General features: G+C 71.4%; 39 protein-coding genes, 1 pseudogene and 2 riboswitches. Of the genes and pseudogenes, 23 read left to right on the forward strand and 17 right to left on the reverse strand.

Annotated features, from left to right (window positions below; all coding sequences use genetic code 11):
* The 6 genes and pseudogenes from NON19_RS30350 to NON19_RS30375 form a co-directional block, all read right to left on the reverse strand.
* Positions 1 to 591, reverse strand: a pseudogene (locus NON19_RS30350) (hypothetical protein); the annotation flags it as partial.
* Between the two features lie 624 nt (positions 592 to 1,215).
* A complete protein-coding gene (locus NON19_RS30355) occupies positions 1,216 to 2,004 on the reverse strand; it encodes an adenosylcobinamide-GDP ribazoletransferase (protein ID WP_255932381.1) in 789 nt (262 codons plus the stop codon).
* A 53-nt stretch (positions 2,005 to 2,057) separates the two neighbouring features.
* Positions 2,058 to 2,756, reverse strand: coding sequence for a hypothetical protein (locus tag NON19_RS30360; protein ID WP_255932382.1), 699 nt, complete (start codon positions 2,754 to 2,756; stop codon positions 2,058 to 2,060).
* Positions 2,753 to 3,343: a phosphatidylglycerol lysyltransferase domain-containing protein gene (locus tag NON19_RS30365; protein WP_255932383.1), complete on the reverse strand. Its 591-nt coding sequence runs from the start codon at positions 3,341 to 3,343 to the stop codon at positions 2,753 to 2,755. The genes NON19_RS30360 and NON19_RS30365 overlap by 4 nt, the downstream gene beginning before the upstream one ends.
* 268 nt (positions 3,344 to 3,611) lie before the next feature.
* Complete coding sequence (cobT, locus tag NON19_RS30370) at positions 3,612 to 4,661, reverse strand: nicotinate-nucleotide--dimethylbenzimidazole phosphoribosyltransferase (protein WP_255932385.1); 1,050 nt, start codon at positions 4,659 to 4,661, stop codon at positions 3,612 to 3,614.
* 89 nt (positions 4,662 to 4,750) lie between these two features.
* Positions 4,751 to 5,956 carry a bifunctional adenosylcobinamide kinase/adenosylcobinamide-phosphate guanylyltransferase gene (locus tag NON19_RS30375; protein ID WP_255932386.1) on the reverse strand — a complete coding sequence of 402 codons (1,206 nt, stop codon included), beginning with the start codon at positions 5,954 to 5,956 and terminating at the stop codon, positions 4,751 to 4,753.
* Between the two features lie 132 nt (positions 5,957 to 6,088).
* Between NON19_RS30375 and NON19_RS30380 the strand changes: the two genes are divergently transcribed.
* Positions 6,089 to 6,295 carry a hypothetical protein gene (locus tag NON19_RS30380; RefSeq protein WP_255932387.1) on the forward strand — a complete coding sequence of 69 codons (207 nt, stop codon included), beginning with the start codon at positions 6,089 to 6,091 and terminating at the stop codon, positions 6,293 to 6,295.
* Positions 6,296 to 6,344: 49 nt separating this feature from the next.
* Here NON19_RS30380 and NON19_RS30385 read toward each other — a convergent pair whose 3' ends face one another.
* The 3 genes from NON19_RS30385 to NON19_RS30395 form a co-directional block, all read right to left on the reverse strand.
* Positions 6,345 to 7,430, reverse strand: a complete 1,086-nt coding sequence (locus NON19_RS30385; protein ID WP_255932388.1) for a S1C family serine protease — start codon at positions 7,428 to 7,430, stop codon at positions 6,345 to 6,347.
* A gap of 104 nt (positions 7,431 to 7,534) precedes the next feature.
* The gene (locus tag NON19_RS30390) at positions 7,535 to 8,242 is read right to left on the reverse strand and encodes a methyltransferase domain-containing protein (RefSeq protein ID WP_255932421.1); all 708 of its coding nucleotides are present in this window, start codon (positions 8,240 to 8,242) and stop codon (positions 7,535 to 7,537) included.
* 77 nt (positions 8,243 to 8,319) lie between these two features.
* Complete coding sequence (locus NON19_RS30395; protein ID WP_255932389.1) at positions 8,320 to 8,916, reverse strand: DUF3043 domain-containing protein; 597 nt, start codon at positions 8,914 to 8,916, stop codon at positions 8,320 to 8,322.
* Between the two features lie 216 nt (positions 8,917 to 9,132).
* On the opposite strand from NON19_RS30395, the gene NON19_RS30400 reads away from it, so the two are divergent.
* The 3 genes from NON19_RS30400 (at position 9,133) to NON19_RS30410 (ending at position 11,246) form a co-directional block, all read left to right on the forward strand.
* Positions 9,133 to 9,927 (forward strand): PspA/IM30 family protein, encoded by a 795-nt coding sequence (locus tag NON19_RS30400; protein WP_255932390.1) that lies wholly within the window; start codon positions 9,133 to 9,135, stop codon positions 9,925 to 9,927.
* Positions 9,928 to 9,958: 31 nt separating this feature from the next.
* On the forward strand, positions 9,959 to 10,237 hold the full coding sequence (pspAA, locus tag NON19_RS30405; protein WP_255932391.1) for a PspA-associated protein PspAA: 279 nt from the start codon (positions 9,959 to 9,961) through the stop codon (positions 10,235 to 10,237).
* 142 nt (positions 10,238 to 10,379) lie between these two features.
* The gene (locus tag NON19_RS30410; protein WP_255932392.1) at positions 10,380 to 11,246 is read left to right on the forward strand and encodes a GNAT family N-acetyltransferase; all 867 of its coding nucleotides are present in this window, start codon (positions 10,380 to 10,382) and stop codon (positions 11,244 to 11,246) included.
* Positions 11,247 to 11,285: 39 nt separating this feature from the next.
* Here the strand turns inward: NON19_RS30410 and nadA are convergent, their stop codons facing one another.
* Complete coding sequence (gene nadA / locus NON19_RS30415) at positions 11,286 to 12,473, reverse strand: quinolinate synthase NadA (protein WP_255932393.1); 1,188 nt, start codon at positions 12,471 to 12,473, stop codon at positions 11,286 to 11,288.
* A 302-nt stretch (positions 12,474 to 12,775) separates the two neighbouring features.
* On the opposite strand from nadA, the gene NON19_RS30420 reads away from it, so the two are divergent.
* Positions 12,776 to 13,129, forward strand: coding sequence for a HesB/IscA family protein (locus NON19_RS30420; protein WP_255932394.1), 354 nt, complete (start codon positions 12,776 to 12,778; stop codon positions 13,127 to 13,129).
* 66 nt (positions 13,130 to 13,195) lie between these two features.
* Here the strand turns inward: NON19_RS30420 and NON19_RS30425 are convergent, their stop codons facing one another.
* Together NON19_RS30425 and NON19_RS30430 are read right to left on the reverse strand one after the other, a co-directional pair.
* On the reverse strand, positions 13,196 to 14,683 hold the full coding sequence (locus NON19_RS30425) for a hypothetical protein (RefSeq protein WP_255932395.1): 1,488 nt from the start codon (positions 14,681 to 14,683) through the stop codon (positions 13,196 to 13,198).
* A gap of 182 nt (positions 14,684 to 14,865) precedes the next feature.
* On the reverse strand, positions 14,866 to 15,102 hold the full coding sequence (locus NON19_RS30430; protein ID WP_255932397.1) for a hypothetical protein: 237 nt from the start codon (positions 15,100 to 15,102) through the stop codon (positions 14,866 to 14,868).
* A gap of 239 nt (positions 15,103 to 15,341) precedes the next feature.
* On the opposite strand from NON19_RS30430, the gene NON19_RS30435 reads away from it, so the two are divergent.
* Positions 15,342 to 16,316, forward strand: coding sequence for a carbohydrate kinase family protein (locus NON19_RS30435; protein WP_255932398.1), 975 nt, complete (start codon positions 15,342 to 15,344; stop codon positions 16,314 to 16,316).
* Positions 16,317 to 16,381: 65 nt separating this feature from the next.
* Here NON19_RS30435 and NON19_RS30440 read toward each other — a convergent pair whose 3' ends face one another.
* Complete coding sequence (locus NON19_RS30440; RefSeq protein ID WP_255932399.1) at positions 16,382 to 17,758, reverse strand: cysteine desulfurase/sulfurtransferase TusA family protein; 1,377 nt, start codon at positions 17,756 to 17,758, stop codon at positions 16,382 to 16,384.
* A 322-nt stretch (positions 17,759 to 18,080) separates the two neighbouring features.
* On the opposite strand from NON19_RS30440, the gene ctaC reads away from it, so the two are divergent.
* The 4 genes from ctaC to NON19_RS30460 all read left to right on the forward strand — a co-directional run bounded on the left by ctaC (position 18,081) and on the right by NON19_RS30460 (position 22,633).
* On the forward strand, positions 18,081 to 19,112 hold the full coding sequence (gene ctaC, locus NON19_RS30445) for an aa3-type cytochrome oxidase subunit II (protein WP_255932400.1): 1,032 nt from the start codon (positions 18,081 to 18,083) through the stop codon (positions 19,110 to 19,112).
* Positions 19,109 to 20,836 (forward strand): aa3-type cytochrome oxidase subunit I, encoded by a 1,728-nt coding sequence (gene ctaD / locus NON19_RS30450; protein WP_255932401.1) that lies wholly within the window; start codon positions 19,109 to 19,111, stop codon positions 20,834 to 20,836. The genes ctaC and ctaD overlap by 4 nt, the downstream gene beginning before the upstream one ends.
* Positions 20,833 to 21,231, forward strand: coding sequence for a cytochrome c oxidase subunit 4 (locus NON19_RS30455; RefSeq protein ID WP_255932402.1), 399 nt, complete (start codon positions 20,833 to 20,835; stop codon positions 21,229 to 21,231). The genes ctaD and NON19_RS30455 overlap by 4 nt, the downstream gene beginning before the upstream one ends.
* Positions 21,232 to 21,349: 118 nt before the next feature.
* Positions 21,350 to 22,633: a L,D-transpeptidase gene (locus tag NON19_RS30460; RefSeq protein ID WP_255932403.1), complete on the forward strand. Its 1,284-nt coding sequence runs from the start codon at positions 21,350 to 21,352 to the stop codon at positions 22,631 to 22,633.
* Positions 22,634 to 22,637: 4 nt separating this feature from the next.
* On the opposite strand, the gene NON19_RS30465 is transcribed toward NON19_RS30460, so the two are convergent.
* Positions 22,638 to 23,045 carry a hypothetical protein gene (locus tag NON19_RS30465; RefSeq protein ID WP_255932404.1) on the reverse strand — a complete coding sequence of 136 codons (408 nt, stop codon included), beginning with the start codon at positions 23,043 to 23,045 and terminating at the stop codon, positions 22,638 to 22,640.
* 270 nt (positions 23,046 to 23,315) lie between these two features.
* On the opposite strand from NON19_RS30465, the gene ctaE reads away from it, so the two are divergent.
* The 6 genes from ctaE to NON19_RS30495 all read left to right on the forward strand — a co-directional run bounded on the left by ctaE (position 23,316) and on the right by NON19_RS30495 (position 30,478).
* Entirely contained in the window at positions 23,316 to 23,936 is a 621-nt protein-coding gene (gene ctaE, locus NON19_RS30470) for an aa3-type cytochrome oxidase subunit III (protein ID WP_255932405.1), read from the forward strand.
* A 63-nt stretch (positions 23,937 to 23,999) separates the two neighbouring features.
* Positions 24,000 to 24,806 carry a cytochrome bc1 complex diheme cytochrome c subunit gene (qcrC, locus tag NON19_RS30475; RefSeq protein ID WP_255932406.1) on the forward strand — a complete coding sequence of 269 codons (807 nt, stop codon included), beginning with the start codon at positions 24,000 to 24,002 and terminating at the stop codon, positions 24,804 to 24,806.
* Positions 24,803 to 25,858: a cytochrome bc1 complex Rieske iron-sulfur subunit gene (qcrA, locus tag NON19_RS30480; protein WP_255932407.1), complete on the forward strand. Its 1,056-nt coding sequence runs from the start codon at positions 24,803 to 24,805 to the stop codon at positions 25,856 to 25,858. The genes qcrC and qcrA overlap by 4 nt, the downstream gene beginning before the upstream one ends.
* Positions 25,855 to 27,498 carry a cytochrome bc1 complex cytochrome b subunit gene (qcrB, locus tag NON19_RS30485; protein WP_255932408.1) on the forward strand — a complete coding sequence of 548 codons (1,644 nt, stop codon included), beginning with the start codon at positions 25,855 to 25,857 and terminating at the stop codon, positions 27,496 to 27,498. Before qcrA ends, qcrB begins: the two co-directional genes overlap by 4 nt.
* A 207-nt stretch (positions 27,499 to 27,705) precedes the next feature.
* Complete coding sequence (gene trpD / locus NON19_RS30490) at positions 27,706 to 28,770, forward strand: anthranilate phosphoribosyltransferase (RefSeq protein ID WP_255932409.1); 1,065 nt, start codon at positions 27,706 to 27,708, stop codon at positions 28,768 to 28,770.
* A 109-nt stretch (positions 28,771 to 28,879) separates the two neighbouring features.
* Positions 28,880 to 28,996: riboswitch (SAM riboswitch) on the forward strand.
* A 138-nt stretch (positions 28,997 to 29,134) separates the two neighbouring features.
* A complete protein-coding gene (locus NON19_RS30495; RefSeq protein ID WP_255932410.1) occupies positions 29,135 to 30,478 on the forward strand; it encodes an aminotransferase class V-fold PLP-dependent enzyme in 1,344 nt (447 codons plus the stop codon).
* Between the two features lie 51 nt (positions 30,479 to 30,529).
* On the opposite strand, the gene NON19_RS30500 is transcribed toward NON19_RS30495, so the two are convergent.
* Positions 30,530 to 30,811: an Lrp/AsnC family transcriptional regulator gene (locus tag NON19_RS30500; RefSeq protein WP_255932412.1), complete on the reverse strand. Its 282-nt coding sequence runs from the start codon at positions 30,809 to 30,811 to the stop codon at positions 30,530 to 30,532.
* Positions 30,812 to 30,850: 39 nt separating this feature from the next.
* Positions 30,851 to 31,630, reverse strand: coding sequence for a rhomboid family intramembrane serine protease (locus NON19_RS30505; RefSeq protein WP_255932413.1), 780 nt, complete (start codon positions 31,628 to 31,630; stop codon positions 30,851 to 30,853).
* 187 nt (positions 31,631 to 31,817) lie between these two features.
* Between NON19_RS30505 and NON19_RS30510 the strand changes: the two genes are divergently transcribed.
* From NON19_RS30510 to NON19_RS30535, 6 genes are all read left to right on the forward strand, one after another.
* Positions 31,818 to 32,072, forward strand: a complete 255-nt coding sequence (locus NON19_RS30510; protein WP_255932414.1) for a hypothetical protein — start codon at positions 31,818 to 31,820, stop codon at positions 32,070 to 32,072.
* A gap of 61 nt (positions 32,073 to 32,133) precedes the next feature.
* Positions 32,134 to 33,498: an NYN domain-containing protein gene (locus tag NON19_RS30515; RefSeq protein WP_372514353.1), complete on the forward strand. Its 1,365-nt coding sequence runs from the start codon at positions 32,134 to 32,136 to the stop codon at positions 33,496 to 33,498.
* A gap of 344 nt (positions 33,499 to 33,842) precedes the next feature.
* Positions 33,843 to 34,032: riboswitch (cyclic di-AMP (ydaO/yuaA leader) on the forward strand.
* Between the two features lie 10 nt (positions 34,033 to 34,042).
* Positions 34,043 to 35,068, forward strand: coding sequence for a C40 family peptidase (locus tag NON19_RS30520; RefSeq protein WP_255932415.1), 1,026 nt, complete (start codon positions 34,043 to 34,045; stop codon positions 35,066 to 35,068).
* A 263-nt stretch (positions 35,069 to 35,331) separates the two neighbouring features.
* Positions 35,332 to 36,414, forward strand: coding sequence for a C40 family peptidase (locus NON19_RS30525; RefSeq protein WP_255932416.1), 1,083 nt, complete (start codon positions 35,332 to 35,334; stop codon positions 36,412 to 36,414).
* A 69-nt stretch (positions 36,415 to 36,483) separates the two neighbouring features.
* Positions 36,484 to 37,704 carry a basic secretory family protein gene (locus tag NON19_RS30530; protein ID WP_255932417.1) on the forward strand — a complete coding sequence of 407 codons (1,221 nt, stop codon included), beginning with the start codon at positions 36,484 to 36,486 and terminating at the stop codon, positions 37,702 to 37,704.
* Positions 37,701 to 38,930, forward strand: coding sequence for a M48 family metalloprotease (locus tag NON19_RS30535; RefSeq protein WP_255932418.1), 1,230 nt, complete (start codon positions 37,701 to 37,703; stop codon positions 38,928 to 38,930). The genes NON19_RS30530 and NON19_RS30535 overlap by 4 nt, the downstream gene beginning before the upstream one ends.
* Here the strand turns inward: NON19_RS30535 and NON19_RS30540 are convergent.
* On the reverse strand, positions 38,918 to 40,171 hold the full coding sequence (locus NON19_RS30540) for a mannosyltransferase family protein (RefSeq protein WP_255932419.1): 1,254 nt from the start codon (positions 40,169 to 40,171) through the stop codon (positions 38,918 to 38,920). The genes NON19_RS30535 and NON19_RS30540 overlap by 13 nt on opposite strands.
* Positions 40,172 to 40,234: 63 nt before the next feature.
* Here NON19_RS30540 and NON19_RS30545 point away from each other — a divergent pair, with 63 nt between their 5' ends.
* Positions 40,235 to 41,368: a glycosyltransferase family 4 protein gene (locus NON19_RS30545; protein WP_255932420.1), complete on the forward strand. Its 1,134-nt coding sequence runs from the start codon at positions 40,235 to 40,237 to the stop codon at positions 41,366 to 41,368.
* Positions 41,369 to 41,546 lie beyond the last annotated feature (178 nt).

Raw genomic sequence — 41,546 nt, forward strand, 5'->3', positions numbered from 1 at the left:
GGGCCGGTGCGCCTGCTGCTGGGCCGGTGACCGGTACTGGTGGCGCTGGTGGCGCTGGTGGTACGGGCGTGCAGCTTGCTCCTGGGGCCGGTGCGCCTGCTGCTGGGCCGGTGACCGGTACTGGTGGCGCTGGTGGCGCTGGTGGTACGGGCGTGCAGCTTGCTCCTGGGGCCGGTGCGCCTGCTGCTGGGCCGGTGACCGGTACTGGTGGCGCTGGTGGCGCTGGTGGTACGGGCGTGCAGCTTGCTCCTGGGGCCGGTGCGCCTGCTGCTGGGCCGGTGACCGGTACTGGTGGCGCTGGTGGCGCTGGTGGTACGGGCGTGCAGCTTGCTCCTGGGGCCGGTGCGCCTGCTGCTGGGCCGGTGACCGGTACTGGTGGTGCCGGTGGCGCTGGTGGTACGGGCGTCGAGGTTGCTGCTGGGGCCGGTGCGCCTGCTGCTGGGCCGGTGACCGGTACTGGTGGTGCCGGTGGCGCTGGTGGTACGGGCGTCGAGGTTGCTGCTGGGGCCGGTGCGCCTGCTGCTGCCCCGGAGACGGGTACTGGCGGCGCTGGTGGCGCTGGTGGTACGGGCGTCCAGCTGGGTTGACCAAAACAGCTGAAGGTCTCCGCTATTTCGTTGAGCGTTTCAGGGGCGCCAGGCGGAGACCTTCAACTTTGGTCCACGCCAGCGTGACGGTAGTGAATCACCGCGCCGACTCGCCACGATGTGAATCCGTGGGGCTGCTATGAGGATTCGGTGGACTAGAATTTCTGCGGCATTTAGTGCCGCGTTGATGTTGTCCTTGCTGCAGGTGCCGAACGCGAGCGCGGCGGCGCTGCCTGCTATCAGCATCAGCCCGACACAAGGGCCACCGGGAACCGTGATCTCGGTTACCGGGAGCGGTTGGAGAGCAGGGGAGGAAATCCGTGTCGACCTGGCGACAAGCGGCCGATCCACGAACGTGACCGCCAGTCAGCAGGGGAACTGGTCGGTCGCGCTGAAGCTCCCCAGTAGTGAGGCCGCGGGCAACTTCCCCGGCGGCAGGGAATGGATCCACGCTCGGGGGCCGTCTCCAGCTGAGTCGGCCACGGCGTCCTTCCGCGTAACCAGTACCACTGCGCCCAGCACACCTCAACCAGGAGAGACGCCGCCGGTGCGCAACTGTTTCGAGGTGACGGTCAACAACACCACACAACGGCTGGGCATGTGTCTCCTGGGCGCTGGAAGGGCCTGATCACCCCAGCGCCAGCGCGACCAGAGCCGCCGTAGCCGCCGTTTCGCACAGTGCGCCGAAGACGTCACCGGTGACGCCGCCCAAGCGCAGGCGGCAGCGCCGCGAAAGAAGTTCCGCCGCCGCCAGGGCCGCCAGCGCCGCCACCGCGTAGTGCACCGCGCCGTACGGGCCGAACACCGCGCCCGCCGCCGCCGAGGCGAGGACCGTGACACCGGACAGCCACCACGCGCCGCGCGCCGGAACCGCGCCCGCGACCGCCGTGCCCAGGCCGTCCTCGCGGGCCGGGGGAACCCCTTCGCGGCAGGCGAGCGTCATCGCGGTGCGGCCGGTCAGTGCGGCAACGGCCGCCGCCGTGGCGCCTTGGGCCCAGCCCGTACCGTAAAGGCCGCTCACCGCGGCCACCTGTGCCAGTAGCACGAACACCAGCGTCAGTACGCCGAACGGGCCGATGTCCGACTGCTTCATGATCCGCAGGGCGTCGGCGGCGGGCTTGCCGCTGCCGAGGCCGTCGGCGGTGTCGGCCAACCCGTCCAGGTGCAGCCCGCGCGTCAGCACCGCCGGAACCGCGACCGTCGCCACGGCCGCCAGGAGCGCACTGCCGCCGGAAAGGAGCAGCACGCCCCCCACGGCGGCCGCCGCCAAGCCCACGGTCAAGCCGACAACGGGTGCGCACAGCATGCCGGTTCGCCCCGCCGCGCGGTCCCAGCGCTCCACACGCACCGGCACGATGGTCAGCGTGCCGAACGCGAAGCGGGTGCCGTCGGCGAAGGTCGCTTTGCTCTGCTCCAACGGAAGGCTCCCTCGCCGATGCGGACTGGTGGCGGGGAGAACCGTACCGGCCGCTACAACGCGACCGCAGGGCGGTCCGTCCGCCGCTTGCGGCGGCGGCGCAGCGCGTCGTCCACCAGGCACCAGCCGACGGCCGCCGCGATCGCCGCCAGGTGCTCCCAACCCGCGAGGTTGGGCCACAGGACGACCTCCAGCGCCATCGAACCGATCACCGTGCCAGCTGTCCACCAGGCCCGGTACCGCCAGGCGATACAGACGGCGAGGGCCACCACCGCGGCCGACGGACCGGTGTCCCGGATGAAGGCGTCGATCGGCTCCAGGCCGAGGAACGCGTGCGGCCCCCGGGAGACGCCCCAGCGCGCGTACGTGGTCCCCGCCAGGGTGGCGGCGTAGGCGATGCCGAGCGTGCGGGCCTTGCCCAAGGTGGCCTCGGCGATGCCGAACACCACGAGGACCTGGGCGAGCGCCCCCCACATCGGCAGGTCGAGGGCAGGGACGAACAGCGACAGCGGGGTGCGCAGCAGCGCCTTCCACCACAGTAGTGACGCGCTCACCACGCCCGCCCGGTTGACCAGGTCGTCGCCCCAGGCAGTGTGCTGCACCAGTTGCAGCACGGAGATCAACAGCACCGAGACCAGCGTCAGCGGGACCGCCCGCCATCCCGTGCGGACGAAGGCGATGCGAAGGTCGGCGACCAGCGCCCCCCACTCGCGATAAGCGGCGCGGCGTAGCCGCGCTCCTGAGCCGCTCACCGCTGACCGGCAGTGCTGGTTCGGTGGTCGCGGCGCGGTGGTGCCGACAGGCCGGGCGCCGTCGGCAAGCTTTCGGCGCGGTGGCGGGCGATGCCGGTGGGGGGTGCTGCGCTGGTCGTGCGGAACGGCAGGTGGCGCGGTTCCCGGGTGGGCCGGAGCACGGCGCCGGTTCCGTCCAACTGGCCGGTGGGCTGGGTAAGTTGCCGCGCCGTGTATCCGATCAGGCCGTTGCCGGGGTTGCGGTGGATCACCTCGTCGCCGGTCGCCGACGCGTCAAGGCCGTGTCGCGCGTAGATCGCTTCCCCCTCCTCGCTCGCCCCCCGCACGGTCGGGGTCCAGCCGTGCTCGCGAGCCTCCTGCGGCCACGCCTTGGTCGCGCCGCGCCGCCTTTCAGGATCTCCGATCGGATCGCCGGAGGCCAGGGTCACCCCGCCGACCGCGCGGCGGGCGGCGGCGGACTTACCGGAGGAGCCGAACGAACCCGGCCCGCCGTGCCGCTCCAACGGCGCAGGCGGGGACGTTTCTTCCTGTGGTTCGAGCAACCCCCGGTCGCACGGCGCCAGTAGCGCCGCATTGATCGTGCTCATGACGTTGAGGACGACGTTCGGCCAGCTCAGGGTTGTGAACCCGGCGGAACTTTCCGCGGCGGACGCGGGTGAGATGACTCGCGCACCGGGGATCGAGGCCGTGCGAGCCGGGTGGCCAGCACGGAGCCTCAGGAGATTCCCGATGCTCCCGGTGTGCTGGGCTTCGGGTAACGAGTCATCGCTTTCCGTGCGGAGCGGTCCCATGACGAGCGATCTTATGTCGCCGTTGGTGGGGATTGCTCCGAATATTGCGGTTTGTTGGAGCGTGCTAGGTGGCCTGCGGGTTCTCCCGGGACAGCTCACCAGCCAGTGCCGCCGCGGCCTTCAGCAGCGGCAGGGCCAGCAGCGCGCCCGTTCCCTCGCCCAGGCGGACCCCGTGGTCGAGCAGGGGCTCTATGGACAACCGGTCCAGCGCCTTGGCCTGGCCGGGCTCGCCGGACGACTGGCCCGCGAGCCACCAGTCCGTGGCCCGGAACGCGACGCGCTGGGCGACGAGCGCGCAGGCGGCGGAGACGACCCCGTCCAGCACGACCGGGATCTTGCGGACCGCGCACTGCAGCAGGAGCCCGGTGGCCGCCGCCAGGTCCGCGCCGCCCACCGCCGCCAGCAGCTTGAGCGGGTCGCCCAGGACCGGTCGGGCCCGGCGCAGCGCGTCGCGGATCGCCGCGCACTTGCGCATCCACGCGAGGTCGTCGATCCCCGAGCCGCGGCCGGTCACCACGGAGGCGTCCGTGCCGCACAGCGCGGCGATCAGGACACCGGCGGGCGTGGTGCCGCCGACGCTCAGATCGCCGAGTACCACAAGGTCAGTGCCGGAGTCCGCCTCCTCGTCGGCGATCGCCACTCCGGCGCGGAAGGCCCGCTCGGCCTCCTCCTCGGTCAGCGCGTCCTCGACGTCGATCATCCCGGAGCCGCGCCGCACCCGGTGGCCGGCGACCTCGGCGGGCAACTCGCCGGGATCGCAGTCCAGCGCCATGTCGACGACCCGGACGTCGGCGCCGTACTCGCGCGCCAGCACGTTCACGGCGGCCTCGCCGGAGAGGACCGACCGTACGAGGGTGCTGGCCGTCCCGGCAGGGCGTGCGGAGACGTTTCGCTTGGCGATGCCGTGGTCGCCCGCGAAGAGGATCACGCGGGCGCGGGCGATCGGGTGTGCGGGCGCTCGGCCCTGTACGGAGGCCAGCCAGTCGCCCAGTTCTTCGAACTTGCCGAGCTTGCCGGCGGTCTGCGGGGCGCGCAGGGCCGCGGCGTCGTGCCGGATGGCGGCCTCGGGGCGGTCGATGAGTGCGGCGAAGTCGTCAAGGTCCAGGGCGGTCACGTACGAAACCTTATCGGTGCGGGGGGATCCGTTCGCGCTGGAGTTCCCGGGTGGGGGTGGTTCGCTGAGCATCCATCACCGGTCCGCCACTAGCGCAGCGGAACCGCCAACCCGGCCACGACCAGCAGCACATGCTCCGATTCCGCCGCGATCGCCGCGTTCAACCGGCCGAGTTCGTCGCGGAAGCGGCGACCCGACGCCGTCGCCGGGACGACGCCGGAGCCGACCTCGTTGCTGACGGCCACCACCGTGCGGTGGGTCGACCGCCAGGCATCGACCAACTCGGCGGACCGGACGGCGAGTTCGCGTCGCCCCGTGGCCGCCCACCGCTCGTCGTCCCACGCTCCGACCTCGTCCATCGCATGCGTCAGCCACAGCGCGAGGCAGTCGATGAGCAGCGGCGGGCCCTGCGCGCGCAGCAGTGTGACCAGGTCGCGGGTCTCCTCGGTGCGCCACGCCGCCGGGCGCCGCTCCCGGTGCAGGCGGACGCGCGCCGCCCAGTCCGGGTCGTCCTCCCGCGTGCCGCCGGTGGCGACGTAGACCACCCCGGGGAACGCGGCGAGCCGCCGTTCCGCCTCCGCGGACTTGCCGGACCGCGCTCCCCCCAGCACCAGGGTGCGGCGGGGTACGTCGGGCACCGACTCGTACGCGCCCACGGCCAGGCACTGGCCGTCCGGTACCGCGCGGGCGCCGTCCGCGCCGAGTCTGCGGTGCAGTTCCGGTTCCGGCGGAGCGCCGTGGGTGAGGTGGACGGCGATCACATCGGTTGTCGGGCCGATCGCGCCGGTGGCGCGCAGCCTCGCCAGGGCGTCCGGTCGGCCGATCGCGTCGAGCAGCACCATGTCGTACGGGGCCGGGTGCTCCAGCCCGTCGTCGACACCGGCGGGGGCGGAGCCCGCGGGCAGGTACAGCAGCCGATCGCCCGCCGGGCCGGTGACCTCGTACCCGGTACCCGGTGCGTCCAGTGCCATCGCCAGCACCCGGTGGCCGGTGAGCAGCGCCAACCGCTCGCCGTCCGGAACACGGCCGGGGGTGGGAAGCCCCGGTGGCAGGTCGACCGGGGGACCGGCTTGAGGGTGGGTCAGCAGAACGTGCTGTACGCCGCCGAGCGAACGCCCGGCGCGGGCGGCGGCCAGTGCGGGGCCCGGCGTCAGGTCGAGCAGCAGTGCTCCGTCGACCAGCAGCGACGTGGGGTTGCGGGCCGCCGCGCCGACCGCGACGGCGCAGGCCGCGCACGGGCAGCCGGGCCGCGGCAGGCCTTCCGGCCCGCCGGTGCCGAGCAGCGTGATCTCCATACGTCCATCGTCGCGTACCCCGCCTGGCCGGTTTCGCACCGCCCCGCCGCCGGGGTGCGGCTGACCCGCGCCGGTGATCTCCGTTAGCCTTCGCTGACAGGTGCGGGCAGTGCGCGCGGAAAGGGGACGGGCGTGGGATGGACGTGGCGGTTCCAGAAGGCTGACGGTAGTGAGGTCGTCCCGCCGCTGGAGCCCGAGGAGTTCAGCACCCAGGGCGACGCGGAGTCCTGGCTCGGTGAGGAGTGGCGGGCCCTTCGGGAGGGCGGGATCGAACAGGTCACGCTGTTCGAGGACGGAACCGAGGTCTACCCGATGAGTCTGCTCGGGGTGGACGAATAGCCGCTGGGCGGGACGGCCTTCGCCGTCCCGCCGCCCCGCGGGGAAGCGGTCACAGCTGTCCGAGGGTCACCGTGACGGTCTTCGTGGTGTCGTCATGTACGTAGGTGACGTCCGTCCTGTCGCCGGGTTTGAACGCCGCGAGCGCCTCGGAGAGCGAGGAGTCCGTGGTGACCTGGGTGCCGTCGATCTTGGTGACGATGTCGCCCGGTTTGAGCCCCGCCTTGTCCGCCGGTCCGCCTCTGGTTGCGGTGACCACCGTGACACCCGCGGGTTCGAGGTTGCCGTTGAGCACGGTGCGGGCGGTGATGCCCAAAGCGGCCCTCCCCGAAGCGGTGACCTTGCCGTTCCTGATCAGCTGACCGGCGATGTTGTTGACGGTCGAGGCCGGAATGGCGAAGCCGATGCCCGCTGCCGTTCCGCCGCCGAGGCCCGGATCGACGGCCGCCAGGGTGGGAATGCCGATCACCTGGCCGGAGAGGTTGACCAGGGCGCCGCCGCTGTTGCCGGGGTTGATCGCCGCGGAGGTCTGCACCATGTTCCCGATGGTGGCGTTGGTGCCGCCGCCACCGCCCTCGCTGACGGTCCGTCCGACCGCCGAGACGATGCCCTGGGTGACACTGCTCGACAGGCCCAGCGGGTTGCCCATGGCCAGGGCGACCTGGCCGACGGCGACCTTCGAGGTGTCGCCGAACGTGGCGGGCTTGAGGCCGCCCGGGGGGTTCTTCAACCTGAGGACCGCGAGGTCATCGCCGGGGTAGCTGCCCACCAAGGCGGCGTCCAGGGTGTCCTTCCCGGTCGCGAGAGTGACCTTGAAATCCCGCGCGTTGCCGACGACATGGGCGTTGGTGACCACATCGCCGTTGGTGTCGTACAGCACACCGGAGCCGAGCCCGGCGTCGGAGGTGATCTGGACGACGGACGGCAGGACGTTCCGCACCACCTGCCGGAAGTCGTTCTCCAGGCTGTTGGTCACCGTGGGCGGCGGGGGCGATGCGGCGGACGTCGGGGTGGCGGAGGTCTTCCCGCCGGAGCAGTCGGCGAGCAGCGCGGTCACGCAGATGGCGGCCGCGGCGTGAACGAGCGGCCGGGTCACCGAGGTACAGCGCGCCGATCCGGGCACACGTGGTCGGTTCATGCCAGAAGTGTCCCTTTTGCCGGTTCGTCAGGCGAGGATCTCCGGCCGCGCGCCGCGCGTGTCGGACCCGGTCAGTGCCCGTCAGTGCCCGGGTCAGTGCCCGGTCAGTTCCGTACCCCGCACAGGTGCAGCAGCGCCGCCACCGCACGGTACGGGTCGGTGCGCCCGGCCCGGTCCTCGGCGGCCAGCAGCCGGTCCAGGTCCGCCACCTCGGTGGCCGCGGCCTCGTCCGGCGCGGTGTCGGTGAACACCCGCACCCCGTACCAGGCGTGCAGCGGCGCGCCGATCGCCGCCAGGGTCGCGGTCAACGTCTCCCGCCGGTCGGCCCGCACGGGCAGCCCCAGCCGGTTGGTGTACCCGGTCGTGTCGAACGCCGCCAGCGCGCCGTCCCAGTCGCCGGACAGCCCCGGGCGCATCGCCAGCGCGTCCCCGTTGCGCACCAGCAGCGACAGCAGCCCACCGGGCGCCAGCACCCGGGCGAGCCCCGCCAGCAGCGCGTCCGGATCCGACACGTACATCAGCACCCCGTGGCACAGCACCACGTCGAAGCTGCCCGCCTCGAAGTACCGGCCGGTCTCCCGGCCGTCGCCCTCGATCAGCCGGACCCGCTCGCGTATGCCCTCCGGCTCCGCGGACAGCGCGGCGCGGACCGTGTGAAGCATCGCCGGATCGGACTCCACGCCGGTCACCTCGTGGCCGCCGCGGGCCAGCCGCAGCGCCTGGGTGCCCTGGCCGAGCCCCACGTCCAGCACCCGCAGCCGACGTCCCACCGGGAACCGCGCGGCTATCTGCTCATCGAGCTGCCGCGCCACCAACTCCTGCCGCACCGTGTTCCGCAGGCCACCCAAGCCCGCCAGCCAGGCCTCCGCCCCGCCGGAAAACCCGCTGCTCAGATCTGCTCACCGCGCTTGACCTGCGGCTTTGGTAGTCGCATCCGGCGCATCTGAAGGGTGCGCATCAGCGCGTAGGCGACCGCGCCGCGGGTGTTCTCGTTGGGGAAGCGCTGCCGCAGCACCTTCTTCAACCGGAGACCGGTGAACACCGACTGCAGCACGATCAGGACGATCAGCACCAGCCACAGCAGCAGCGAGATGTCCTTGATGCTCATGTTGGGGATCATGCTCAGCACGAGGATCACGATCGCCAGCGGCAGGAACAGCTCGGCGACGTGGTACCGGGCGTCCACGTAGTTCCGGCACAGCTTGCGCACCGGCCCCTTGTCGCGCACCGGCAGGTAGCGCTCGTCGCCGCTGGCCAGCGCCTCGCGCTGTTTGGCCATCTCGATTCGGCGCGCCTCCCGGGCCTGCTTGGCGGCGGCCTTGCGGTCGGTGGACACGGTGACGCGCTGGCGGCGCTGCGACTGCGCCTCGTTGCGCTTGGGCGTGGGGCGGCCCTTCGGGGCCTGTGGGTCGCGGCGCTGGTCGACCGGTTCTGTGGTCACCGTGGGGGTCGCGGCCTGCTCATCCTTGGTACGACGTCGGAACACAAGGCCCAAGGGTACGTGGTGCCGGGAGTGCTCCCCACCCCTGTGGGCCCGCCGGGCACCGGCACCTACTCCTTGGGCGGGACGCGCTCGGCGCGTGATCGTCCCTCAGGATGAGCGCATCCGCCGCCGAACGGTGCGGTAATGGAAGCGGGGCCCGTACTGTAGGGGTCAACGCAAGGTGCCGGAGCAAGTCGGAGAAGGGGGCGCGCCAGGCCCATGAGCGGTGTCATGAAGCGGATGGGGATGATCTTCCGCGCGAAGGCCAACAAGGCCCTTGACCGGGCTGAGGACCCGCGCGAGACGCTTGACTACTCGTACCAGAAGCAGCTTGAGCTGCTGCAGAAGGTGCGCCGTGGCGTCGCGGACGTGGCCACGTCGCGTAAGCGGCTGGAACTGCAGCTCAGTGGCTTGCAGCAGCAGTCGTCCAAGCTGGAGGACCAGAGCCGCAAGGCGCTGGCGCTCGGCCGCGAGGACCTGGCGCGTGAGGCGCTGACCCGGCGTGCCGCGCTCCAGCAGCAGGTCACCGACCTGGAGACGCAGCACCAGACGCTGCAGGGCGAGGAGGAGAAGCTCACCCTCGCGGCGCAGCGGCTGCAGGCCAAGGTGGACGCCTTCCGCACCAAGAAGGAGACCATCAAGGCCACCTACACGGCCGCGCAGGCGCAGACCAAGATCGGTGAGGCGTTCTCCGGCATCTCCGAGGAGATGGGCGACGTCGGCCTGGCCATCCAGCGCGCCGAGGACAAGACCGCGCAGATGCAGGCGCGCGCCGGTGCCATCGACGAGCTGCTCGCCTCGGGTGCGCTGGACGACCCGAGCGGGCTGGCCAAGGACGACATCTCGGCGGAGCTGGACCGCATCTCCGGCGGTTCCGACGTCGAGCTGGAGTTGCAGCGGATGAAGGCGGAGCTGGCTGGCGGCAGCAGCGGCCAGCAGGCCATCGAGGGCGGCAAGCCCGGCGAGGCCAACCACCAGCAGCCGCAGGACAAGCCGCGCTTCGACAAGAACTGAGCCTCCGCGCGCGCCTCGAAGGGAGACCGTCGTGATCGTAAGGATCATGGGCGAGGGACAGGTGAGGCTGGACGAGAGCCACTTCGTCGAGCTCAACAAGCTCGACGACGAGCTGCTCGCCTCGATGCAGAGCGGCGACGAGGCCGGGTTCCGGCGCACTCTCGGCGCCCTGCTGGACGCCGTACGGCGGCTCGGCCAGCCGCTGCCGGACGACGCCCTGGAGCCGTCCGAGCTGATCCTCCCCGCTCCGGACGCCTCCCTTGAGGAGGTACGGGAGATGCTCGCCGATGACGGGCTGATCCCTGGATAACCGGCACCCCCAGCACCACCGGGCGTCCTGACCCCATGCGTAACGGGGCCAGGGCGCCCGTGCTGTGTGGCGCCGGTTCCCCGCCCGAGTGCATTCCGCGCGGACCCGCCCGCGCGCGGTGCGGGCGGGGCAGCATGGGGGGATGCTGCTGCGTCCGGTGCGGGACACCGCTGAAGATGCCGAGGCCGTGCAGGCCGTCACCGCCGCCTCGTTCGGGGACTCCCGGACGCTGCCGGGCGGCCAGTGGCCGCCGGATCGGGTGGCCCGGTTCCGCGGGCGGGTACGGTACTTCGCCAGGACCGACCCGGACGGCTGCTGGATCGCGGAGGACGAGGCGGCCGGTCCGGTGGGCGTGGCGCTGGCCCTCAAGCGCGAGTTCCTGTGGGGACTCTCCCTGCTCGCGGTGGTACCGGCCGCGCAGGGCAAGGGAGTTGGCAAGGCGCTGCTGGCCCGTGCCATGGGGTACGGGCGCGGCTGCCTGCGCGGTCTGCTGTGCGGCACCCGGCATCCGGTGGCGGCCCGCGCCTACCGCCGGGCCGGGTTCACGCTGCATCCGGCGATGCGGCTGGGCGGGGTGGTCGACCCGGCGCGGCTCGAACCGCCGGACGGCGCCGTGCACGAGGGCACACCGCGGCACCGGGACCTGATGGACTCGGTGGACCGGCGCACCAGGGGCGGTGCGCACGGCTGCGACCACGAGCAACTGCTCGGCGACTGCCGCCTGTTCGTGGTGGACGACCTGGCGGGCAGTGGGTACTGCTACATCGACGGCGGCCGGATCGAGCTGCTGGCCGCCACGTCACGGCGGCTTGCCACCCGGCTGCTCACCGCGGCACTGCTGTCCGTACCGCCGGGCGGTACGGCGTGCGTGCCGCATCTGACGGGCGACCAACAGTGGGCGCTTGACGTGGGGTTGGCGGCCGGACTCGAACTGGGCAACTCCGGCTATGTCTGCCTGCGCGGCATGCGGCCGCCAACCCCGTACATCCCGTCGGACACGTTCCTGTAGCGGAACGGGTGCGACGCGGTGGCTGGTCGCGGCGGCTGGTTACGGAAGCGCCAGCATCTGCTCCAGGGCGACCTTGGCGTAGTGCTCGGTCTCCTCGTCCACCACGATGCGGTTGACCACGGTGCCCTCGGCGAGCGACTCCAGCGCCCAGACCAGGTGCGGCAGGTCGATCCGGTTCATGGTCGAGCAGAAGCACACGGTCTTGTCGAGGAAGACGATCCGCTTGTCCGGGTGCGCCTTGGCCAGCCGCCGTACCAGGTTGAGCTCGGTGCCGATGGCCCAGGAGGAACCGGCGGGTGCGGCTTCCAGCGTCTTGATGATGTACTCCGTCGAGCCCACGTAGTCGGCCGCCGTCACCACCTCGTGCTTGCACTCGGGGTGCACCAGCACGTTGACCCCGGGTATCCGGGACCGTACGTCCTCCACCGAGTCCAGCGAGAACCGGCCGTGCACCGAGCAGTGCCCGCGCCACAGGATCATCTTGGCCGCCCGCAGTTGCTCGGCGGTGACCCCGCCGCCCGGCTTGTGCGGGTTGTAGACCACGCAGTCGTCGAGCGAGAAGCCCATCTCCCGGACCGCGGTGTTCCGCCCGAGGTGCTGGTCGGGCAGGAACAGCACCTTCTCTCCCTGGGTGAACGCCCACTCCAGCGCCCGCTTGGCGTTGGAGGAGGTGCAGATGGTGCCGCCGTGCCGTCCGGTGAACGCCTTGATGTCGGCCGAGGAGTTCATGTACGAGACCGGCACGGTGACGTCCGCGACCCCGGCGTCGGTCAGCGCGTCCCAGCACTCCGCTACCTGCTCGGCCGTGGCCATGTCCGCCATCGAGCAGCCCGCGGCCAGGTCCGGCAGGATGACCTGCTGGTCGGCGGAGGTCAGGATGTCCGCGCTCTCGGCCATGAAGTGCACACCGCAGAAGACGATGTACTCCGCCTGCGGGCGCGCCGCGGCGTCCCTGGCCAGCTTGAACGAGTCGCCCGTCACATCCGCGAACTCGATGACCTCGTCGCGCTGGTAGTGGTGACCGAGCACGAAGACCCGCTCGCCGAGCTTCGCCTTGGCCGCCCGGGCACGCTCGACCAGGTCGGGGTCGGAGGGGGCGGGCAGGTCACCGGGACACTCCACCCCCCGCTCGCTCTTGGGGTCCGCCTCGCGGCCGAGCAGCAGCAGGGCGAGCGGCGTGGGCTGGACGTCCAGCGATCCGGGGGCCAGGGGTTCGGTGGTGGTCACGGGCGGGGCGCCCTTTCTCTTGGCACGTGCTCTCGACATGCACTTTTCGTCTAACTGACGCTATCTATCATAGCTGGTTCGCGTCAGATTGACGATGGCCATCGTGTCGATGTGACGTATCCGGCTCGTTCTGGCCAACCGGTTGATCCGCTCCGGCTGTGAGGTGACCTTGTCGTGAGCGGTGTGCGAGCATGAATGGAAGACGTAAGCGGGGAGCCGGACGAGCTCGGAATTTTTTCCGGGCGGTGGCGGTTCCAGTCGGCGGCAGAGACCGACGTTGCGTAGAAACCGGGAGTGAACAGATGACGGTTCAGGACGAGACCACCGCAAGCGAGGGCATCATCCTGTCCGACGCCGCCGCGGCCAAGGTCAAGAGCCTGCTTGAGCAGGAAGGCCGCGATGACCTCGCGCTGCGCGTCGCGGTTCAGCCCGGAGGCTGCTCCGGTCTGCGCTACCAGCTCTTCTTCGACGAGCGCTCGCTCGACGGCGACGTGGTCAAGGACTTCGGAGGCGTCAAGGTCGTCACCGACCGGATGAGCGCCCCGTACCTGGGCGGCGCCTCGATCGACTTCGTGGACACCATCGAGAAGCAGGGCTTCACCATCGACAACCCGAACGCCACGGGCTCCTGCGCCTGCGGCGACTCGTTCCACTGAGTCCTACGCGCTCATGCGGCGGTGCCCCCCAGGCCGGGGCACCGCCGCTCGCGTGTCCGGCGCCGCTCAGCCGCTACGCGGCACCGCGTGCCCGTCCGAGGCGTCGTAGACCTTGCGGGCGCCGAGCGGAGCGTCCAGCGTCACCCGCTCGCTGATCAACTTGGCCAGCAGCACGCAGATCTGCTTGGGCTGCTTGGCCGCGCTGGTGACCCGCACCGTCACCGAGTCGGCGGACTGGCTGACCACGGCCGCCGAGTAGGTCGAACACACCCCGCCCCAGAAACGCAGGGTGAGCGTGCGCCCGTCCACCGCGTAGGACTGGATGTGTACGGCGGTCCCCGGCGACCTGGCGGCCGAGGGCGCGACGTACTTGGGGTCCACCGCGGGCTGGGCGATCTCGACCGGCTGCTGGGCACCGGGCTGGGCCACCTGGAACAGCCAGGACGGCACCAGCTGCGACCGGCCGTCGACGAACTGCGCCGACAGCCCGAACCGCGCCGCCCGCACGTCCAGCGTCAGCGGGGTTCCCGTCCCGCACCCCGTGGGCGGGCGCACCGGCAGGTCACCGGGGTCGGCGGGGCCACCGGGGGCGGTGCCCGGGTGCATCATCCGGCACGGTCCCGCGGGGGTACCGGTGCCCTCGGAGGGGTCGGTTCCGTTCAGCTCGTCCAGCGCTCGCCGCGCGTTCACCACCGGATACGTCGCGCCGCGCGCCAGCGGCGCCGCTCGCCCCGAACCGCTCAACAGCCGTCCGTCCGACCCCACTTGGAGCGTGGTCTGCCAGCCGTGCGTCGGCAGACCGTCCACCACCGGGTCCACCGCGACGGTGCGCACGCCGCCCACCGCTCGCGAGGCGTCCACCGCCGCCCCGCCCAGACCGAGCGCCGCCAGCACCGGTGCGGCGGCGCGCTTGGCCTGGTCGGGCGGTACGGCCGCGCCGGGGGACGGCACCGCGGCCGCCGTGGACCGCATGGCGTCCTCGGGGGAGTAGCAGACGGCATGCCCGGCACCGTCGACCCCGCCGCCGTCCGCGGTGGCTGGATGGCATCCGGTGCCCGCCCCGTCCTGGGTGAACGCCCAACTGCCGGGCGCCTGTTGGGTCACCTGCAGCGTGGGACCGGGCGCGTTGTGGCTCGGCGCGGCCCGCCACAGGCCGTGGTCCAGTGTCACCGGTCCGGACACGCCCAGGGCCGCCGCGAGCTTCGCCACCTCGTCCCGCGAGACCTCGCCGCGCGCCTGCTGGACGGGGGCCGAGCCGGGGCCGGACGGCAGGGCTCCGATCGCCTGGTACCGCACCCCGGGTCCAACGCCGCCGCCCTGGCCCCAGCCGGTCATCGCCAGCGGGGGTGGAGTGGCACCCGCGCCGGGCGGTGCCGCCGGGCCGGGGACGCCGTTGGCGGCCGACGCGGCCCAGTAGGCGCTTGAGCCGCCCGCCACCAGTACCGCCCCGGTGACCAGCGCCACGGTCAGCCGCGACCGGCGCGTGCGGGGTTCACCCGCCGCGGTCGGTGACCCGTTCCCGGGCCTGCTTCCCGGAGTCCTCTTGATGCCCACCGTTCAGCTCCTTCGGCTCTGTGACGGTGTCGACGTCACTCCGCCTTGTGGCGTACGGGACTTGGACGGAGCCAAGTGCCGTACGGTTCCGCGCACGGCTTCGGGGCGGGCCGGGCCGCGGGCCGAGGCTCGCGGTGGGGGCGGCGCTGGGGGAGGGGCGGGAGGGGGCGCTCAGGCGCGGGTCAGCTGCCGTATTCGGACATTTCCTCGACAGCGTGCACGGAGGCCGCGGAAACATTCGTACCGTGGATGGACGACGGTGAAACCGCGGGCGGCGCAGCCCGACGGGGTACCGCCCAGCGCGGGGCGATGCGGCGGCAGTCGTCCAGCAGATCCGCCGGGGAGCCGGACTCCGTACCGGGGAAGCCGGGCACACCAGGCAGTTCGGTGGGCTCGGGGCGTTCGGTCTGCTCGGACATGGTGACTCCCGGTTCTGAGGGGCGCGAGGGACTCGTGCGCACTGGCGACTTTAAACACTGCTTACTGGGGTGGAAAGCGGTACTTTCCGGTAATTTCTCGGGAGGGGCGACCAGCGGCGGTCATCAGCCAGCCGGGCCTGGCCGAATCGGTTCGGTACCAGCGCCGCGCGACGACCCGGTAGCGTTGGCTGGTCCGGTAGTCCCTCTCGTCACCGCCCCCACCCAGGAGCAGACCCGTCGTGCGTATCGCTGTCACCGGCTCCATCGCCACCGACCATCTGATGACCTTTCCCGGCCGATTCGCCGACCAGCTGGTGGCCGACCAGCTGCACACGGTCTCGCTCTCCTTCCTGGTCGACACCCTCGACGTGCGGCGCGGCGGGGTCGCGCCGAACATCTGCTTCGGCATGGGCGTGCTCGGGCTGCGGCCGATCCTGGTCGGCGCGGCGGGCGCGGACTTCGGCGAGTACCGGGCGTGGCTGGACCGGCACAACGTGGACACCGAGTCGGTGCGGATCTCCGAGGTGCTGCACACCGCGCGCTTCGTGTGCACCACGGACGCCGACCACAACCAGATCGCGTCCTTCTACACCGGTGCGATGAGCGAGGCCCGGCAGATCGAGTTGCAGCCGATCGCCGAGCGGGTCGGCGGGCTCGACCTGGTGCTGATCGGCGCGGACGACCCGCAGGCGATGCTGCGGCACACCGAGGAGTGCCGCACCCGCGGCTTCGCGTTCGCCGCCGACCCGTCGCAGCAGTTGGCCCGGCTGGAGGGCGACGAGATCCGGCTGCTGGTGGAGGGGGCGGAGTACCTCTTCACCAACGAGTACGAGGCCGCGCTGATCCAGAACAAGACCGGCTGGTCGCCGGAGGAGGTACTGGCGAAGGTCGGCACCCGGGTGACCACGCTCGGCGCGAACGGCGTACGGATCGAACGGGCCGGTCAGGCGCCGATCGAGGTCGGCTGCGCGGAGGAGGAGCGCAAGGTCGACCCGACCGGCGTGGGCGACGCCTTCCGCGCGGGCTTCGTGGCGGGCCTTTCCTGGCAGCTGGGCCTGGAGCGCTCCGCGCAGGTGGGCTGCATGCTGGCGACCCTGGTCATCGAGACGCTGGGCACCCAGGAGTACGAGCTGCGCTCGGGGCACTTCCTGGAGCGGTTCACCAAGGCGTACGGCGAGGAGGCGGCGGCGGAGGTCCGCTCCCACCTGGGGTGACGGCTAGTTGACCACCCGCCCGCCCGTCGTCCGTCGGCAACGGGCGGGCAGAAACGGCCCAAGGCCTACGTGCGGCGCCGCACCACATAGGCCGTGCCGCCCGGTACCGCCCGCTCCCCGCCGTACTCCTGCTCCCGCATCCCGCACCACGCGGGAATGTCGAGCCGCGCCGCCTCGTCGTCGGACAGCACCGTCACCGTGCCGCCCACCGGCACGTCCCCGATCGCCCTGGCCAGTTCGATCACCGGGATCGGGCACCGCTTGCCCAGCGTGTCCAGCACCAGATCGGCGCCGCCCCCGCCCGGACCGCCGACCGCGTCCGCGAGGTGCCCGCGCACTCGCCGTACCACCCCGGGCAGCACGTCGAGGAAGCGGTCGACGTCGGCCTCCGCCACGCCCAGCGGCAGCGACACCCGCACGTTGCCCTCTGACAGCACCCCCATCGCCCGCAGTACATGGCTCGGCGTCAAGGTGCTGGAGGTACAGGACGAGCCCGACGAGACCGCGAAACCGGTCCGGTCCAACTCGCCCAGCAGCGCTTCACCGTCGACATAGAGACAGGAGAAGGTCACAAGGTGCGGTAGCCGCCGCACCGGATCGCCCACCACGTCGACGTCCGGGACGAGTTCGGGAACCCGCGCGCGGATCCGGTCCACCAGGGCGGCCAGCCGCTCCCGTTCGGCCGCGGCCTCCTCCCGTACCGCGCGCAGCGAGGCCGCCGCGGCCACGATCGCCGGAAGGTTCTCGAAGCCGGGCGCCCGGCCGCGCTCCCGCTCGTCCGCCGGCGCCGGTGCCGCGAACCGCACTCCCTTGCGCACCGCCAGCAGCCCAACTCCCGGCGGGCCGCCCCATTTGTGGGCGCTCGCCGCCAGCAGCGACCAGTCGCCCTCGACCGGCTCCCAGCCCAACGACTGCGCCGCGTCCACCAGTAGCGGCACCCCCGCCTCCCGGCAGACCGCCGCCACCTCGGCCACCGGCTGCACCGTGCCCACCTCGTGGTTGGCCGACTGCAGGCAGGCCAGCGCGGTGTCGGCACGCAGCGCCGCCCGGAACGCCTCGGGCGCCGCCCGGCCGGTGCGGTCGACCCCCACCTCGGTGACCGTGCCGCCGTCCGCCTCGTGCGCCTCGGCCGCGTGCAGCACCGAGGAGTGCTCCACGGCGGACACCGTGAGGTGACGGCCCGTCCGGCGGCGTCCCGCCAGCGCCCCGGCGACGGCGGTGTGCACCGCCCGGGTGCCCGAAGAGGTGAAGCTCAGCTCGTCGGGGCGGCAGCCGACCGCCTCCGCCGCCGTCTGCCGGGCGGCGTCCAGCAGCATCCGGGCCCGCCGCCCCTCCCGGTACAGTCGGGCCGGATCGGCCCACCCCTCGTCCAGCGCCGCCAGCAGCGCCTGCCGGGCGACGGGGTGCAGCGGAGCGGTGGACGCCACGTCGAAGTAAGGCACGCTCCCGACGCTACCCCTCCCGCCTACCAGCCGGAACGCCGGTCACCCGGCTTGTGCCCCGGAACGCGGTATCCGGCAAACCGTACAAACCGCCATCGGTCCAGCGCCCCGTCAATTGGCCACCGGATTGCGGGATTCCACCCCTTCGGGGACGACACACCGGCCGGTCCGGCGCGTTGGGACCCCTCCCCGCGTGGCCCCGATAGCCGTCCAGTAGGGTTTGGTCCGCATAAACATCCAAACCCTGCCCGCGCCAGGGCGCCGACCGCACGCAACGGCCGGGATCCGGGGCGCGCGGGCGAGACTCTCGGGAAGGCGCTACGTGAGTCCCAACGGCTCCGACCGCAAGTCGCGGCGCCCGATGCGGCGGCGGTTGCCGCAGGCGTTGGCCGCGGGCCTGGTCCTGGTGACCGCTACCGGTTGCACCTACAAGGACTTCCCCCGCCTCGGCATGCCCAGCCCCGCCACGGAAGAGGCACCGCGAATCCTTTCGCTCTGGCAGGGCTCCTGGGCCGCCGCACTGGCGACCGGTGTGCTCGTCTGGGGCCTGATCCTGTGGTCCGTGATCTTCCACCGGCGCAGCCGCACGAAGGTCGAGGTGCCCACTCAGACCCGGTACAACATGCCGCTCGAGGCGCTGTACACCGTGGTCCCCCTTGTCGTCATCGCGGTGCTGTTCTACTTCACCGCCCGTGACGAGTCCAAGCTTCTGGAGACCTCCAAGAAGCCCGACCACATCATCAACGTGGTGGGCTTCCAGTGGAGCTGGGCGTTCAACTACGTCGAGGACGTCCCGGGCAGCCCGAAGTCCCCGACCGCCGTCCCGGCCGAGCTGTCGAGCATCCCGCAGTCCGCCCTGCAGGGCATGCCGTCGCACGCCGGCGGTGTCTACGACAGCGGCACCCCGGCCGAGTGGGACAAGGGCAACCCCAGCCCCGGCCCGACGCTGTGGCTTCCCGAGGGCCAGACGGTGAAGTTCGTCCTCACCTCGCGGGACGTCATCCACTCCTTCTGGGTGGTGCCGTTCCTGATGAAGATGGACGTCATCCCCGGCCACACCAACGTCTTCCAGGTCACCCCGAACAAGCTCGGCACCTTCATGGGCAAGTGCGCCGAACTGTGCGGTGTGGACCACTCCAGGATGCTGTTCAACGTCAAGGTCGTGACCCCGGCCCAGTACGAGGCGCACCTGAAGGACCTGGCCAGCAAGGGCCAGACGGGCTACCTCCCGGCCGGCATCCCGACCACGGGCAACACGCGGGACGCGAAGACGAACCAGCAGCCGGGCAGCACCGTCGTGAACCAGACGGGTACCGGCACGCCGGGCAACAGCCAGTCGGAGAGTGACAAGTGAGCATCCTCAACGAACCCCAGGGTGCTGCCGTCGGCGGAGCCACCGTGCTGCCACCGGTACGGCGAAAGCAGCCGGGCAACGCGGTCGTGAAGTGGCTGACGACCACCGACCACAAGACGATCGGCACGCTGTACCTGGTGACGTCGTTCGGCTTCTTCATCATCGGCGGCATCATGGCGCTGCTGATGCGTGCCGAGCTGGCCCGCCCCGGTCTGCAGATCATGACGACCGAGCAGTTCAACCAGGCGTTCACGATGCACGGCACGATCATGCTGCTGATGTTCGCGACGCCGCTGTTCGCGGGCTTCACCAACTGGATCATGCCGCTGCAGATCGGCGCGCCCGACGTGGCGTTCCCGCGGCTGAACATGTTCGCCTACTGGCTGTACCTGTTCGGCTCGCTGATCGCGGTCGGCGGCTTCCTCACCCCGCAGGGCGCGGCCGACTTCGGTTGGTTCGCCTACTCGCCGCTGTCGGACGCGGTCCGCTCGCCGGGCGTCGGCGCGGACATGTGGATCATGGGTCTGGCCTTCTCCGGCTTCGGCACGATCCTCGGTGCGGTCAACTTCATCACCACGATCATCTGCATGCGTGCCCCCGGCATGACGATGTTCCGGATGCCGATCTTCTGCTGGAACGTGCTGCTGACCGCCGTCCTGGTGCTGCTGGCCTTCCCGGTGCTGGCCGCCGCGCTGCTGGCGCTGGAGGCGGACCGCAAGTTCGGGGCGCATGTCTTCGACGCGGCCAACGGCGGTGCGCTGCTGTGGCAGCACCTGTTCTGGTTCTTCGGCCATCCCGAGGTGTACATCATCGCGTTGCCGTTCTTCGGCATCATCAGTGAGGTCATCCCGGTCTTCAGCCGCAAGCCGATGTTCGGCTACATCGGCCTGGTGGCCGCGACCATCACCATCGCCGGTCTGTCGGTGACGGTGTGGGCGCACCACATGTACGTCACCGGCGGTGTGCTGCTGCCGTTCTTCTCCTTCATGACGTTCCTGATCGCGGTGCCGACCGGTGTGAAGTTCTTCAACTGGATCGGCACGATGTGGAAGGGGTCGCTGAGCTTCGAGACCCCGATGCTGTGGTCGATCGGCTTCCTGATCACCTTCACCTTCGGTGGTCTGACCGGCGTCATCCTGGCCGCGCCGCCGCTGGACTTCCACATCTCCGACTCGTACTTCGTGGTGGCGCACTTCCACTACGTGGTGTTCGGCACCGTGGTCTTCGCGATGTTCGCGGGCTTCCACTTCTGGTGGCCGAAGATGACCGGCAAGATGCTGGACGAGCGGCTCGGCAAGATCACCTTCTGGACGCTGTTCATCGGCTTCCACGGCACGTTCCTGGTGCAGCACTGGCTGGGCGTCGAGGGCATGCCGCGTCGTTACGCGGACTACCTGGCGCAGGACGGCTTCACCACGCTGAACACCATCTCGACCATCAGCTCGTTCCTGCTCGGCGCCTCGATGCTGCCGTTCTTCTACAACGTGTGGAAGACCGCCAAGTACGGCAAGAAGGTCGAGGTTGACGACCCGTGGGGCTACGGCCGTTCGCTGGAGTGGGCCACGTCCTGCCCGCCGCCGCGGCACAACTTCCTCACCCTGCCCCGCATCCGCTCCGAATCCCCGGCGTTCGACCTGCACCACCCGGAGATCGCCGCGCTGGAACTCGAGGGCCACGGTGACAAGGTTCTCGCCGGTTCGGACAACAAGGAGGCCGGCAAGTGAAGTGGCAGGGCAAGATGTTCCTGTGGCTGGCAGTGTTCCTGCTGGTCATGGCCATCGTCTACGGTCTGTGGTCGCATGAGACCGCGGGCACCACGGCCTTGTTCATGGCCTTCGGCCTGAGCGTGATGGTCGGTTACTACCTGGCCTTCACCGCCCGCCGGGTGGACACCGGGGCGCAGGACCGGCCGGACGCGGACATCGCGGACGACGCCGGTGAGCTGGGCTTCTTCAGCCCGCACAGCTGGCAGCCGCTGGCGCTCGCGATCGGTGGTGCGCTGGCCTTCCTGGGCGTCATCTTCGGCTGGTGGCTGATGTACTTCTCCGCCCCGATCATCCTGGTCGGCATCTTCGGTTGGGTGTTCGAGTACTACCGTGGCGCGGACCAGCGCTACTGAGCCGTAGGGCGAAACCAAGGGCCGTACGGGGGCGGGTACTTCGCCCGCGCGGCGGTACCGCTCCCCGATTGCCGGAACGCGGCGCGCGGGGACGGGTGATTGTTCTTACGTTGTGACCATGAGTCAGATATCTCGCGGTCACTGGGTGATATGCCGCCTTTGCTACCTGGCGCTGCTGGCGCCGCTGGCGGCGGAGCTAACCGCCTGTGGGGGATCGGGGAACCCACTGGCCGCCGCGCCGTACGACGCGGCGGGCCAGATCTCGTACAGCACCGAGGACGGCAGTCGCCAGGTCGACCCGAACAAACCCCTGGAAATATCCGTCAAGGGCGACGGCAACCGGATCACCGACGTGACGGCCACCGACGCCGCAGGACACTTCGTACGCGGCGAACTCGGCCCGGACCGCACCAGATGGCGCAGCACCGCTCCGTTCGCCGCAGGAGCCCACTACACGGTCCGGGTGAGCACCGAGAACGCCCACGGGGCCCAGGGCCGGCAGACCATCGGCTTCGACACCCGGCCCGCCCGCGACACCCTGGGCGTCAAGCTCGGCCCGGACTCCGGCGACTACGGCGTGGGGCAGCCCATAACCGCCGAACTCAGCCAGCCGGTGAAGGACCCGGCCGCCCGGGCGGTCGTGGAGAGCGGCCTGCACGTCAGCTCCGTCCCCGCGGTGACCGGCGCCTGGCACTGGGTGGACGACCACACCCTGCACTACCGGCCGCGCGACTACTGGCCCACCGACACCCGGATCAACGTCACCAGCACCCTGCTCGGCGCCCGAATACAGGGCGAGCTCTACGGCGGCGAGGCCAAACCCGTCACACTGCACACCCGCGACCAGGTCATCGCCGTCACCGACGCCGCGGCGCACCAGCTCACCCTCAGCCGCAACGGCAAGGTCCAGCGCACCATCCCGGTGACCACCGGCAAACCGGGATTCTCCACCCGCAACGGCATCAAGGTGGTGCTGGAGAAGGAGCCGTTCGTCCGCATGAAGAGCAGCACGATAGGCATAGCCGCAGGCAGTTCCGACTCCTACGACCTGCCGGTGTACTGGGCCACCCGGGTCACCTGGAGCGGTGAGTTCGTACACGCCGCGCCCTGGTCGGTCGGCTCCCAGGGCTCGGACAACGTCAGCCACGGCTGCACCGGTATGAGCACCGAGAACGCGCACTGGTTCTTCGAGCAGGTGCGCCCCGGGGACGTGGTCCAGGTCGTCAACAGCCAGGGCGCCACCATGGAACCGTTCGGCAACGGCTTCGGCGACTGGAACCTGGCGTGGGACCAGTGGACCAAGGGCAGCGCACTGGGCGCCCGCGGCGTCCACCGGCCCGGCGGCCAGAACCCCTCGGCGCCCCGGCCGACCAGCCCGGCCCGGCTCATTCCGCGGATGTGACCCGTCAGGTGTTGGCGGGCGAGCGGTCCCGGCCGCGCAGTAGGCCCGCCAGCGCCTCGGCCAGCGCCATCGGGTCGATCGGGTGGGAGACGGCGGCGTCCGCCCGGCTCCAGGTGGCCAGCCAGGCGTCCTGCGGGCGCCCCATCAGCAGCAGCACCGGCGGGCAGCGGAAGATCTCGTCCTTGATCTGGCGGCACACCCCCATCCCCCCGGCCGGTACCGCCTCGCCGTCCAGCACGCACACGTCGATGCCGCCCTTGTCCAGCTCGGAGAGCACGGCCGGGACCGTGGCGCACTCCACGAACTCCACCCGCGGCACATCCGGCGCGGGCTGGCGCCCGACCGCCAGCCGGACCTGCTCCCGGGTGTTCCTGTCGTCGCTGTAGACGAGCACCGTGGCGGTCTGCTGCATGGGCTTCAGCCTCCTCGTCGAGGGTCGCCGCGCGGCCGGTGACCGCGGCGCGGACGCGGCGATGCTACTCCCGCCACGGCCCGCCCGGAACGGCACAGCGGACTCCCGACGTACCGTCAGCACCGGCCGTGCGCTGGGCGGAGGGGCCGGATGCCGCCGCGGCTTCGCTCCTTCGGGGGACGGACGCGGTACGCCACCCGAGTAGCCGAACAGCCCTTGACACTCCGAATCGCACCCCCCGGAGTGAGCGCGAGATAAGCGACCGACATAATGTCGGTCGTGGCGACAGCAACAGCAGTAGAAACCGGGCACGCGCACCCGTCGGTCAACCGGCCGAACCTCGTCAGCGTGGGAACCATCATCTGGTTGAGTTCCGAGCTGATGTTCTTCGCGGCCCTCTTCGCGATGTACTTCACCCTGCGATCGGTGACCGGGACGGCCTTCTGGCACAGTCAGAACGATCACCTGAACGTGCCGTTCGCGTCAGTGAACACCACGATCCTGGTGCTCTCCTCGCTCACCTGCCAGCTCGGCGTGTTCGCCGCCGAGCGCGGTGACGTGAAGAAGCTGCGCCTGTGGTTCGTGATCACGTTCATCATGGGCGCGATCTTCATCGGCGGGCAGATCTTCGAGTACACCGACCTGGTGAAGCACGACGGTCTCTCCCTGAAGTCCAGCCCCTACGGTTCGGTGTTCTACCTGACCACCGGCTTCCACGGGTTGCACGTGACGGGCGGTCTGATCGCCTTCCTGCTGGTCCTGGGCAGGACGTACGCGGCCAAGAGGTTCACCCACGAGCAGGCCACGGCGGCCATCGTCGTGTCCTACTACTGGCACTTCGTCGATGTCGTCTGGATCGGCCTCTTCGCCACGATCTACCTGATCAAGTAATTCGGTCCGCGCAGGACCACACCAGAAGCATCGACGCAGAAGATCCTGACACCGGGGTAATCCGTGAAAAAGCTCTCCGCACGACGGCGCCACCCGCTGGCGGCGCTCGTCGTCCTACTCTTCGCGCTTGCGGCCACCGGGGGGCTGTATGCCGCGTTCGCGCCGGCTGAGAAGGCGCAGGCCGACTCCGCGCAGTCCCTAGCGACCGAGGAGGGCAAGAGGCTCTACTCCGTGGGCTGTGCCTCCTGCCACGGCACGTCCGGGCAGGGCACCCACAACGGTCCGAGCCTGGTCGGTGTCGGTGCCGCCGCGGTGGACTTCCAGGTCGGTACCGGCCGTATGCCCGCCCAGCAGCCGGGTGCGCAGGTCCCGCGGAAGAAGGCCATCTACAACCAGGCCCAGATCGACCAGCTCGCCGCGTACATCGCCTCGCTCGGTCCCGGCCCGGCCATCCCGTCGAAGCAGCAGTACAGCCCCGACGGCGCCGACATCGCCAACGGCGGCCAGCTGTTCCGCACCAACTGCGCGCAGTGCCACAACTCCACCGGTAAGGGTGGTGCGCTCTCCGAGGGCAAGTTCGCGCCGACGCTTGAGGGCGTTGACCCCAAGCACATCTACGAGGCCATGCTGACCGGCCCGCAGAACATGCCGAACTTCCCGGACAGCACCATGCCGGCGAAGGACAAGAAGGACATCATCGCCTACCTGGCGCAGGTCGACAGCTCCAAGGCCGAGAGCCCGGGTGGTCTTGAGCTCGGCGGCCTCGGGCCGGTCAGCGAGGGTCTCTTCGCCTGGGTCTTCGGTCTCGGTGCGCTGATCACCGTGGCCATTTGGGTCGCCGCTCGCACGGCAAAGGCCAGGAAGTCATGAGCAACGAGGACATGTCAGAAGCAAACCTGCCGAGTGAGCGGGAGCACGCTCACCACGGTGCGGTCGAGCCGGTCGGCGACCCGTTCGCCGACCCGGGCCTGCCGCCCCACGAGCCGCGCCGTCAGGACATCGACGAGCGCACCGCCAGGCGATCCGAGCGCACCGTGGCGCTGCTGTTCACCCTGTCGATGGTCGCGACCGTAGGCTTCATCGCCTCCTACGTGATCTTCCCGATCGGCAAGATCGTCTACATCTTCCCGTTCGGGCACGTCAGCGCGCTGAACTTCGCCCTGGGCCTGACCCTCGGCGTCGCGCTGTTCGCCATCGGCGCGGGCGCGGTCCACTGGGCCCGCACGCTGATGTCGGACGAGGAGGTCCCGGACGAGCGGCACGCCATCGAGGCCACGCCCGAGGTCCGTGAGAAGGTCTTCGCCGACTTCCGCCAGGGCGTCAAGGAGAGCCAGTTCGGCCGCCGCAGGCTGATCCGGACCACGATGATGGGCGCCCTGTCCCTCGTCCCGTTGTCCGGCATCGTGCTGCTGCGCGACCTCGGCCCGCTGCCGGAGAAGAAGCTGCGCACCACGGCCTGGCGCGCGGGCATGCGGCTGATCAACCAGAACACCAACGAGCCGCTGCGTCCCGAGGACATCGGCGTCGGTTCGCTGACGTTCGCCAAGCCCGAGGGCCTCAGCGAGGACGACGAGAACTTCCAGAACGTCATCGCCAAGGCCGCGTTGATGATCGTGCGGCTCAACCCGCAGGACATCAAGGACAAGCGCGAGCTCGAGTGGTCGCACCAGGGCATCGTGGCGTACTCCAAGATCTGCACCCACGTCGGCTGCCCGATCAGCCTCTATGAGCAGCAGACGCACCATGTGCTGTGCCCCTGCCACCAGTCGACGTTCGACCTCTCCGACGGTGGTCGGGTGATCTTCGGCCCGGCGGGCCACGCCCTGCCGCAGCTTCGGATCAGCGTCAACGCACAGGGCTACCTCGAGGCGCTCGGCGACTTCGAGGAGCCCGTCGGCCCGAGCTTCTGGGAGCGCGGATGAGCACTGCAAGCCACGAGGTGAACGCCTCCGCACGGCGGGGCAAGGCCCCGGCCGGTGAGCGGCTGGCGGACTGGGCCGACGGCCGGCTGGGCATCTACAGCCTCGCCAAGGCCAACATGCGCAAGATCTTCCCGGACCACTGGTCCTTCATGCTGGGTGAGATCTGCCTCTACAGCTTCGTCATCATCATCCTCACGGGTGTGTACCTGACGTTGTTCTTCCACCCGAGCATGCAGGAGGTCGTCTACAACGGCCCCTACGTGCCGCTGCAGGGCATCCGCATGTCGGAGGCCTTCGCGTCGACCATGCACATCAGCTTCGAGGTGCGCGGTGGTCTGCTGATCCGTCAGATCCACCACTGGGCGGCGCTGGTCTTCGTGGCCGCGATGCTCGTGCACATGATGCGGGTGTTCTTCACCGGCGCGTTCCGCAAGCCGCGTGAGGTCAACTGGGTCTTCGGCTTCCTGCTGCTCGTCCTCGGCATGTTCACCGGTTTCACTGGTTACTCGCTGCCGGACGACCTGCTGTCGGGTACCGGTGTCCGGTTCATGGAGGGCGCGATCCTGTCGGTCCCGATCGTCGGGACCTACCTGCAGATGTTCCTGTTCGGCGGCGAGTTCCCCGGACACGACTTCGTCTCGCGCTTCTACACGATCCACATCCTGCTGCTGCCGGGCATCATGGCCGCGCTGCTGGTGGGCCACCTGATCCTGGTCTTCTACCACAAGCACACGCAGTGGGCGGGTCCCGGCCGCACCAACAAGAACGTGGTCGGCATGCCGCTGCTGCCGGTGTACATGGCGAAGGCGGGCGGCTTCTTCTTCCTGGTCTTCGGTGTCATCGCGGCCGTCGCGGCGATCGCCACGATCAACCCGATCTGGGCGTTCGGCCCGTACCGGCCGGACCAGGTGTCCACCGGCGCGCAGCCCGACTGGTACATGGGCTTCTCCGAGGGCCTGATCCGTGTCATGCCGGGCTGGGAGATCAACTTCTGGGGTCACACCCTCCAGTTGGGTGTGTTCATCCCGCTGGTCATCTTCCCGCTGGTGCTGGTGACGATCGCGGTGTGGCCGTTCATCGAGGCCTGGGTCACCGGTGACGACCGCGAGCACCACCTCCTGGACCGGCCGCGCAACCGCCCGGTGCGCACCGCCTTCGGCGCGGCGTGGATCGCGTGGTACCTGATCCTGCTGGTGGGTGGTGGCAACGACCTGTGGGCGACCCACTTCCACCTGTCGATCAACGCCATCACCTGGACCGTCCGCATCGGCTTCTTCGCGATCCCCGTGCTGACGTTCGTGGTCACCAAGCGGATCTGCCTGGGTCTGCAGCACCGTGACCGCGACAAGGTGCTGCACGGTCGGGAGACCGGCGTCATCAAGCGGCTGCCGCACGGTGAGTTCATCGAGGTGCACGAGCCGCTGCCGCAGGACCAGTTGCACACCCTCACCGCGCACGACCAGCCCAAGCCGCTGGAGTTCGGCCCCGAGGTCGACGAGAACGGTGTGCAGCGCAAGCTGGGCCGTACGTCCAAGCTGCGCGCCAAGCTCTCCCGCGCGGTGTACGGCGAGGGGGCGCAGATCCCCAAGCCGACCGCGGCCGAGCACGCGGAGATCACCAGCGGCCACGGCCACCACTGATCCCACCGCACAGCAACTGATCGCCACAGACCAGGACCCCGGTCCGGACCCCGCCACGGGGACCCGGGCCGGGGTCCTGGCGTGTCCGTACTGCGGGCGTGGTGCCCGCACGACCCCGGTACGCCGATAGGCTCAGGGGTGTCCGGAACGCCACCGGCCAAGCCGTCACCGCACAGCCAGCGCCATCGATCGCCAGGAGCGTGGAACATGAACGCCCAGACCCCAGCCGGAGGCGAGACCGTGGCGGCACACAGCTGGCCGGACGTACTGAGCGACCTGCTGGCGGGCCGGGACCTGTCCGCGGACGACGCCGCGTGGGCGATGGACCGGATCATGAGCGGCGAGGCGAGCGACGCCCAGATCGCCGGGTTCGCGGTGGCGCTGCGCGCCAAGGGCGAGACGGTCGAGGAGCTCTCCGGAATCGTCCGGACGATGTTCGAGCACGCCAAGCTGATCGAGGTGCCGGGCCCCTCGGTGGACATCGTCGGCACCGGCGGCGACCGGGCCAAGACGGTCAACATCTCCACCATGTCGGCGATCGTGGTGGCCGGTACGGGTGCGAAGGTCGTCAAGCACGGCAACCGCTCCGCGTCCTCGGCCAGCGGGGCCTCCGATGTGCTGGAGCGGCTCGGCGTCAATCTGGAGCTGACCCCGCAGCGGGTGGTGGAGGTCGCGGAGGAGGCGGGCATCACCTTCTGCTTCGCCGTGAAGTTCCATCCCGCGCTACGCCATGTGGCCCGCGCCAGGCGGGAGTTGGGCATCCCGACGGCGTTCAACTTCCTCGGCCCGCTGACCAACCCGGCCCGGGTACGTGCCCAGGCCACCGGGGTCGCCGACGCGCGGATGGCGCCGATCCTGGCGGGTGTGCTGGCCGACCGCGGTTCCTCCGCGCTCGTCTTCCGCGGCGACGACGGTCTGGACGAGCTGACCACCACCGCGACCTCCCAGGTGTGGGTGGTACGCGACGGCAAGGTCGACCAGGTCTCCTTCGACCCGAGGTCGGTCGGCCTGGAGCTGGTCCCCGTGGAGGCGCTGCGCGGCGCCGACGCGGCGTACAACGCGGAGGTGGCCCGCAGAGTGCTCGCCGGTGAGCGCGGGCCCGTCCGCGACGCGGTACTCCTCAACTCGGCCGCCGCCCTGGTCGCGTTGAACCCGGCCGACGCCCCGCTGGAGTCCCAGATCGCCGCGGCGATGGCACGCGCCGCGGAGTCCATCGACTCGGGCGCGGCCCAGCGGGTCCTGGACCGCTGGGTGGCCGCGAGCAACGCGTAGGCCTTCCCGGCGGAGTGATATCCAGCGGGATGTCTGGGGGCGCAGCGCCCCCAGCGGGGGTTCGGGGGCGGAGCCCCCGAAGTGAAACCCCTGCTACAATCCCGTCCAAGGTCACGAGCGACAGCGATACTGCCCCGGCTTGCTGTCCGGCAACCCTCCGTCCGTGGCGGGGTGCCCCGGGTGATGACCAGGCCGTAGGCAGCGAGGCCTGCGGCAAGCGCGGACCCTCGCGAATCCAGGGGGTCCTGGTTATCGCGGGAGTTTTTGTGAGCAAGCGAATGCGATAGGGCCGGTCGGCCCCTTTTCCCATTTCCTTTCGAGGCCTTCGCCTCGCACCACCGCTTGCCCTCAGGGAGATTTCGCCATGTCCGTACTCAACCCTGCCGTCGACCAGACCATTTGTGCCCCATTGCCCGTTCTCGGCCGTGATGTAGTCGTTCCGCTGGCCAACGGGGGCGAAGTCGCCTATGCCGCGCTGGATTACGCGGCCAGTGCCCCCGCTTTGCAGCGGGTCTGGGACGATGTGGCCGGATATGCTCCGTACTACGGCAGCGTGCACCGCGGCGCGGGATATCTGTCCCAGTTGTCCACCGACCTTTTTGAGCAAAGCCGGGCAACCGTCGCGGAGTTCCTCGGCTGCCGCCCCGGCGACCAACTCGTCTTCACCCGTTCCACCACCGACTCGCTCAACCTGCTCGCCGCCGTACTGCCGCCCGGCACCCGGGTGTTCGTCTTCGAGACCGAGCACCACGCCGCGCTGCTGCCCTGGCGCGGCGCCGAGGTCACCTACCTCGACGCCCCCCGCACCCCCGGCGAGGCGGTCGGCACTCTGGAGCGTGCCCTCGCCGACCGCACCCCCTACGGCCCGGCCCTGGTCTGCGTGACCGGCGCGTCCAACGTCACCGGCGAACTGTGGCCGGTACGCGAACTGGCCGCCGCCGCACACGCGCACGGTGCCCGGATCGTGCTCGACGCGGCACAGCTCGCGCCCCACCGGCCGGTGGACATCGGCGAGTTGGACGTGGACTACGTCGCCTTCTCCGGGCACAAGCTCTACGCGCCGTTCGGCGCCGGGGTGCTGGCCGGCCGGGCCGACTGGCTGCGGGCCGCCGAGCCGTACCTGGCGGGCGGCGGCGCCAGCAAGCAGGTCGCCCGGCGCGCCGACGGCGGGCTCGACGTCGAATGGCACACCACGGCCGCCCGCCACGAGGCCGGTTCGCCGAACGTGATCGGCGCGTACGCCATCGCCTCCGCCTGCCGGGCGCTGACCGAAGCCGGGTTCGGGCCGCTGGTCGCCCGCGAGCAGGCGCTGGTCTGCCGGGTGCTGTCCGCTCTGGCGCGAATCCCGCAGGTCAAGGTGCTCTCGCTGTTCGGTGAGCGGGCCGAGCGGGTGGGCGTGGTCTCGTTCGTGGTGGACGGCTGGGACAGCTCGCACTTCGCCGCCGCGCTCTCCGCGCGGTACGGCATCGGGGTGCGCGACGGACTGTTCTGCGCGCACCCCCTGGTCCGTACGCTGCTCGGCGCCGAGCCGGACAGCGCGGGGGAGTGCGGTGCGTCGGAGTCGGAGCCGGGGGAGCGTTCGCTCAGCGCGGTCCGGGTCAGCTTCGGCGTCGGCACCCCGGACGAGCATGTGGAGCGCTTCCTGGGCGCGGTGGCGGCGCTCGTCGGCGACGGCCCGGGGCCGCTGCTCGCCGAAGGCGGCCGGTAAGGGCGCAACGGGTGCACCGGGGACGGGAGTTGGGCGCCGGGCCGCGGCTGATCAGCCCTCCAGGCCGATGGCGAACGCCGCTTCCAGGTCGTGCTGGGAATAGGTGCGGAACGCCACGTGGGTGTCGGTGGCGGCGACGCCGGGGATCTTGCTGATCTTGCCCGGGATGACGTCCGCGAGGTCGTCGTGCCGGGCCACCCGCACCATGGCGACCAGGTCGTAGGTGCCGGTGACCGAGTAGACCTCGCTCACGTGATCCAGCCCGGCGATCGACTCGGCGATCTCTGGGATGCGGTCGACGTCGGTCTTGATGAGCACGATCGCGGTGATCACGGCTGGCTGTCTCCTCGGGTCGCGGCCTGTCCGGCCAGCTTAGGCGCTGCGCGGCGGATCGGGGTCCCGGGATCGGAACCACGCCCAGGTGCACACGAACCCGAACGCGAACCCGATGACGTGCGCGAGGTAGGCGACGCCGGGACCGTGCTGCGGAATCCGGGCCGACAGCCACTGCAGGACGAACCAGAAGCCCAGCACCAGCCAGGCCGGAAAGCGCAGCGGCAACCCCATCAGGAACGGGAAGAGGCTGGTCACCCGGGCCTTCGGATACAGGTAGAGGTAACCGCCGAGCACGCCCGCGATGGCCCCGGAGGCGCCCACCAGCGTCTGCGCCGAGCGGGCGTGGCCGAGCGCGTAGCCGAACGTGGCCAGGTACCCGGCGGCCAGGTAGAACAGCGCGTACCGGCACCGCCCCATCCGCCGCTCCACCCCGGCGCCGAAGACGGCCAGGAACAGCATGTTGCCCAGCAGGTGCGGCCAGCCGCCGTGCACGAACAGCGCGGTCAGTACCGACACCATCGGCACCTTCACCCGTCCCGGCGGTACCTGGCAGCCGGGCGGCAGCCCCAGCGCGGTGGTGTGCAGCGGGCCGCGCCACAGCTCGCTGGGGATCACCCCCCAGCGGTCGAAGTACAGCGCCTGCGCGCACAGCTGCGCCTTCCCCGAGCCGTACGCGGGGTCCAGACCGGAGATCGGGCCGACCGCGAAGACCACCGCGCACAGCCCGATCACCGCGTAGGTGACCACCGGCAGCGGCTGCCGCGAGCGGTGCGTGACCTGGTCCAGGAGCTGTGTGACGCGGCGGAGCGCGGGCATGAGCCGATCATGGCGGAACGGGCCTGCCGGACACAGGCCGCCTCGCCGGACGGCCTGCCGGACTCCCGCAGCGCGGGCGAGCCGCTAGGCCGTAGGGTTGCCCGAGCGCAACCGCATCCTTTGAGCCAGGCCCAGCCGTGCCCGCCGGGCGCCTGGGCACGGCCCCGCGAACCGAGAAGAGGACGACATGCCGGTCCCCCTGTCGACGGCCACGACCCGGTGGCGTTGCACGCTGTGCGGCAACCTCACCCGGTTCGACGTCACCCGCTCCAGCAGGGTCGTCGAGTATGTCCACCTGGACCTGGCGGGTGAGCCGACGGTGGAGGAGCGCGAGGTGCTCAGCGAGACGGTGGAATCGGTGCGCTGCCGCTGGTGCAACGCCGCCGACCAGGTCGAACTGGTGGACCGCCCGGCCCCCGGCGCGGAGCCAGGGCAGGTCTGACCCGCCTCGGGCGGGGACAATGAGGACGTACGACGGGGGTGGATACTGACGGGAGTGACTGGTGGAGCGTACGGGCGGCAATCCGCAGGCGGAACCGGAGGGCGCCGCCGGGTTTGACGAACCGCTCGACCGGCCGCTGCCCGAAGGGGTCCGCCACCGGGTGGTCTCGATAGCGGCCGAGGCCTTCGGCTCGCTGACCGTGGCGGAACTCCCCGCCCAACTGCGACAGTATGCCCGCTTCACCCCCTCCCGCCGGGCCAAGTTCGCCAGTAACGCGCTGGCCGCCGCCCTGGAGACCGACGCGGTGTTCCGGCAGCGCATCGCCGGACGGCTGCGCGAGACCCAGCCGGAGCTGGCCGCCGCCCTGGACGCCGGTACCCCGCCGCCCGCCGCCGATCCGGTGGACGTGGCGGCCGCCGCCTATCTGCTGCGCCCCGCGGGCTGGTCCAAACTCGTCGCCGCCGCGGGCGAGGAGGCGCAACGCGCCCACGCCGACCAGGTCGGCGCGGAGACCGCCCGCGAGTTGCAGCAGGTCAAGGCGGAGCTGGTCCGGCTGCGCGGAGCGACCCAGGCCGAGGTGCAGGCCGCCCGCGCCGAACTGGAGACGGCCCGCAGGGAGGCCGAGTCGCTGCAGCGCAAGCTGCGCAGCGTCACCAGCGACCTTCGCCGCGGCCAGGCGGCCCTGCGCAAGGCCGAGGCCGAGGCTGCGCAGGCCCGTGCCACGGCCGCCGCGGAACTCGCCGCCGCCGAGGGTGAGGCGCGACGGCTGCGGGCCCGGCTGGCCGAGGCCGAGTCCGCGCTGGAGGCCAGCCGCCGGGCGGTGCGCGAGGGGCGCAGCGTGGAGGACATGCGGCTGCGGCTGCTGCTGGACACGGTGCTGGACGCGGCCCAGGGCATCCGCCGCGAACTGGCGCTGCCGCCGGTCTCCGGGCGCCCGGCGGACACCGTGGAGGCGGTGGCGCCCGGCGCGATCAACCCCAGGGACGTGGCCCGGCGCGCGCTGTCCGAGGACGATCCGGCGCTGCTCGACCAGTTGCTGGCGCTGCCCCAGGCGCATGTGGTGGTGGACGGCTACAACGTCACCAAGACCGGCTATCCGACGCTGCCGTTGGAGAAGCAGCGGCTGCGGCTGCTGGGGGGCCTGGCGGTGCTCGCCGCGCAGACCGGTGCCGAGGTCACCTGTGTCTTCGACGGGGCCGAGCTGGCGGCGCCGGTACTGCTGGCGCCACCGCGCGGGGTGCGGGTGCTGTTCAGCAAACCCGGTGAGACCGCCGACGAGTTGATCCGGCGGCTGGTACGGGCCGAGCCCCCGGGCCGCCCGGTGGTGGTGGTCTCCGCCGACCGCGAGGTGGCCGACGGGGTGGCCAAGGCCGGGGCCCGGCCGGTGTCCTCCACGTTGCTGCTGCGTCGGCTCGCGCGCGGCTGACCGGCGGGAGCGGTCAGCGAATTTCCCGGACTCGCCAATTGTGCCGGGGAAGTCCGTTTTTGCGGCTTGCGATATTCAAGGTGGCTTTTCTGGTGGCGAGTTGAGCGGCCCCTCGGGCGCTCACCGCAATTGTGTGGCGCACATCACAGAAAGTCGGTACGGCCGGTTTCCGGCGCAATGTCCCGCCACGGCCGGTCAATTGACGGTCACCGGCGGTGGGTTGTCCGTAAAGAACTCGTCTGCTGGCCAACTTTTTTCCCGCGAGGATTTGAACCGATCACAACCTGGTCACTAGGGTCAGGCCTCGAACCTCCGCGCAGTCGATCATCCAGCCCGGATGGCAGTGGGGGTTACCGCCGAATTCGACGTGTCGGTACGCAGGGCGGGGGATGCCGACGCTCGGAGCCGGGGAACCACACGTTCCCGGGGTGAATCGGGGTCAGGTCGCGTCGACCAGGACGCGGTGAGACCCCGTAGGGCTACTTCCGGCCCGAACCCGACAGCTCACCCGGTAGGCGGCCGCAGGAAGAAGGAGCTCGCCTCCGTGGCGTCCCACCGTCGTCCCAAGCCCGCGAGTCGCACCCGCGTGACCGTGCTCACCGCGACCGCCGCGGCAGCCGTCGCCCTGTCCACCCAGGCGGCCAACGCCGACCCGAAGCCCAGCACTTCGGACGTCAAGTCCCAGGTCGACGACCTGAACCAGCAGGCGGAGACGGCCACCCAGCAGTACGACGGCATCAAGGCCCAGCACGACCAGCTCCAGAAGCAGGTCAACGACCTGCAGAACAAGGTGGCCCGGGAGCAGGCCGCGCTGAACAAGCTGGTGGACAACATCGGCACGCTCGCCGCCTCCCAGTACCGCGACGGCGGCATCGACCCGTCGGTCCAGCTGTTCCTGTCCTCCAACCCGAGCGACTTCCTCGACAAGGCCTCCACGCTCGACCAGTTGAGCGGCAAGCAGGCCGACGAGCTCAAGCAGATCGAGGAACAGAAGCGCATCCTCGACCAGGAGCGCACCGAGGCCGCCGCCAAGCTCGCCCAGTTGGACAGCACCCAAAAGCAGCTCGCGCAGAAGAAGAAGGACGTCCAGGACAAGCTGTCCAAGGCGCAGGACCTGCTCAACTCGCTCACCGCCCAGCAGCGCGCCAGCCTCGACGACAGCAGCCGGGCCAGCCGTGACAACCAGCGCCCCAACCTCGGCAACTCCCCGGCCGCCTCGCAGCGCGCCGCCGCCGCGCTGGCCGCCGCGGAGAGCGTGATCGGCGCGCCGTACGTGTGGGGCGCCACCGGACCCAGCTCCTTCGACTGCTCCGGCCTGACCTCCTGGGCCTACGCGCAGGCGGGCGTCTCCATACCCCGCACCACCTGGGACCAGGCCAACGTCGGCCCGCACCTGAGCATGGACCAGCTGCAGCCCGGCGACCTGGTGCTGTTCTACGGCGACCTGCACCACGTCGGCCTGTACGCGGGCAACGGCATGGTGCTGCACGCCCCGCACACCGGTGCCAGCGTGCGGTTCGAGTCGATCAACAACATGCCGTTCCAGTTCGGCGTCCGGGTCGGCGGCTGACCACCGCCCCGTCCAAGGCAGCACCGAAGGCCCCGCTCACCCGAGCGGGGCCTTCCGCGTACCGGGATCACCCCTGCGGGTGGGGCACGGGCCGGGCGGCGGGCGTGCGCCGGACGGGTGACGTGGAGTGTCGCGCCGTGCCCTGTCGACGCCGGTGACCTGGGAATCCGACACAACGTCAGTTCTCGGTGCGCGCCGGTGCTTTGAACCGACTGTGACCGCGACGCTACTGTCTGCCCGGCACAGAAGGAGGTGCGGCTCACATGGCGATCGATCGCCGTCCCGCGCGACCGGGTCTGGTACGGGCCACCCGGTTCACGGTGCTCTCCGCGGCCGCCATGGCCGCGGCGGTGTCCGGCACCCTTCCGGCGGGCGCCGCGCCGCAGAACGGCCCGGACGAGCTCAGGTCCCGGGTGAACGGGCTGTACCAGCAGGCGGAGCAGGCCACCGAGAAGTACGACGCCGCCCAGGAGCGGGCCGCGCGGCTGCGCGGCGAGCTGGATGACCTGCAGGGCGAACTGGCCCGCAGCCAGGCCGAGGTCAACCGGCTGCGCGACGCCCTCGGCAAGGTGGCCGGCGCCCAGTACCGGGACGGTGGCGTCGATCCGGCGCTGGCTCTGCTGCTCTCCTCGGACCCCGGCGACTACCTCGACCGGGCGGCCACGTTGGACCGCGTCGACAGCCGCCGGGCCGGGCAACTGCACGCGCTGCGCGACGCCCGGCGGATCCTCGCCCAGCGGCACGACCAGGCCGCGGCCAAGCTCGCCGAACTCGACCGGCTGCGCCGCACCCTTGAGGAGCACAAGAGGACCGTCCAGGGCAAACTGGCCGAGGCGCAGCGGCTGTTGGCCGCGCTGCCCACCGCACAGCGGGACGCGATCGGCTTCGGGGCCGCCGCGAACAACCGCACCGGCAGCCCCGGTCCGGGTTCCGCTCCGGGTTCCGCTTCCGGTTCCGCATCGGACCCGGTGGCGGGTCTGGCGGACCTCGGGCCGCTGGACGGCCGGGCCGCCGAGGCGGTCGCCGCCGCCAGGGCCGCGCTCGGCTCGCCGTACGCCTGGGGCAGTACCGGGCCGGGCGCCTTCGACTGCTCGGGGCTGATGTACTGGGCCTACCAGCACGCGGGGATGACCCTGCCGCGCACCTCCCAGGAACAGCTGTCCGCCGGACACCATGTCCCGCTGTCCCAGGCCCGCCCCGGCGACCTGGTCATCTACCGCAGCGACGCCAGCCATGTGGGCATGTACGTCGGCGGCGGCAAGGTCATCCACGCCCCCTACCCCGGGGCGCGGGTCCGCTATGACCCAGTCGACATGATGCCGGTGGCGGCCGTCGTCCGGCCGTAGAGGCCACTTGGCGGGCAGGCCCACGGGCGCGGACGCGGGTGGCGCGCTCGCCGACCGTAGGATCGAGGCGTGCCGTCGCGGTGGATGGGGTTCCGGCGGGCTGTCGCTGTCGGGTGCGCGGCAGCCCTGGCCGGGCTTGCGGCCGGGTGCGGCGGCGGACCGGACACCGACGCGGCCCTGCGGGCGGTGCTCGACGCCCGGGCGCAAGCCGTGCTGCGGCACGACGAGACCGCGTTCCTGGGCAGCGTCGACCCGACGGCGACCGGATTCCGGGACGCGCAGCGCCAGGTGTTCGGCAACCTGGTCAAGCTGCCGATCGGCTCCTGGAGCTACCGCCTGCAACGCACCGGCGCCTTCCCGCTCACCACCGAGTCGGACGCGCGGCGGCGGGTGGCCGCGCAGGTGGAGCTGGAGTACACGCTGCGCGGCTACGACACCGCGCCGGTCTCCTCGGTGGCGTATCTGACGATGACCGAGCGCGGCGGCCACTGGTACGTCGCCGCGCAGACCGACGGCGAGGCCACGGGCAGGCACACCACCGTCCAGCCCTGGGACCAGGGCCACCTCACCGTGGTGACCGGACGGCACAGCCTGGTACTCGGCCAGGGCGAGCTCACCAGGTACGCCAAGCTCGCCGACGCCGCCGTACCCGTCGTGCGCAACGCCTGGCCGGGCGACTGGCCGGGCAGGGCGATCATCGAAGTACCGCCCACCGAGGCCGACATGACCGCCCTGCTGGGCGCCCAGCCGTCCGCCTACCAGGGCATCGCCGCGGTGACCACCGCCGAACTGCGCGGCACCGGAGTCAGCGCGCCCGCCGACCGGGTCATCGTCAACCCGCGGGTGTTCGCCGGACTGAGCCCGCTCGGCCAACGCGTCGTGCTCACCCATGAGTTGACGCATGTCGCCACCCGCACCGCGACCACCCCCAACACCCCGCTGTGGCTGGCCGAGGGCTTCGCCGACTGGGTCGGCAACACCGGAACCGGCCAGCCCGTCCAGCAGATCGCCGCCGAACTGCGGGCCGACGTACGGGCCGGACGGCAGCCGGGGCGACTGCCGTCCAACGCGGACTTCGGCAGCGCCAGCACCGGCCTGCCGCAGGCCTACGAGGGCGCCTGGCTGGCCTGCCGGATGGTCGCGGAGCAGTGGGGGAGCGGGGCCCTGGTGAAGCTGTACCGCGCGGCCGGGCACGAGTCCGCCGACGCCGCGCTGCACGACACACTGGGAGTGGGCCTGGACGAGTTCACCGCCCGCTGGCGGGCCGATGTGGCAAGGGAGTTGGGATGAGCGGCGAGTGGCCGGACCGCTCCACCGAGCACACGGGGAGCGGCGGCGAGCGGCCGGACTTCTCCGCCGAGCACACGGGGGGCGGCGCCGAGCGGCCGGACTTCTCCGCCGAGCAGATCACCCGCGGTCGCGCACTGCGCCGGGCGCAGTGGCCACCGCTGCTCGCCGGGCGGCTGGTGCCGCTGACGCTGCTGCTGGTCCTCGGACTGACCCCGGCCGGTGCGGCGCTGGTGACCGTGGTGGCACGGCCGTTCGGCGGCGCCTGGATCGCCCGGGTGCTGCTCGGCGGGCTCGCGCTGCTGCTCGCCTCGGAGCTGGCGGAGCTGCCGTTCGCCGCCCGGGTGAGGGTGGTGCGGCAGCGGTTCGGCCTGGTGACCCAGGGCTGGCCGGGCTGGTTCACCGACCGGGCGCGCGGACTGCTGGTCGGGGCGCCGCTGGCGCTCGGCGCGCTGTACGGCGTCTACGCGCTGGCCGGGGCCACCCGGTGGTGGTGGGCCTGGGCGCCGGGGGCCGCGGCGCTGGCGGCCGTCGTGCTGTCCTGGCTGGCGCCGGTGCTGCTGGAGCCGGTGTTCAACCGGTTCACGCCGATGGAACCGGGACCGCTGCGCGAGGCACTGCTGGAGCTGGCCGCCCGGGACCGGATCGCGGTGCGCGAGGTGCTGGTCGCCGACGCCTCCCGCCGTACCACCGCGCTCAACGCCTATGTCTCCGGCTTCGGCCGGACCCGGCGCATCGTCGTCTACGACACACTGCTGGCCACCGCCCGGCCACGGGAGATCGAGCTGGTGGCGGCGCACGAACTCGGCCACGTCAAGCACCGCGACGTGCCGCGCGGCACCCTGCTCGGCGCGCTCGGCGCGGCGCTTGGGGTGTGCCTGCTCGCCGTGCTGGTGCGGTGGTCGCCACTGCTGGCGGCGGCCGGTGTGCACCGGTTCGCCGACCCGCGGTCGATGGCGCTGCTGGCCGCGTTGGCGGCGCTCGGCTCCGCGCTCGCCGGTCCCTTCGGCTGTGCGCTCACCCGCCGGGTGGAGCGGCGCGCCGACCGGCACGCGCTGCAACTCACCGGCGATCCCGGCGAGTTCATCGCCATGCAGCGCCGACTGACGGTGGCCAACGTGGCCGACCCGGACCCGCCCAGAGCGCTGCACCTGCTGTTCGGCACCCATCCGACGGCGGTGCAGCGCATCGCCGCCGCACGGGACTACCAGCGGGCTCAGATCGCGTAGATCCAGTTGGTCAGCATGTACGCGCCGAACCAGGTGCCGAACAGCGCGAACACCGCCGCCGCGGGCGCCGCCGAACGCGCCCCCGCCCTGGCGAACGCCCGGGCCAGCGGCGTCAGCGCGAGCAGCGCGGGCACCAGCAGCCGCAGCTTGGAGTGGTAGTAGTTGGTCTGACCGACGGTGAGCGCGAACACCAGCAGCCCGTAGACCGCCAGCGGCGGCCACGGCCGACGCAGCAGCGCGGTCACGCTCGCCGCGGCCAGCGCCACCAGCAGTACGGCGGTGGCCACCGGCACCCAGTCATGGCCGCGTTGCAGGGTGTCGTCGAGGAACTGCCAGGTGGCGTACCCCCAGTCCCAGGCGGTGTGCCAGCCCGCGCGCTGTACCACCAGCCAGGCGTCCAGCCTGCCCAGCCGCAGCCCCACCCACGCCAGGTACAGCGGTACGCCGAGCGAACCGACGACCACTGCGGCCACCGCCCGCCAGTCGATCCGCCGCTCCCGCCACATCGGCGGCACCGCCGCCAGCGCCAGCGCCACCGCCAGCGCGACCCCGGTCGACCGGGCAAGACCGGCCAGCAGCGCCAGCGCGCCCGCGGTCAGCCACGCCCTGCGGTGCGCGGCCAGCAGACAGCACGCCGCCAGCAGCAGGAACAGGCTCTCGCTGTAGCCGATCCACAAGGTGATGGCCATCGGCTGGGTGAACACCAGCAGTACCAGACACAGCGCCGCGCGCTCCCCGTACAGCCGCAGCGCCAGCCGGTGGACGGCCACCGACGCGCCCGCCGAGGCCAGCCAGGCGACCACGATGGACGCACTCTGCCCGCCCAGGCCGGTGAGCGCCGCCACCACCTTGATCAGCAGCGGGTAGAGCGGGAAGAACGCCAGCGTGTTGCCGGTCAACTGGCCGTTCGCGTCGTAGCTGAACGAGTGCGGGTAGCCCTGCTCGGCGATCGAGACGTACCACTGGTTGTCCCATGGCGTCAGCGCGGCGTGCAGCCAGTCCGGGCGGGTGCTCAGCCACCACAGCATCAGCAACTGCAGCAGCGCCGCGCCCGCCCACACGGCGAGCGCCGGACCGGCGTCGGTCAGCAGTCGGCCGACGGTGCGCGACAGGCGGGTGGAAGGCGTGGTCTCGCTGTCGTTCCTCGCCGGGCGCGGCACGAGGCGTGCGGGCGCGGTGCGGGGGTCGTCGGTGAGGTCCGGCAGCGGAGGCTCCTTCGTGCGCGGGTCGGGCGGGGTCATCGCGAGGCTACGCCACCATCGGCTGGCGCGGGCCCACGGCGTACCGGGTACGGTCTGAGGGCGATGAACAAGACCCTGATCGTCACCAACGACTTCCCGCCACGGCCGGGCGGCATCCAGGCCTTCGTGCACAGCATGGCGCTGCGCCTCGACCCGGGGCAGGTCGTTGTCTACGCCTCCACCTGGAAGGACGGCGAGGAGGTCGCCGCCTTCGACGCGGAGCAGCCGTTCCCGGTGGTGCGGGACCGCACCAGCGTGCTGCTGCCCACCCCCCGGGTCACCCGGCGGGCGGTGCGGTTGCTGCGGGAGCACGGCTGCTCCTCGGTGTGGTTCGGCGCCGCCGCGCCGCTCGGGCTGATGGCCCCGGCGCTGCGAGCGGCGGGGGCGCGCCGGATCGTGGCGACGACGCACGGGCACGAGGCGGGCTGGGCCCAACTGCCGGGGGCCAGGCGGCTGTTGCGGCGCATCGGTGAGGGTACGGACGTTGTGACGTACCTCGGGGAGTACACCCGGTCGCGGATCTCGGGTGCGCTTTCCGCGCGGGCGGCCGCGCGGATGGTGCAGCTTCCTCCGGGGGTTGACGAGAAGACCTTTCACCCCGGGTCGGGGGGTGCGGTGGTACGGGCCCGGTTGGGGCTGAGTGATCGGCCTGTTGTCGTGTGCGTTTCGCGGCTTGTGCCGCGCAAGGGGCAGGACACGCTCATCCGGGCCATGCCGGAGATTCTGCGGCGGGTGCCGGACGCGGTGCTGCTGATCGTTGGCGGGGGGCCGTACCGCTCGGCGCTGGAGCGGCTCGCCGCGGAGGTCGGGGTGGCCGAATCCGTGCGGTTCACCGGGGCGGTGGCCTGGGAGGAACTGCCCGCGCACTACGGGGCGGGGGATGTGTTCGCCATGCCGTGCAGGACCCGGCGGGGCGGGTTGGACGTGGAGGGCCTCGGCATCGTCTACCTGGAGGCGTCGGCCACGGGGTTGCCGGTCGTCGCGGGGGACTCGGGGGGCGCGCCGGACGCCGTTCTCGACGGTGAGACGGGGTGGGTGGTTGAGGGCGGTTCGCCCTCGGCCGCGGCTGAGCGGATCGTGGTGCTCCTGGAGGATCCCGCGTTGCGGCGGCGGTTGGGGGAACGGGGGCGCCAGTGGGTGGAGGAGGCCTGGCGCTGGGACCTTCTCGCCGAGCGGCTGAAGGGTCTCCTGGGCTGAGCCGTTCGTGGGTCGGGCCGGGGTCGGGGCCGGGGCCTCCGGGGTGGGGGTCCTGGACCGTATATTTACGGGCCCTGCACCCCTGCCTTCGGTTGCCCGGAAGTCCGGCCCGCACATCCGCCCCTGGCCTTCGGCGCCGCGCGCAACGGCACCCAAAGGCCGAGGGCAATCGGGTGGG

It is taken from the genome of Streptantibioticus rubrisoli, assembly GCF_024436055.1.
GTDB lineage: Bacteria > Actinomycetota > Actinomycetes > Streptomycetales > Streptomycetaceae > Streptantibioticus_A > Streptantibioticus_A rubrisoli.

Bases quoted from the DNA above. Each gene is read 5' to 3' on its own strand.
- NON19_RS30365 (WP_255932383.1), bottom strand. From the start codon at position 3,343: ATGAGCACGATCAATGCGGCGCTACTGGCGCCGTGCGACCGGGGGTTG.
- NON19_RS30510 (WP_255932414.1), top strand. From the start codon at position 31,818: ATGCCGGTCCCCCTGTCGACGGCCACGACCCGGTGGCGTTGCACGCTG.
- trpD (WP_255932409.1), top strand. From the start codon at position 27,706: ATGAACGCCCAGACCCCAGCCGGAGGCGAGACCGTGGCGGCACACAGC.
- NON19_RS30430 (WP_255932397.1), bottom strand. From the start codon at position 15,102: ATGTCCGAGCAGACCGAACGCCCCGAGCCCACCGAACTGCCTGGTGTG.
- NON19_RS30495 (WP_255932410.1), top strand. From the start codon at position 29,135: ATGTCCGTACTCAACCCTGCCGTCGACCAGACCATTTGTGCCCCATTG.
- NON19_RS30410 (WP_255932392.1), top strand. From the start codon at position 10,380: ATGCTGCTGCGTCCGGTGCGGGACACCGCTGAAGATGCCGAGGCCGTG.
- qcrA (WP_255932407.1), top strand. From the start codon at position 24,803: ATGAGCAACGAGGACATGTCAGAAGCAAACCTGCCGAGTGAGCGGGAG.
- NON19_RS30545 (WP_255932420.1), top strand. From the start codon at position 40,235: ATGAACAAGACCCTGATCGTCACCAACGACTTCCCGCCACGGCCGGGC.
- ctaE (WP_255932405.1), top strand. From the start codon at position 23,316: ATGTCGGTCGTGGCGACAGCAACAGCAGTAGAAACCGGGCACGCGCAC.
- qcrB (WP_255932408.1), top strand. From the start codon at position 25,855: ATGAGCACTGCAAGCCACGAGGTGAACGCCTCCGCACGGCGGGGCAAG.
- NON19_RS30535 (WP_255932418.1), top strand. From the start codon at position 37,701: ATGAGCGGCGAGTGGCCGGACCGCTCCACCGAGCACACGGGGAGCGGC.
- NON19_RS30460 (WP_255932403.1), top strand. From the start codon at position 21,350: ATGAGTCAGATATCTCGCGGTCACTGGGTGATATGCCGCCTTTGCTAC.
- NON19_RS30465 (WP_255932404.1), bottom strand. From the start codon at position 23,045: ATGCAGCAGACCGCCACGGTGCTCGTCTACAGCGACGACAGGAACACC.
- NON19_RS30375 (WP_255932386.1), bottom strand. From the start codon at position 5,956: ATGGAGATCACGCTGCTCGGCACCGGCGGGCCGGAAGGCCTGCCGCGG.
- NON19_RS30385 (WP_255932388.1), bottom strand. From the start codon at position 7,430: ATGAACCGACCACGTGTGCCCGGATCGGCGCGCTGTACCTCGGTGACC.
- NON19_RS30505 (WP_255932413.1), bottom strand. From the start codon at position 31,630: ATGCCCGCGCTCCGCCGCGTCACACAGCTCCTGGACCAGGTCACGCAC.
- NON19_RS30420 (WP_255932394.1), top strand. From the start codon at position 12,776: ATGACGGTTCAGGACGAGACCACCGCAAGCGAGGGCATCATCCTGTCC.
- NON19_RS30540 (WP_255932419.1), bottom strand. From the start codon at position 40,171: ATGACCCCGCCCGACCCGCGCACGAAGGAGCCTCCGCTGCCGGACCTC.
- NON19_RS30525 (WP_255932416.1), top strand. From the start codon at position 35,332: ATGGCGATCGATCGCCGTCCCGCGCGACCGGGTCTGGTACGGGCCACC.
- NON19_RS30400 (WP_255932390.1), top strand. From the start codon at position 9,133: ATGAGCGGTGTCATGAAGCGGATGGGGATGATCTTCCGCGCGAAGGCC.